General features: G+C 72.9%; 49 protein-coding genes and 2 pseudogenes (2 of these 51 cut by a window edge). 24 read left to right on the forward strand and 27 right to left on the reverse strand.

Features of this window, described 5'->3' with window-relative positions; translation table 11 throughout:
* A protein-coding gene (locus OG490_RS38550; RefSeq protein ID WP_330301411.1) for a DUF4097 family beta strand repeat-containing protein crosses the window boundary here: on the reverse strand, window positions 1–627 show its 5' portion. The gene continues 243 nt to the left of window position 1, outside the view; 627 of the gene's 870 nt are visible here — the first part of the coding sequence; the start codon lies at window positions 625–627; its stop codon lies beyond the left edge, outside the window.
* Between the two features lie 411 nt (window positions 628–1,038).
* On the opposite strand from OG490_RS38550, the pseudogene OG490_RS38555 reads away from it, so the two are divergent.
* A pseudogene (locus tag OG490_RS38555) lies at window positions 1,039–2,457 on the forward strand (cation:proton antiporter); the annotation flags it as partial.
* A 48-nt stretch (window positions 2,458–2,505) separates the two neighbouring features.
* Here the strand turns inward: OG490_RS38555 and OG490_RS38560 are convergent.
* The 6 genes from OG490_RS38560 to OG490_RS38585 form a co-directional block, all read right to left on the reverse strand.
* Entirely contained in the window at window positions 2,506–3,579 is a 1,074-nt protein-coding gene (locus OG490_RS38560; RefSeq protein ID WP_330301412.1) for a 3-oxoacyl-ACP synthase III family protein, read from the reverse strand.
* Window positions 3,576–4,262: an HAD family hydrolase gene (locus tag OG490_RS38565; RefSeq protein WP_330301413.1), complete on the reverse strand. Its 687-nt coding sequence runs from the start codon at window positions 4,260–4,262 to the stop codon at window positions 3,576–3,578. Before OG490_RS38565 ends, OG490_RS38560 begins: the two co-directional genes overlap by 4 nt.
* Window positions 4,259–5,362, reverse strand: coding sequence for a ScbA/BarX family gamma-butyrolactone biosynthesis protein (locus OG490_RS38570; protein ID WP_330301414.1), 1,104 nt, complete (start codon window positions 5,360–5,362; stop codon window positions 4,259–4,261). Before OG490_RS38570 ends, OG490_RS38565 begins: the two co-directional genes overlap by 4 nt.
* Before the next feature lie 71 nt (window positions 5,363–5,433).
* Complete coding sequence (locus OG490_RS38575) at window positions 5,434–6,489, reverse strand: ketoacyl-ACP synthase III family protein (RefSeq protein WP_330301415.1); 1,056 nt, start codon at window positions 6,487–6,489, stop codon at window positions 5,434–5,436.
* On the reverse strand, window positions 6,486–7,766 hold the full coding sequence (locus OG490_RS38580) for an FAD-dependent oxidoreductase (RefSeq protein WP_330301416.1): 1,281 nt from the start codon (window positions 7,764–7,766) through the stop codon (window positions 6,486–6,488). Before OG490_RS38580 ends, OG490_RS38575 begins: the two co-directional genes overlap by 4 nt.
* 152 nt (window positions 7,767–7,918) lie before the next feature.
* On the reverse strand, window positions 7,919–9,415 hold the full coding sequence (locus tag OG490_RS38585; RefSeq protein WP_330301417.1) for an MFS transporter: 1,497 nt from the start codon (window positions 9,413–9,415) through the stop codon (window positions 7,919–7,921).
* A gap of 149 nt (window positions 9,416–9,564) precedes the next feature.
* Between OG490_RS38585 and OG490_RS38590 the strand changes: the two genes are divergently transcribed.
* The 5 genes from OG490_RS38590 to OG490_RS38610 all read left to right on the forward strand — a co-directional run bounded on the left by OG490_RS38590 (window position 9,565) and on the right by OG490_RS38610 (window position 15,649).
* A complete protein-coding gene (locus OG490_RS38590; protein WP_330301418.1) occupies window positions 9,565–9,963 on the forward strand; it encodes a nuclear transport factor 2 family protein in 399 nt (132 codons plus the stop codon).
* An 87-nt stretch (window positions 9,964–10,050) separates the two neighbouring features.
* Entirely contained in the window at window positions 10,051–12,549 is a 2,499-nt protein-coding gene (locus tag OG490_RS38595) for an alpha/beta fold hydrolase (RefSeq protein WP_330301419.1), read from the forward strand.
* Window positions 12,550–12,711: 162 nt separating this feature from the next.
* Entirely contained in the window at window positions 12,712–13,500 is a 789-nt protein-coding gene (locus OG490_RS38600; RefSeq protein WP_330301420.1) for an Ldh family oxidoreductase, read from the forward strand.
* 417 nt (window positions 13,501–13,917) lie between these two features.
* Entirely contained in the window at window positions 13,918–14,754 is an 837-nt protein-coding gene (locus tag OG490_RS38605; protein WP_330301421.1) for a helix-turn-helix domain-containing protein, read from the forward strand.
* Between the two features lie 103 nt (window positions 14,755–14,857).
* Complete coding sequence (locus OG490_RS38610; protein WP_330301422.1) at window positions 14,858–15,649, forward strand: helix-turn-helix transcriptional regulator; 792 nt, start codon at window positions 14,858–14,860, stop codon at window positions 15,647–15,649.
* 43 nt (window positions 15,650–15,692) lie between these two features.
* Here OG490_RS38610 and OG490_RS38615 read toward each other — a convergent pair whose 3' ends face one another.
* From OG490_RS38615 to OG490_RS38625, 3 genes are read right to left on the reverse strand one after another with little or no spacing between them, the layout of a single operon-like run.
* On the reverse strand, window positions 15,693–16,769 hold the full coding sequence (locus OG490_RS38615) for a DUF7405 family protein (protein WP_330301423.1): 1,077 nt from the start codon (window positions 16,767–16,769) through the stop codon (window positions 15,693–15,695).
* Complete coding sequence (locus OG490_RS38620) at window positions 16,769–17,404, reverse strand: NAD(P)H-binding protein (RefSeq protein WP_330301424.1); 636 nt, start codon at window positions 17,402–17,404, stop codon at window positions 16,769–16,771. Before OG490_RS38620 ends, OG490_RS38615 begins: the two co-directional genes overlap by 1 nt.
* Entirely contained in the window at window positions 17,401–18,315 is a 915-nt protein-coding gene (locus OG490_RS38625) for a zinc-binding dehydrogenase (RefSeq protein WP_330301425.1), read from the reverse strand. The genes OG490_RS38620 and OG490_RS38625 overlap by 4 nt, the downstream gene beginning before the upstream one ends.
* Window positions 18,316–18,532: 217 nt before the next feature.
* Between OG490_RS38625 and OG490_RS38630 the strand changes: the two genes are divergently transcribed.
* The 6 genes and pseudogenes from OG490_RS38630 (at window position 18,533) to OG490_RS38655 (ending at window position 23,195) form a co-directional block, all read left to right on the forward strand.
* A complete protein-coding gene (locus OG490_RS38630; protein ID WP_330301511.1) occupies window positions 18,533–19,450 on the forward strand; it encodes a LysR family transcriptional regulator in 918 nt (305 codons plus the stop codon).
* Between the two features lie 59 nt (window positions 19,451–19,509).
* Window positions 19,510–20,502 (forward strand): NAD-dependent epimerase/dehydratase family protein, encoded by a 993-nt coding sequence (locus OG490_RS38635; RefSeq protein ID WP_330301426.1) that lies wholly within the window; start codon window positions 19,510–19,512, stop codon window positions 20,500–20,502.
* 9 nt (window positions 20,503–20,511) lie between these two features.
* Window positions 20,512–20,946, forward strand: a complete 435-nt coding sequence (locus tag OG490_RS38640; RefSeq protein WP_330301427.1) for a VOC family protein — start codon at window positions 20,512–20,514, stop codon at window positions 20,944–20,946.
* A 50-nt stretch (window positions 20,947–20,996) separates the two neighbouring features.
* Entirely contained in the window at window positions 20,997–22,022 is a 1,026-nt protein-coding gene (locus OG490_RS38645; RefSeq protein ID WP_443066026.1) for an endonuclease/exonuclease/phosphatase family protein, read from the forward strand.
* A 9-nt stretch (window positions 22,023–22,031) separates the two neighbouring features.
* Window positions 22,032–22,736: pseudogene (locus OG490_RS38650) on the forward strand (alpha/beta fold hydrolase); the annotation flags it as partial.
* Between the two features lie 93 nt (window positions 22,737–22,829).
* Window positions 22,830–23,195, forward strand: coding sequence for a GNAT family N-acetyltransferase (locus tag OG490_RS38655; protein ID WP_330301513.1), 366 nt, complete (start codon window positions 22,830–22,832; stop codon window positions 23,193–23,195).
* A gap of 13 nt (window positions 23,196–23,208) precedes the next feature.
* On the opposite strand, the gene OG490_RS38660 is transcribed toward OG490_RS38655, so the two are convergent.
* The gene (locus tag OG490_RS38660) at window positions 23,209–24,072 is read right to left on the reverse strand and encodes an NAD(P)H-binding protein (protein WP_330301428.1); all 864 of its coding nucleotides are present in this window, start codon (window positions 24,070–24,072) and stop codon (window positions 23,209–23,211) included.
* 137 nt (window positions 24,073–24,209) lie between these two features.
* Here OG490_RS38660 and OG490_RS38665 point away from each other — a divergent pair, with 137 nt between their 5' ends.
* Window positions 24,210–25,178: a helix-turn-helix transcriptional regulator gene (locus OG490_RS38665; RefSeq protein ID WP_330301429.1), complete on the forward strand. Its 969-nt coding sequence runs from the start codon at window positions 24,210–24,212 to the stop codon at window positions 25,176–25,178.
* Window positions 25,179–25,197: 19 nt separating this feature from the next.
* Here OG490_RS38665 and OG490_RS38670 read toward each other — a convergent pair whose 3' ends face one another.
* The gene (locus OG490_RS38670; protein ID WP_330301430.1) at window positions 25,198–26,064 is read right to left on the reverse strand and encodes an alpha/beta fold hydrolase; all 867 of its coding nucleotides are present in this window, start codon (window positions 26,062–26,064) and stop codon (window positions 25,198–25,200) included.
* A 140-nt stretch (window positions 26,065–26,204) separates the two neighbouring features.
* On the opposite strand from OG490_RS38670, the gene OG490_RS38675 reads away from it, so the two are divergent.
* Window positions 26,205–26,678 carry a MarR family transcriptional regulator gene (locus OG490_RS38675; protein ID WP_330301431.1) on the forward strand — a complete coding sequence of 158 codons (474 nt, stop codon included), beginning with the start codon at window positions 26,205–26,207 and terminating at the stop codon, window positions 26,676–26,678.
* 58 nt (window positions 26,679–26,736) lie between these two features.
* Window positions 26,737–26,979 carry a hypothetical protein gene (locus OG490_RS38680; RefSeq protein WP_330301432.1) on the forward strand — a complete coding sequence of 81 codons (243 nt, stop codon included), beginning with the start codon at window positions 26,737–26,739 and terminating at the stop codon, window positions 26,977–26,979.
* Between the two features lie 43 nt (window positions 26,980–27,022).
* On the opposite strand, the gene OG490_RS38685 is transcribed toward OG490_RS38680, so the two are convergent.
* The 3 genes from OG490_RS38685 to OG490_RS38695 form a co-directional block, all read right to left on the reverse strand.
* Complete coding sequence (locus OG490_RS38685; RefSeq protein WP_330301433.1) at window positions 27,023–28,372, reverse strand: AMP-binding protein; 1,350 nt, start codon at window positions 28,370–28,372, stop codon at window positions 27,023–27,025.
* Window positions 28,373–28,545: 173 nt separating this feature from the next.
* A complete protein-coding gene (gene gdhA, locus OG490_RS38690; RefSeq protein ID WP_443066022.1) occupies window positions 28,546–29,973 on the reverse strand; it encodes an NADP-specific glutamate dehydrogenase in 1,428 nt (475 codons plus the stop codon).
* A 117-nt stretch (window positions 29,974–30,090) separates the two neighbouring features.
* Window positions 30,091–30,294 (reverse strand): DUF4287 domain-containing protein, encoded by a 204-nt coding sequence (locus OG490_RS38695; RefSeq protein ID WP_330301434.1) that lies wholly within the window; start codon window positions 30,292–30,294, stop codon window positions 30,091–30,093.
* Window positions 30,295–30,441: 147 nt separating this feature from the next.
* On the opposite strand from OG490_RS38695, the gene OG490_RS38700 reads away from it, so the two are divergent.
* On the forward strand, window positions 30,442–31,287 hold the full coding sequence (locus tag OG490_RS38700) for an alpha/beta fold hydrolase (RefSeq protein ID WP_330301435.1): 846 nt from the start codon (window positions 30,442–30,444) through the stop codon (window positions 31,285–31,287).
* 104 nt (window positions 31,288–31,391) lie between these two features.
* Complete coding sequence (locus OG490_RS38705) at window positions 31,392–31,943, forward strand: flavoprotein (RefSeq protein ID WP_330301436.1); 552 nt, start codon at window positions 31,392–31,394, stop codon at window positions 31,941–31,943.
* A 47-nt stretch (window positions 31,944–31,990) separates the two neighbouring features.
* On the opposite strand, the gene OG490_RS38710 is transcribed toward OG490_RS38705, so the two are convergent.
* Window positions 31,991–32,503 carry a DinB family protein gene (locus OG490_RS38710; RefSeq protein ID WP_330301437.1) on the reverse strand — a complete coding sequence of 171 codons (513 nt, stop codon included), beginning with the start codon at window positions 32,501–32,503 and terminating at the stop codon, window positions 31,991–31,993.
* Window positions 32,504–32,677: 174 nt separating this feature from the next.
* On the opposite strand from OG490_RS38710, the gene OG490_RS38715 reads away from it, so the two are divergent.
* The gene (locus tag OG490_RS38715; RefSeq protein WP_330301438.1) at window positions 32,678–33,169 is read left to right on the forward strand and encodes an anthrone oxygenase family protein; all 492 of its coding nucleotides are present in this window, start codon (window positions 32,678–32,680) and stop codon (window positions 33,167–33,169) included.
* A 33-nt stretch (window positions 33,170–33,202) separates the two neighbouring features.
* On the opposite strand, the gene OG490_RS38720 is transcribed toward OG490_RS38715, so the two are convergent.
* Both OG490_RS38720 and OG490_RS38725 read right to left on the reverse strand, forming a co-directional pair.
* Window positions 33,203–33,775 carry an anthrone oxygenase family protein gene (locus tag OG490_RS38720; protein WP_330301439.1) on the reverse strand — a complete coding sequence of 191 codons (573 nt, stop codon included), beginning with the start codon at window positions 33,773–33,775 and terminating at the stop codon, window positions 33,203–33,205.
* Window positions 33,776–33,927: 152 nt separating this feature from the next.
* Window positions 33,928–35,082 carry an aminotransferase class V-fold PLP-dependent enzyme gene (locus tag OG490_RS38725; protein WP_330301440.1) on the reverse strand — a complete coding sequence of 385 codons (1,155 nt, stop codon included), beginning with the start codon at window positions 35,080–35,082 and terminating at the stop codon, window positions 33,928–33,930.
* 358 nt (window positions 35,083–35,440) lie between these two features.
* On the opposite strand from OG490_RS38725, the gene OG490_RS38730 reads away from it, so the two are divergent.
* Both OG490_RS38730 and OG490_RS38735 read left to right on the forward strand, forming a co-directional pair.
* A complete protein-coding gene (locus OG490_RS38730; protein ID WP_330301441.1) occupies window positions 35,441–35,596 on the forward strand; it encodes a hypothetical protein in 156 nt (51 codons plus the stop codon).
* Between the two features lie 111 nt (window positions 35,597–35,707).
* On the forward strand, window positions 35,708–40,561 hold the full coding sequence (locus OG490_RS38735; RefSeq protein WP_330301442.1) for an AMP-binding protein: 4,854 nt from the start codon (window positions 35,708–35,710) through the stop codon (window positions 40,559–40,561).
* A 62-nt stretch (window positions 40,562–40,623) separates the two neighbouring features.
* On the opposite strand, the gene OG490_RS38740 is transcribed toward OG490_RS38735, so the two are convergent.
* Both OG490_RS38740 and OG490_RS38745 read right to left on the reverse strand, forming a co-directional pair.
* Window positions 40,624–41,616, reverse strand: a complete 993-nt coding sequence (locus OG490_RS38740; RefSeq protein ID WP_330301443.1) for an SRPBCC family protein — start codon at window positions 41,614–41,616, stop codon at window positions 40,624–40,626.
* Between the two features lie 87 nt (window positions 41,617–41,703).
* Window positions 41,704–42,915 (reverse strand): helix-turn-helix transcriptional regulator, encoded by a 1,212-nt coding sequence (locus OG490_RS38745; protein WP_330301444.1) that lies wholly within the window; start codon window positions 42,913–42,915, stop codon window positions 41,704–41,706.
* A gap of 300 nt (window positions 42,916–43,215) precedes the next feature.
* On the opposite strand from OG490_RS38745, the gene OG490_RS38750 reads away from it, so the two are divergent.
* The gene (locus OG490_RS38750; protein ID WP_330301445.1) at window positions 43,216–43,713 is read left to right on the forward strand and encodes a GNAT family N-acetyltransferase; all 498 of its coding nucleotides are present in this window, start codon (window positions 43,216–43,218) and stop codon (window positions 43,711–43,713) included.
* A gap of 22 nt (window positions 43,714–43,735) precedes the next feature.
* Here the strand turns inward: OG490_RS38750 and OG490_RS38755 are convergent, their stop codons facing one another.
* The 4 genes from OG490_RS38755 to OG490_RS38770 form a co-directional block, all read right to left on the reverse strand.
* On the reverse strand, window positions 43,736–44,914 hold the full coding sequence (locus tag OG490_RS38755) for an epoxide hydrolase family protein (RefSeq protein WP_330301446.1): 1,179 nt from the start codon (window positions 44,912–44,914) through the stop codon (window positions 43,736–43,738).
* 62 nt (window positions 44,915–44,976) lie between these two features.
* On the reverse strand, window positions 44,977–45,798 hold the full coding sequence (locus OG490_RS38760; RefSeq protein WP_330301447.1) for an AfsR/SARP family transcriptional regulator: 822 nt from the start codon (window positions 45,796–45,798) through the stop codon (window positions 44,977–44,979).
* 82 nt (window positions 45,799–45,880) lie between these two features.
* Entirely contained in the window at window positions 45,881–46,771 is an 891-nt protein-coding gene (locus OG490_RS38765; RefSeq protein ID WP_330301448.1) for an AfsR/SARP family transcriptional regulator, read from the reverse strand.
* A 279-nt stretch (window positions 46,772–47,050) separates the two neighbouring features.
* Window positions 47,051–47,671: a ScbR family autoregulator-binding transcription factor gene (locus tag OG490_RS38770; RefSeq protein WP_330301449.1), complete on the reverse strand. Its 621-nt coding sequence runs from the start codon at window positions 47,669–47,671 to the stop codon at window positions 47,051–47,053.
* 873 nt (window positions 47,672–48,544) lie between these two features.
* Between OG490_RS38770 and OG490_RS38775 the strand changes: the two genes are divergently transcribed.
* On the forward strand, window positions 48,545–49,210 hold the full coding sequence (locus OG490_RS38775) for a ScbR family autoregulator-binding transcription factor (protein ID WP_330301450.1): 666 nt from the start codon (window positions 48,545–48,547) through the stop codon (window positions 49,208–49,210).
* Between the two features lie 24 nt (window positions 49,211–49,234).
* Here OG490_RS38775 and OG490_RS38780 read toward each other — a convergent pair whose 3' ends face one another.
* The 3 genes from OG490_RS38780 to OG490_RS38790 all read right to left on the reverse strand — a co-directional run bounded on the left by OG490_RS38780 (window position 49,235) and on the right by OG490_RS38790 (window position 52,816).
* A complete protein-coding gene (locus tag OG490_RS38780; RefSeq protein ID WP_330301451.1) occupies window positions 49,235–50,761 on the reverse strand; it encodes an FAD-dependent monooxygenase in 1,527 nt (508 codons plus the stop codon).
* 181 nt (window positions 50,762–50,942) lie between these two features.
* On the reverse strand, window positions 50,943–51,173 hold the full coding sequence (locus OG490_RS38785) for an acyl-CoA carboxylase epsilon subunit (protein ID WP_330301452.1): 231 nt from the start codon (window positions 51,171–51,173) through the stop codon (window positions 50,943–50,945).
* Window positions 51,170–52,816 (reverse strand): acyl-CoA carboxylase subunit beta, encoded by a 1,647-nt coding sequence (locus OG490_RS38790; RefSeq protein ID WP_330301453.1) that lies wholly within the window; start codon window positions 52,814–52,816, stop codon window positions 51,170–51,172. Before OG490_RS38790 ends, OG490_RS38785 begins: the two co-directional genes overlap by 4 nt.
* A 444-nt stretch (window positions 52,817–53,260) precedes the next feature.
* Here OG490_RS38790 and OG490_RS38795 point away from each other — a divergent pair, with 444 nt between their 5' ends.
* On the forward strand, window positions 53,261–54,793 hold the full coding sequence (locus tag OG490_RS38795; RefSeq protein WP_330301454.1) for an MFS transporter: 1,533 nt from the start codon (window positions 53,261–53,263) through the stop codon (window positions 54,791–54,793).
* A 73-nt stretch (window positions 54,794–54,866) separates the two neighbouring features.
* Window positions 54,867–56,201 carry the 5' portion of a salicylate synthase gene (locus tag OG490_RS38800; protein WP_330301455.1) on the forward strand. It continues 48 nt past the right edge of the window, so the window shows 1,335 of its 1,383 coding nt (coding positions 1–1,335); the start codon lies at window positions 54,867–54,869; its stop codon lies beyond the right edge, outside the window.

The raw sequence follows: 56,201 nt of genomic DNA on the forward strand, positions 1-56,201 counted from the left end.
CTCCACGCGGATGTTGCCGTTGGCGGTCTTGGCCACGACGGAGGCGTGCGCCCGGCCGATGGTGATGTTGCCGTTGGCCGACTTCACCCGCAGCTCGCCGGCCACGTCCTCGACCCAGGTGGTGCCGTTGGAGTTCTTGAGCACCGCGTTGCCGCCGACCTTGCGGATCCGTACGTCTCCCGAGGAGGTGCTGACGTCGGCGTCGCCGGTGGCGCGGTCGAGGGTGACGTCCCCGTACGAGGTCTTCAGCTGGGCCGTACGGGCCTGCTCGACCCGCAGGGTGCCGGCGCTGGTGAGGACGTCGCACTCGTCGAGGGGGCCGGTGGCGTTGAGGTTGCCGACCTTGATGATGCCGGTCAGCCGGGATCCGCTGGGCACCGAGACCTCCAGGAAGACCGAACCCTTGGGGCCGAAGAGGCCGCGCGCCTTGGGGGTGCGGACGGTCAGGCGGCCGTCGGCGTACTCGACCTTCGTTTCCTTGGCGGCGCGGAGGTCGTCCTTGTTGTCCGGGGCGCTCGGGCGGACCTCGACGACGGTGTCGACGCGGTCGGTCGCGGTGATCCGGGTGTCGCCGACCTCGACGTGCAGGGTGGCGGTGATGGGCTTGGCGGTGTCGAAAGTAGGCATGGCTGTCTCGTCCTCTTGGCTCTGCGGGCCGGGTGAAGGTGTTGGTTCGGCGAAGTCGAAGGTCTGACCGAGGTCTGACGGGGGTCTGGCTGAGGTCCGTGACTGAAGCATGACACAGCGATGGCGCCATGTCGAGCCGATGTGGCACCACTTTTGGAGCCATGAGCCGATCTAACCGAAACTTGCAGGTCAGAGCCGGTGCCAAGCTGGCGTCACACCAGCCCCACCGGGCGATCCACACGGGAGGCCGGGCCAGTAGGTGGCACCACGGGGTGCCATCCGGCGCCATTCGGTGCCATGCGGTGCCACATGACGTCACTGGGGCGCCGCCTCGGCTCCGCGCCGCGCCGCCCCGGATCCAGGCACCCGGGATCCGCCCCGGACCCCGCGCCCCGAACCCGGCGGGGCAGGATGTGCCCGAGATCCGTGGTGCCACTGGAGGCCCGACTCGGAGGAGGCGCTGTGCGCGGGCGGCGGTTGTGGGGGGCTCTCGCCCTCTCCGTGGGGGTGCCCGGGGTGCTGATCGCCGGTGTCTGGGCCTACGTGGCGGACGCGCCCGGCGGGGGCCCGAAGGGACCCGGCGGCGGCTGGCTCCGGCTCGACGGCACGGGGCACTTCTTCCTCGCCGCCTGCGTCGTCCTCGGGGCGGCCTTCCTCGGCGGCCGGATCGCCCGGCGGGCCGGGCAGCCGCCCGTGGTCGGGGAGATCTGCGCGGGGCTGGCGCTCGGGCCCTCGCTGCTCGGGCACTTCGCACCCGCCGTCACGGCCTGGCTGTTCCCCGCCCCCGCGCTGCGGCTGCTCGACGGGCTCGCCCAACTCGGCCTGGTGCTCTTCATGTTCGGGGTCGGACAGGAGCTGGCCGGTCAGAAGCCGTCCGGCCAGGAGTTCCGCGGAGCCGCCGCGCGGGCCGTCCTCGTCAGCCAGGCCTCGATGCTCGTACCGTTCGCCCTCGGCGCGGTGGCGGCCACCGGGCTGCTCGGCTTCGCCGGGCCCCGCGCCGATCCCCTGTCCTTCGCGCTGTTCCTGGGCTGCGCGCTGAGCATCACGGCCCTCCCGGTGCTCGCCCGCATCCTCGCCGACCTGGATCTCACCCGGACCGAGCCGGGGCGGCTCAGCCTGTTCGCGGCGGCGGTGGGCGACGCCGGGAGCTGGCTGGTGCTCACCTGGATCCTGGCGGGCGGGACGCCGTTCGCGGTGGTGGGCGCGGCCGCCGCGGCCCTGGTCCTCCTCGGCCCGGTGCGCGGGGCGCTGCGGCGGTGGGCGGCGGGCCGCGACCGCGAGCAGTCGGCCGCCGCGACGACCGTCCTGCTGGTGGTCGCGGTCACGGGTGCGTCGGCGCTGACCGCCGCCCTGGGCATCCACCAGCTGATCGGCGCGCTGCTGGTGGGACTGGTCTGGCCCACCGGAATCAAGGGCGAGGGCGCGGACAAGGGCAACGGCGAGCCCGAGGAGGGGAGCAGGGCCGGGGCCGGGGCCGGGGGCAAGGACGTCACCCACCTCACCACCGCGGCCCGGTCGGTCCTGCTGCCGTTCTTCTTCTTCGGCTTCGGCCTGACCGTGGACCTGACGGGCCTGCGCTGGGACGCCCGTACGGCTCTGGCGCTGGCCGGTCTGCTCTCCCTCGCGGTGCTCGGCAAGCTCCTCGGCCCCGGGCTGGTCGCCCGCCTGACCGGCATGGCCTGGAAGCCCGCCGTCACACTCGGCGTGCTCCTCAACGCCCGGGGCCTGACCGAGCTGGTGGTCGTGCAGATCGGCTACCAGGCGGGCATCATCGACCGCCGGATGCTCGGCATCCTGACGCTGGTGGCCCTGATCACCACCGCCATGACCACTCCCCTGCTCCGGCTCCTCGGGCTGCTCCGGCCGCCGGGGCCCGTCCTAGGACTGCCGGACGGCGGCCGCTCCGGCCAGCAGCCGGGGAGCGGCGGCGCAGGCGGTGGGGGCCCAGCTGAGGAGGCTGGAGCCGACCGACATGCCGCCGCCGAATCCGGACAGGAGGACCACGTCGTCCTCGGCGAGCAGGCCCTTGCGGTGGATCTCGTCGAGGGTGACGGCGATGGACGCCGAGCCCGTGTTCCCGTAGCGGCTGATCTCCAGGTGGAGGACGGCGTTGTCGAGGCCGAGCTCCGGCCAGACCTCGCCGATCATGACGGCGTTGGCCTGGTGCGGGACGAAGTGGTCGACTGAGCGGCCCGGCAGTCCGGCCCTGGCCAGGAGTTCCGCGATCGCGCCGGGCAGGTTCTCCTGGACGAAGGAGCGCACCCCGCGCCCGTCCATCCGGAAGTGGTGTCCGCCCTCCTCCAGGGTTCGCGCGGAGGCCGGAAGGCGGCTGCCGCCCGCCGGGACCCCGATCATCCCGTGCTGGTCGCCCCGGGTGAGCAGGCTGGTGCCGAGCACTCCGTGGCCCGCGGCCGAGGGGCCGAGCACCGCGGCGCCCGCGCCGTCCCCGAAGAGGATCGCCGTCTTGCGGTCGGTGTGGTCCAGGATGCGCGAGTAGACGTCCGCGCCGATCACCAGCCCGTAGGCGTCTCCCGGTTCGGCGCGCAGCAGCCGCTCGGTGACGGTCAGGGCGTAGACGAAGCCGCTGCACACGGAGTTCACGTCGAAGGCGGCGGCGTTCACGGCTCCGAGCAGGTGCTGCACGATCGCCGCGGTGGCCGGCTGGGGCTGGTCGGGGGTGGAGGTCGCGACCACGATGTACGAGAGGTCGCGCGGCCGGATGCCCGCCTGCTCCAGGGCCCGGCGCCCGGCGTGGGCGGCGAGGTCGGAGGTGGCCTCGTGCGGGGCGGCCCGGCGGCGCTCGCGGATGCCCGTCTTGCGCACGATCCACTCGTCCGTGACTCCCGCGAGCCGTGCCACCTCCTCGTTTCCGATGATCCGCTCCGGCAGGTAGGACCCCGTGGCGAGCACGGCCACCGGACTGGCGGGGAGGTCTTCAGGGACGTCTCTCACGCTCGTATCTCCTCGCGTAGGGGTGCTTCGATGCCCGGGATCTGCTCCCAGTGCGCCAGCAGGGCGTGGGCCGAGAGGACCGGGTCCTCGCCGACGACCACCGGGTGGCCGACGGAGCCGAGCAGGTCGAGGTCGCTGGCGTGGTCCCCGTACGCCGTGCAGCGCGCGCGGTCCAGGCCTCGTACGGCGGCCACGGCGCGGGCGGTGGCGCCCTTCGCGGCGCCGATCATCGGGGTGACCACCTCGCCGGTCAGGGCCCCGCGCCGGATCACGGGCCGGGTCCCGAAGGCCCAGTTCGCGCCGAGGTGTTCGGCGATCGGGTCCAGGCAGGCGAAGAAGGAGCCCGACACCAGGACGGTGAAGTCGCCGCGCTCCAGGTGCCGCGCGAAGCGGGCGGTGGGGCCGGGCAGGAAGGGTGCGTCCTCCAGCTCCGATCCGAACCAGGCCCGGCCGGACTCGGCGAGGGCTGCCGCGCTCTCCCCCGCGAAGAGCCGGTAGTAGCGGCGGTTGACCTCGGCGCGCGCGGTCCCCTCGGCGGCGGCGCGGTGCAGCTCGCCCGTCAGACGGGCGTAGGTGTCGGGGGCTTCTCCGCGGCGGTCCAGGTGGAAGGCGAGGAAGCGGAACATGCTCTTGAACCCGACGAGGGTCTCGTCGACGTCGAAGAAGGCGGCGGAAGCGCTCATCGGGCGGCCCGCACCCGGGTCAGCGAGAGGGAGAGCACGCACAGGCTCTCGCCGTCCTGGGTGGCTTCGACGCGCACCGGCACCAGATCGGCGTCCGGCCCGGCCGCCCCGCCGGACTCGCCCAGGTCGCCGAAGTCCACGAGGCCGCCCGCGGTGTAGTAGGAGTCGCGGTCGGGGCCGTCCTCGCGCCGGTCGCCGACGACCGCGGTCAGCACGGCCGGGCTGTCGAGCTCGCCGAACCGGGTGAACGTGACCGTGAGTTCGGTCGGGTAGACCCGGGAGGGGGACATCCCGCGGACCTCCAGGGCCCCGTAGAGGGCGAGCTGGCGGGCGGCTTCCGCGATGACCATGCCGGGGAGGTGGTCCTGCGGGTGGTCGAACATGCTGGGGTGGGTGCTGGGCGTGCGTATCTGGGCCGTCAGCGTGCTGCCGTCCGCCTCGATGCCGCTGAGGACCACGTTGTCGGCGTTGACCCGGCCGACGCGGTACGGCTGCGCCGGCGCTCCGTGCACACCGCCGGGGCGGGGGCGGTCGGCGGAGGAGGGCAGCGGGCGCTGGTCGCGGTTGCGCAGCCGCAACTGCAGGTAGGAGTCCGGGGACTTGAAGCGCAGCCCGATGCCGGCCCGGCCGATGCTGACCTCGCCGACGCGCAGGTCGACCTCGTAGTCGAGGCCGTTGGTGCGGCCCTCGCGGACGTAGTGGTTGCTGGTGGTGACGTGCAGGGTCAGCTGGCACGGCGCGGTGCCCACCGTGACCCGGTCCGGGTGGGTGAGGCGCACCCGGAGGTGGGTCAGGATGAACTTGTCCTGTCTGGGGACCCCGAAGTAGGCGTGCGCGCCGGCCAGGGCCGCCTGCCGGCAGGCCTCCAGCAGCAGCACCGGGTCGTACACGTCGGGGCCGAGCAGGTGGTCGCCGTAGTAGGCGTGGGAGCGGGGCAGCTGGGCCGCCGCGGCGTACGAGGTCTCGTCCAGGGGCTGGAGGTCGGTGAGGAAGACCTCGCCGAGCGCGTCCCGGTGGACCAGGGTCCGGTCGACGGTGCGGGTGTAGCTGAGCTCGGGTACGGCGAATTCCAGTTCGAGCGGCGCGGGTGCGGTGTTCACGTACGGAACCTGCTTTCTCGGTTGGTCTTCGGTGTTCGGTGTTCGGTGTTCGGTCCGTGCTTCGGGAGCCGTCAGCCCCGCTCCAGGAGGACTCCGGTCCAGGTGAAACCGGCTCCGGCGCCCAGGAGCAGGACCCGGTCGCCGGTGGCGAAGGTCTCGGTGCGCTCCAGGTGGTCGAGGCCGGCGATCTGGTCGCCGGAGCCGAGGTGGCCGACGGTGGCGCCGAATTCCCACAGCGAGATCGCGCTGCCGCCGGGGAATTCCGGGAAGTAGTTCTCTTCGAGCAGGGGCAGGCCCAGGTTGGGGTAGACGACCCGGCGCAGCTTGAAGTCGTCCCCGTCCGGCAGCAGGGCCCGGCGGATCTCGCGCACAGCGCTGCGGGTGGCGTCGCGCAGGCTGTCTCCGCCGTGGGCGGCCAGGTAGCGCTTCTTCGCGGCCCGCACGTCGTGCTCGGCGGCGATCAGCTCGGAGGTTTCCGGGGCCGGGGCGTCGAGCCGGTGCAGTCCTTCGAGGGCGGGGTCGCTGACGCTGTGGGTGGCCAGCACCCGCCAGGCGGGAGCCTCGGTGGCGGAGCCGGCGGCGGGGTCGGCCGGGTCGATCGCGGTCAGGACCATGGCCGCCGCACCGTCCCCGTAGACGATGCCGTAGTCGGCGGTGAACCGGTCGAAGCCGGACTCGGCGAACCGGTCGGTGGCCACGACCAGCGCGGTGCGCCGCCCCTGCGCACCGAGGAGCCCCGTGACCAGGTCCAGTACGAGCAGCTGCGCGTTGCAGCCCTGGTTGACGGTGAAGGGCAGTGCGCGGGTGGCGCCCAGCCGGGACTGGAGCCAGGAGGCCGGGGACCACAGGCGCTGGTGGCCGTGGCGGTGGATCGAGGTGACCGCGATCAGGTCGACGTCCTGCGCCTTGACCCCGGCCGCGGCCAGTGCCCGCTCGGCGGCGACGAGGGCCATGTCCCCCGGGTAGAGGGATTCCTCGGCGGCGATGGTGCGGTAGCCGGTGGCGCGGATGCGATCGGCGTCGGAGTCGTCGTGGCGGGCCGCCTCGGCGTCCAGGTCCAGCCGCCGCTCGGGGAGGTAGCTGCCGGTGCCCGCGATGCCGAGGCGGGGGGTGCGGTCCGTGCTCATGCCGCCTCCTTCTCGGAGTGGGTGGGTAGGGGCGCGGCCGCGAGCGGGAGCTGGCTCCACGTCTGCGCGTATCCCGCCAGGGACTGCGCTACGGAGCTGCGCGCCTCGGGCGTCTCGGCCCGGCGCATCACGTCGAGGAGCCCGAGGACGCCGGTGCTGCGGGCGACTTCGGCCGCCGCGGCGCGGCGCTCGGCGGCGTACTCCTCCAGCAGGGCCGCGTCGCCGCCGTCGAGGAGGGCGGCGAACCGCCAGGCCAGCGCCCGGGCGTCGGCGAAGCCGGTGTTCATCGCCTGGCCGCCGGCCGGGGAGTTGAGGTGGGCGGCGTCTCCGGCGAGGACGGTGCGGCCCTCGGTGAAGCGCTCCGCGAGCCGTTCGTGGACCTGGTAGTGCGCGATCCGGTCGATCCGATCGAAGGCGAGGACCTCGCCGAAGCCGAGGGTTTCGACGCTCCGGCGGAACTCCTCCGCGCCGAGCTCGCTGTCCCGCTCCAGGGACTCGGCGGAGACCGGTCCCGCGATCCGCACCGTGCCGTGGGGCAGCGGGAGCAGGGAGACCGCTCCGGCCGGGCCGATGTACATGGCGGAGGCGTCCGGATCGGCCGGAACGCGGGGTGCGCCCTCGGCCAGCAGATAGCTCATGGGGTAGGTGACACCGGGGAAGTCGATGCCGAGGGCGGTGCGGACGGCGCTGCTCGCGCCGTCGGCCGCCACCAGGTAGCGGGCGTTCAGGGTGGTCGAGGTGGTCGTGGTGGAGTCCGGGTCCGCGTACTGGAGCTCGACGGCGACCCCATGCTGGGCCTCGCGGTGGGAGACGTAGCTCAGGCCCCGCAGGAGTCGGCCGCCGAGGGCGGTGAACCGCTGGGCGAGGAGCTCTTCCACCTCGGGCTGCGGCACGTTCAGGTAGTAGGGGAACCGGGTGTCGAGGCCGCTGAAGTCGATGCTGAACACGGCCCCGTGGCCGGTGTGGAAGTCGATGCGGCGCTGCCGTACGCCCCGCTCCTCCAGGGCGGTGCGCAGGCCCAGGCCCTCCAGGATCTCCAGCCCGGCCGCGTGCACCATGACCGCCCGGGTGCGGGGGTCGATCGTCTCGCGCTGTTCGACGAGGGTGCACTCGACACCGAGGTCCCGCAGGAGGCAGCCCAGCATCAGTCCGGTCGGGCCGGCCCCGATGACCAGGACGGCGGTGGTGGTGTCGGCGTCCGGGTCGATCCGGGTCGCGGTGGACGGGGCGGACGCGGTGGGCGGGGCGGGCGGAGCGGGCGGTGTGGCGCGGTTCATCGTGGGTCGCTTCCTCTCCGTACGGGCGGGACTGCTGTCGCCGGGGACCGGCGCAGGGGGACACGGGGTGGGGTCCCCGGCGACAGGTGTGCGGGGGCGGGGCGGCCGGAGCCGGCCGGGACGGGCCGGGCCGGTCAGTGCCGGACGACCGGTCAGTGCCGGGCTGCGGCGGCGCGGCGGTTGCGGAGGAAGACGGCGACCAGCAGGGAGACGCCGATCAGGATCAGGCCGTTGACCAGGATCGAGAGGTTGATGCCGGACAGGGTCGCGGCCTTGACGGGCTCGCTCGACAGGCTCCGGATCTGGGCGGTGGCGATCGCGCTCATGATCGGGATGCCGATCGTGATGCTGACCTGCTGGGTCAGCGTGGTGATGCCGGTGGCCAGGCCCTGCTGCTCGTTGGGCAGGCCCGAGGTGGCGGTGACCATGAAGCCGACGATGGCGGCGACGTGGGCGTAGCTGCTGAGGAAGGCCAGGGCGAGGACCCCGTAGAGCCAGCCGCGGGCGTCTCCGGCGAAGAAGAGCGCGCCGACCGTGATGCCCTGGACCAGCAGACCCGCGACGAGGACCGCCCGGCTGCTGCCGAGGACGCCGATCCAGCGGGGGGCGGTGACTCCGCCGAGGAAGGCGCCGACGCCCAGGACACCGAAGGTCAGGCCGGTCGCCATCGCCGAGTACCCCAGGACCTCCTGGAGGTAGAGGGTCAGCAGGAAGATCATCGAGGTGAAGCCGACGAAGGTGGCGGCGCCGCCGATGTTGCCCCAGGTGACGGTGCGGCGGCCGAGGATGCGCAGCGGGGCCAGCGGCTCGGGGGCGTTGAGTTCCACGAAGCCGAAGACGACGAGCAGCAGCACGCCGACGGCGAGCGAGATCAGGGTGGTGGGGTCGCCCCAGCCGTACTGGCCGGCGGCGGAGATCCCGTAGACGAGGGCGATCAGACCGGCGCTGACGGAGACGGCTCCGGGGATGTCCAGCTTGCCGCCGGTGTGCCCGCGGGAGGCCTTGACCAGCATCGGCGTGACGACGATCAGCAGGATGCCGATCGGGATGTTGATGAAGAAGCCCCACCGCCAGCTCAGGGTGTCCGTCAGCATGCCGCCGACGATGGCGCCGCAGGTGAAGCCCGCGGAGAGCATGGCGCCGTTGAGTCCGAGCGCACGGTCGCGCAGCGGTCCTTCGGGGAAGGAGGTGATCAGCAGGGCGAGGCCTGCCGGGGTGACCATCGCGGTCGCCAGCCCCTGGGCCACGCGGGCCGCGAGGAGCGGTCCGGCGGCGTCGACGAGTCCGCCCGCGAGGGAGGAGACGGTCAGCAGGACCAGACCTGAGAGGAAGACCTTGCGGGCTCCGATGAGGTCGGCGACGCGGCCGAAGAGGAGGCTGAAACCGGCCGCGCTGAGGGCGAAGGCCGTCGCGATCCACTGCAGGTTCTCGGTGGCGAAGTGGAGCTCGCGGCCGATGACGGGGACCGCGACGTTCATGATGGAGAAGTCCACCGCGAGGGTGAACTGGGCGCCGAGCAGGAGAAGCAGGATGAGCGTCTGGCGCCTCGTCATCTTGTCCGGAGCGGCTTGCGGCACCTGGGCCGGGGCGGTGACCGACCCCGGTGAGTGATCGACCCGAGTCTCCTCGGGGCTGTTGACCGTAGACATGAGTGACCTTTCGCTTCCTGCCGGTTGGTGTGGTCCGAGCATCTGCGGGGCAGGAGGTGCTAGCCAGTACCCGCCGTTTCATAGGGCTGCGCTGGGTACCACCGGCTGGGTCTGTCTCAGGCCGCGGGTCCGTGAATACGTTTCGCCACATGACCGAATCCACACGTTCCACAGTCGAAGAGTTCTTCCGCCGCATCGGCACCGGCGAGGGAGAGCGGGCCCTCGAGCTCCTCGCGGAGCCCCTCGACTGGTTCACCCCCGGCGACACCGCGCTGATCCCCTGGATGGGGCGGCGCAGCACCCGCGGCGAGGTCGCGGACTTCTTCGAGCAGGCCGGCGAGAACCTCACGCCGCAGGAGTTCTCCATCGAGCGGGTTCTGGCCGACGGGGACGCCGCTGTGGCGCTGGGCAGCTTCCGCTACCTCGTGAACGCCACCGGCAAGGCCTTCGCCTCGGAGTTCGCCGTCGAACTGCGCGTCGCCGACGGCCTGATCACCCGCTACCACATGCACGAGGACAGCCACGCGATCTCGCTGGCCTTCCTCTGAGCCTTCCGGCCCGGACCCACATCGCAACCCGCTCGGACCCCGTCGGAACCCGCTCGGACTCGGCCGGTGAGCGCGAAAGAGGCTGTCATGACCACCCGGTACCCCACTGAACAAGACACCGACACGGACACCGCGCGGCCGGACGCCTACGAGGTCCTCGTCGTCGGCGCCGGCCCGACCGGCCTGACCGCGGCCAGCGAGCTGCTGCGCCGCGGGGTCCGCGTCAGGATCGTGGACGCGGCCCCCGGCCCCAGCGTCCATTCCAAGGCGATGCTGGTGTGGCCGCGCACCCTGGACATACTCGAGGACCTCGGGCTCTCCGCGGGCGTCGACCAAGTCGCCGTCAAGCTGCGGCAGATGACGTACTACTCGGAGAAGAAGCCGGTCACGCGGATGCGGATGGCCGACGACATGGCCCCGTACTGCCTGCCGCAGCGGCTCACCGAGGAGGTGCTGACCGCCGGTCTGCACCGGCTCGGCGGCACCATCGAGCGCGGTGTGCGCCTGACCTCCTTGCAGGGCCTGGACTTCGGCGGGGCGATCCGCGAGGACCGTCCGGTGACGGCCTCGCTGGAGCACCCCGACGGGAGCGTCGAGCGGTTCACCGTTCCCTGGGTGATCGGCGCGGACGGCGCGACCAGCGCGGTGCGCCGCCAGCTCGGCATCCCCTACGAGGGCGCCACGTACGAGAACCGCTTCCTGATCACCGATGCCAAGGTGGCCGGCGATCCGCTGGCTCCCGACGAGATCCACTACTACCAGTCGCGTCTGGGCGTCCTGGCCATCGTGCCGCAGCCCTTCGGACTGTTCCGGTTCTTCACCAACGCCCCCGCCGACATGGAGGACGGGGAGCTCGCCGACATGCAGCGGCTGGTGGACCTGCGCGGGCCGGGCGGGCTGCGGCTCACCGACCCGGACTGGGTCACCACCTTCCGGGTGCACCGCCGGCGCGCGGCCTCCTTCCAGCTCGGCCGGGTCTTCCTGGCCGGCGACGCCGCCCACGCGCACAGCCCGATGGGCGGCCAGGGCCTGAACACCGGTATCCAGGACGCCCAGAACATCGCGTGGAAGCTGGCCTCGGTGGTCCGCGGCGGGGCCCGGACGGCTCTGCTGGAGACCTACACCCCGGAGCGCGCGGCGGTCGCCGACGCCGTCGTGCGCGATACCGACCTGCAGACGCGCGCCGCGATGTGGACCGGGGGCGGCCAGGTCGCGCTCCGGGACACCGCGATGCGCGCCCTGGACCGTACGGGGATACTCGACCGCTTCTACGTACCGGTCGCCGCGGGCCGCCGATGGGTCTACGGCCCGGTCGGCGAAGGCCCCCGGCGGCGCGCCCGGCCCGCGAACTGGTGCTCGGCGCGGGCGGGCCTGCGCCGGCACGCCCGGGAGGGCGCGGCCCTGCCGCGCGAGCTGGCCGTGGCGCTGAAGATGGCCGGTCCCGACGCCGATCCGGCCCGGTTCCAGCTGCTGGTGCTCCCCGGGCAGAAGGACACCGACCCGGGCCTGGCCGACGCGATCCGCAGGCTGGTCGCTCCCTGGCGCGGCCGGCTGCGGGTGGTGGACGCCGGGTCGCTGCCCGGACGCGGTCCGGCCGCTTCGGCCGCGCGCGAACTGCACTGCCGGCACGCCGGGTTCCATCTGGTGCGGCCGGACGGGCACATCGTGCTGCACGGCCACCGCGAGGAGCTCCACGAGCTCTCCGACACCCTCGACCGCCTGCTCCTGCCCGGGGCCGGCGGCGAAGACGAGGCCGACGCCCACGCCGGCCACCCCTCATCCCACGCAGAACTCTCCCTGGAGGAAGAAGACATGTACCAGAGCGCCGGATCCGTTCCCTTCGCCCACCTCGTCGGCTCCGGCCCGCACAAGGTGATCGTGCTCCACTCCCTGTTCCTGGGGCACCAGTCCTTCTCCTCGCTGTGGCCGCACGTGGACGGGACCCGCTTCAGCTACGCGTTCATGGACTGCCGGGGCTTCGGCCGCAGCCTGGACGTGGCGGGCACGTACACCACCGACGAAATAGCCTCGGACGTGCTGACGCTGGCCGACAGCCTGGGCTGGCAGGAGTTCTCGCTGATCGGGCACTCGCTCGGCGGCCAGCCCATCCAGCAGGTGCTGCTCAAGGCCCCGCAGCGGGTCCGTCGGATCATCGGCCTCAGCCCCGTCCCCGCCAACGGGATGCCCATCCCGGACTCCGACTTCCCGCTGTTCGCGGACGCCGCGCACAAGATCGAGAACCGCCGCGTCATCGTCGACATGACCACCGGGAACCGCCTGTCGGCGAACTGGGTCGCGGGGATGGCCGAGACCTCGATGAAGGAGGTCGGCCCGGTCGCGTACCGCAGCTACCTGGACTCCTTCCGCACCACCGACTTCGCCGACCGGGTGACGGGCGCCCAGGTGCCCGCCCTGGTGGTGGTCGGCGAGCACGACCCCGCGGTGACCGAGGAGGCGATGCGCGAGACGTGGATGAAGCACTACCCCAACGGCGAACTGACGGTCGTGGGCAACGCCGGCCACTACCCGATGGTGGAGACCCCGGTGGCCCTGGTCACCCTCACGGAGGAGTTCCTCTCCCGGTAGCCGCGGCGCCCCGCGGCCGGGTGACCGCGCGCGGGGCTCCGCAGACGGACGGAGGCGGACATCCGGTGACTCTCCTGTCGGTTGCCCGGATGTCCGCCTTCCCCACTTCCGCACTTCCCCGCTTCCCCACTTCCGCACTTCGAAGAAGAAGGAGACCGTCCGATGGCGGTGACGGCGGCGCCGCGATCGCCCGCGGCGCGCACGCGCGGTACGGGGCTGGTCGCCGTGGTCGGCCGCCAGGAGCTGACGGCGTTCGTCGGCGCCGCCCTGGAATCGGCGGGTGCCCGCGCCGAGGACGCGGACCTGACGGCCCAGGTACTGGTGGCCGCCGATGCGGCGGGGGCCGGCGAACACGGTGTGGTCCGGCTCGGTCCCTGTGTACGGGGGCTGCTGGACGGGAGCATCGACGGCGGGGCCCGGCCCGAGATCGTCCACCGCTACGGCACGGTCACCGTGGTCGACGCCCATCACGGGCTGGGCCAGCCCGCGCTGGCCTTCGCCGTGGACCAGGCGCTGGAGCAGGCCAGGGACCACGGATCGGCCATGGTCTCGGTACGCCGTTCACGCCATGTGGGTGCCACCGACTGGTACAGCGAGCGGGCGGCCCGCGTCGGCGCTTTCGGACTCATCACCAGCTCGGGGCCCGGTTCCGGCACTTCGGGGCGACACCAATCAGGGGCGGAAACAAGCCAGTTGGTCATGTGCGTGAACCAGGGCGCTACGGGGGCCGCGCACGCGCCCGGACCACCTTCCGAACTGCCGTCCGGGTCACCGGCCTCCGCCTCGGCGGCGCGGACCCGGCTGTACCTGCCCGCCACGGTCCTGGACGAGCTGGCACGGGTCGCGGCCCTGGTCAAGGTCGTGCCCGTGACCGATCTCGACCGCCGCCGCAGCCCCCGTACGCCCGCCCCGAGAAGATCCGCTCCAGCATTTTCCATTCGAGATCGATAAAAGAACCGTACGCGCTGTAGTAGATACCCGAACTAAAATTTTCTTAGCGGTAACAATTGCGATAGCCGACCCTCTCCGACCGCCTCCGATCCGTGGCCGAATTCCTGTCGGTGTTTCCACCCAATGGATTCCTCAGGCACCCATCTCGCTCGCCAGACCGCCCCCCGCATGAGATCTTTGGTCCGGCCGGCTTCCCAGTGACCAAGGTCACCGGCCGGAACTCGCCGTTCCGGGTTTCTGTAGAAGCAGGCCTGCGGCGCGAATCCGAACGCCGGGGATATCAGGCCCCCGGCGGTCGCTTCCACGCGCGCCGCAGCGGCTAATCTTCTCGTGCGGTCATTTCGGCTCGGTACGTGGGCAGCGAAAGGCGAAAACAGAATGCAGCGGGCGGCGGGGGTTCGGGATTCAGATCTTGGAATGTTTCTCCAGGTACGGCGCAGCAGGCTGACACCAGACGAGATCGGACTGTCGAGCGACGGCAAGAGACGCAGGGTCCAGGGGCTGCGCAGGGAGGAGGTGGCCCACCTCGCCCAGGTCAGCGTCAACTACTACACGCGCCTGGAGCAGGGCCAGAACCGCAGCGCCTCCCCGGAGGTCCTGGACGCCATCGCCACCGCCCTCCAGCTCAACACGGGCGAGCGGGCGCACCTGCACAACCTCTCCCGGGCCGCCGAGCTCGCCCGCCCGGCCCGGCCCGCCGCCGAGGTGCGCCCGGCCGTGGCCCGCATGATCGCCGCCTACGTCCAGGGGCCCGCCGTAGTACTCGGTAGGCAGATGGACATCCTGGCCTGGAACGCCCTGGCCCGCACGATGTTCTCGGGGCACATCGACGTGGAGGAGCTCCTCGCCCGGGACGCGCCCCCCAACCTCGCCGAGCTCGTCTTCCTGCACCCCGGCGCCCGTGCCCTCTACCCCCAGTGGCACAGCGAGGCCGTGGAGATGGCCGGGTACCTGCGCATGATGGCCGGCCGTTTCCCCGGCGACCCCGAACTGACGGAGCTCATCGAGCGGCTCGGCCTCGAGAGCGAGGAGTTCACCGAGATCTGGTCCGGCCACGTCGTCGGGGAGAAGACGCACGGAACCCGCCACCTCCACCACCCGGCGGTCGGCGAGCTGAGCCTGGCCTTCGAAAGCCTGCGCCTTCCCGACTCCCCCGACCAGTGCATCGTGCTCTACCACGCGGACCCCGCCTCGCCCGAGGAACAGGCGTTACGGGTCCTCCTCGAGGGGGACTCCGGTGTGTCCCCGGCCTGATTCCACCCAGGGCATCGGACCTGCTGTCCGGCCTGCTGTCCGGCCTGCTGAGGATGACCAACAGGGGCAGGCACGCGCACCGCGGTCTCGCGAAACTGAAGCCATGGAACCCTATCCCGACCTCAGCCGCTTCCTCATTTCCCAGCGCTTACGAACGGACCCCGGAGTCGCACCGCGCGAACTGGCCCGAGCGGCCGGGATCGACGCCGAACGCTACAACGACATCGAAGACGGCCGGGCCGGACGCGTGGCCCTGTCCGTGCTCGACGCCCTCGCGTCGGCGCTGCGCCTGGAAGCCGCGGACCGCGGTGAGCTGTTCCGGCTCGGCGGATCTCCGGGCGCCTGTCGGCTCCGCGGACTGGGCCACCTGACCCGTGCCGTGCCCAACCTGCCGGTGGTCGCCTTCAACCACCGCTTCGACATCACCGGCTGGAACCTCCCGGGGCAGGCCCTGCTCGCCTGGGGGATGGACCGGCCCGTCGACCCGGTCCCGCCCAACCTGGCCCGCATGCTGTTCCTCGACCCCGCCACCCAGGCCCTGTACGGGTCCTGGCAGCCGGAGGCGACCCGGATCGCGGCGGCCCTGCGGCGCGCCACCCGGACGCATGAGGACGAGGAACTGAGCTCCCTGGTCGTGGAGTTGGAGGCGGCCAGCCCGGAGTTCGCCGCGCTCTGGTCCGACCCGGCCGGCGGGACCCGCCCCGCCGAGGACGGCAGCGACGTCCTGGTCCGCTTCGAACACCCGGCGGTCGGAGCCATGACGCTCTCCCGGGCGGTGATCGAGGACGGGGTGGGCAACGGGCAGCGCGCCGTGGTGTTCAGCCCCGAGCCCGGCTCCGTATCCGCGGCCGCCCTGGAGGACCTGCTCACACGGGTGACCGGCCGGCCCTGCTGAGGGCACGGCCGGCCGGACACCGCGTCGGACGGATCGGCGCCGGTCAGGCGGACCGGGGCGCGTCCAGCCCGGGGTAGGCCCGCGCCGCGCGCGGAGGCACCGCGAAGGTGGCCCGGCTGCGTACGTCCATGAACGCGTTGATCCCGTTGTTGCGCCGTACCCCGATCTCCCCGTGATGCGCGGGCGCGTCGGCGGCGTTCATCATCGCCCGGGTGGCCTGGAAGTCCTCCATCGTGCGCTGCAGCGACACGAAATGGGTCCCCGGCACCCCGTGGTCCAGTGTCGCGAAGTCCCGGCGGTTGATCCGCGGCCGGCCCGCGAGCCGGGCCCTGCCGGTCGCCTGTGCGTGACCGACCCGCCCGTGACCGACCGCCACCGCGGGCAGCTCCGTACGGTCGCTCTCCGCGTCCTCGACCAGGGCGTGCGCCTCCTTCGCGGTCACCCGCGGCGAGTACATCAGCGCGGCCCGCTCGTCCTCGCCCCGCTCGTACCAGCTGTCGGTGTCCAGCACGATGTAGCTGACGTGCATGGTCGTACCGCCCGCGAAGGGCCCGTCGAGGACCGACACCTCCTCCTCGGTCGCCTGGTTCTTCTTGAGTCCCGAGTGGAAGCCCATCAGCAGCGGAGCGTCCCCGGGAATGGCCGCCTTCGGGCGGCGCTCGGCCGGCAGTCCCTCGCCGACGAAGCCGGTGCGCACCTCGGCCAGGTGCAGCCGGCCGCGCTGGTCCAGCGGCCCCGGCCCGAACAGCAGCCGCAGCGCCTCCTCCACCGTCTCCTCGCGGTCCGAAGCCAGGTGCAGGCAGGCGTCGTAGTCCTCCAGGACCGGGTTCTCCCAGCGGGCCATCGGGACCGGCCCGGCGACGGGGGAGCGCATCGCCGTGTACCGGGAGAACCAGCCCGGACCCCAGCCCAGGCACATCAGCAGCCCCTCGCCGCCGTGGCCGTACGCGGCTTCGAGCGCGGCCAGCGCCGCCTCCAGCTCGCGGGCGTCCTCGGCCGTGGGCGCGGCGGCCACCTCCAGCATCAGCAGCCGGTGGTGGCGGGGCGGCAGCGAGCGGCCCGCCTCGTCGGAGCGGAACGTGTCCTCCCAGGCGTGCTGGGCGGCGGGGCGTACGGACATCACAGCTCCTCTTCCGGCTCGTCGCGGCGCAGCGCCGCGAAGGCCGCGGCCCAGTCGGCCACCGGCTCGCCGGGTTCGTTGAACAGGCTGAAGGTGGTCGAGCGGGCGGCGCCCTGCTCGACGGCCGCGACGATCGCCTCGGCCAGGTCGTGCCGGGACACCATGCCGTCGCCCCAGGGGTTCTGGCTGAGGGTCAGGGCGTGGCTCCCGGGCGGGTCGTCGGTCATCCAGGTGGGCCGTACGACGGTGTAGGGCAGGCCGCTCTCGCGGACCATCCGCTCGGCGGCGACCCGGGAGGGCAGCAGCGTGTCGTTGATCCGGTTGAGCGGATGGGCCGGGCCGTGCCCGACCGCGAACGAGCTGAAGAGGACGAAGTGGGCGTCCGGGCAGTGGCCCAGGGCCAGGTCCAGCAGGGTCCGGGTGGCCCGCTCGGTGTGCACCGGGGCGTCGCCCCGCTTGGGCACCAGGATCAGCGCGTCGGCGCCCGCCAGCTCCCCGGGGTCCCGGGCCAGGCGGTCCAGGTCGTCCACGTAGCCGACGGAGTGGCCCCTCCCGGCGGCAGCCGCGGCGATGACCTTGCCGCTGCCCGCCCGGTAGGCGGAGCCCGCGATGACGATCCGCGCCACCGCGCTCACACCTCCCCGTCGACGAGGAGCGCGGCCTTGCCGTGGATCCGGCGCTCGCGCAGCGCCGCCATCACCTCGGGCAGCCGCTCCCAGCCGTCCACGGCGCCGAGCACCGGGTGCAGCAGGCCCTGCTCGATCAGGCCCACCAGTTCCGCCAGGTCCTCGCCGACCGGCTCGCCGGAGCCGAACACCCAGAACGGGTGCAGCGTCTGACGGGCGTGCGGCACGAAGGAGGAGATGCTCAGGGTCGCGGTCCGTCCCGAGGAGGTGCCGAGCAGCACGAAGTGCCCCAGCGGCGACAGCATCTTCAGGGCGCTCTGCAGCACCTCGCCGCCCACCGACTCCAGGATCACGTCGAACTCGCCCTCGGCGTCGGCGAGCGAGCCGATCACCTGCTCGGCGCCGAGCTCCTTCAGGTCCAGCTCCCGCCGGGTGCCCGTCAGCGCCGTGACCCGGGCTCCCCGAGCGGCGGCCAGCTGGACCGCGAAGGAGCCCACCCCGCCGCTGGCCCCCGTGATCAGCACTCGGCGGCCGTCCAGCGGTCCGCCGCGGCGCAGTGCGCGCAGTGCGGTCAGCCCCGCGACGCCCAGGGTCGCGGACTCCGCGAAGCCCACGCTGTCCGGCAGCACGGCCATCCGGTCCACGGGGACGGCGGTGTAGCGGGCCCATCCGCCGAAGTCGTTCATCGCCACGACGCGGGTCCCGGCGGCCGGGCCGCTGCCGTCCGCGGCGGCGCGCACCACCACCCCGGCCAGGTCCTGGCCCGGCCGCCATCCTTCGGCGCGGCGCCGGAAGAGGTTCAGCTCGCCGCGGTTCACGGAGAACGCCTCCACCCGGACCAGCGCCTCGTCGGGAGCCGGTTCGGGGACGGGCACGGTACGCAGCACGGGGCCGTCGGGGGCACCGATCCAGGCGCGCATCTGCGCGGAAAGCGTTTCGGAGCGGGGTTCGGAAAGGGCTTCGGAAAGGGCTTCGGAAAGGGGGGAACTCGGAGGGGAAGTCAGGTGGGAGGTCATGTCCACGACGGTAGGCAGCGGGGTGATCCGAAGGGAAAGACCTGCTGGTTCTCCACTCATAACCCCCGGGTATGAATCCAGGTCCGCCCCTACGACGGCTCCGTACGATGGCTCCGTGACGATGCCCGAGGCCCGACTGCTCCGTTACTTCCTGACCGTCGCCGAGGAGGGAAGCTTCACCCGGGCCGCCGCGCGGCTGCACATCGCCCAGCCCGCGCTCAGCACCCAGATCCGCCGCCTGGAGAGCCGACTCGGCGTCAGCCTGCTGCACCGGACCACCCGCGTGGTCCGCCTCACCGAAGCCGGCCGGGCCGTGTACGAACGCGGCCCCGACGCCCTGGCCGCGCTCGAAGCCGTCTGGGAGGCCGCCCGCCGCGCCGGAGAGGGCGAGCTCGGCCGGCTGCGCCTGGCCTACAGCACCAGCACCGGCTACGGGACCGTGCCCGCCCTGGTAGAAGCGGTGGGCAGTCGGCTGCCGGGCCTCCAGGTCACCGCCGAGACCCTGCGCACCCCGGACATCGCCGAAGCCGTGCTCGCCGGGCGGGCGGACGCGGGCATCGCCCGGACGCCCGAAGCCGTCCCCGGGATCCGGCTGCTGGCGCTGCGCACCGAGCGCCGCGGCATCCTCCTGAGCAGCGACCACCCCCTCGCGGGGCGCTACGGGCTCACCCCCGCCGACGTCTCCGCCTTCCCGCTCCTCCTGCACGAGCGGGCGGCGAACCCGGCCCACTACGACGAGGTGCTCGCGCTCTTCCACGCCGAAGGGCTGACCCCGCAGCTCGCCACCCGCCCGATCGCCTTCGACCCGACCCAGAGCGCCCTGCGCGACGCCCGCACCCTGGGCCTCGTAGGAGAGTCGTCCGGCCGGGAACTGCCCGGCTGGCTCCGCTGGATCCCGCTGCCGCCGGGGACCCGGCCGCTCACCACGCACCTGGTCCTGCCCGACTCCCCGTCACCCGTCGCCGCCCGCTTCACCGACATCGCGCTGGCCGCCGCGCACGAGGCCGGCTGGCTGCCGGACCGAGCCCCACTCGATTAACGGCGTTAACGCCGTTAACGGTCGGATCCGTTGACCGGTCCGGCGATAACGTCGAGCCCATGCAGCCCTCCCGTACCGCTGTCGCGCCGAAGGCGATCGTCCTGACGGGAGCCACCGGTTTCATCGGCTCCGCCGTACTGGAAATCCTGGCCCGCCGTCCCGGCATCCGCGTACGGGCCCTCGTGCGCACGCCCGGCGCGCCGCGCGAAGGCGTGGAGTGGGTGAAGGCCGACCTGGCCGATCCCGCGTCGCTGCGCGGGCTCTGCGAGGGCGCGCACACACTGGTGCACCTGGCCTCCTACATCGGCAGGGACCCGGAGCGCTGCCACGCGGTCAACGTGGTGGGCGGCGCGGCCCTCGTGGCCGAGGCCGTGCGGGCGGGCACGGAGCGCCTCGTCCACCTGTCCACCGCCGCGGTCTACGGGAACCACCCGCACCGCGGGATCGAGGTCGACGGGATCGCGCCGGATCCGGCGTCCGTGGCCAGCCGCACCCGGCTGGAGGCGGAGGCCCCGGTGCTGGCCGCCGGCGGGCTCGTCCTGCGGCCGGGCCTGGTCCTCGGAACCGGGGACCGCTGGGTGGTGGCGACCCTGGCGGAGCTGCTGCGCCGGGTCCCGGCCCGCTGGGACGGCGGCCGCGGCCTGCTGTCCGTCATCGGCGTCGGCGAACTGGCCGGGCTGATCGCGTCCTTGGCGACGGCCGCCGGGGACCCCGTACCGGCCGGGATCCACCACGCCAGCCACCCCGTCCCGGTGACCTCCGGGGCCCTGCTGGCCGCGCTGGCGGCCCATGGAGTACTGCCGGAGGTCCACGAGGACTGGCCGTGGGAACGCTGCCTGGCCGAACTGCGCGCCCACCCGGGCAGCGTGTCGGAGCGTCAGTTCGCCCTGCTGGCCCGCGACCACAGCCAGCTCAGCACCTCCGTCTGGCACCTGGCGGGCCTCGACCCCGACCCCGACCCGCTGTCCTTCGTGCCCGGGGCCGCCCCCTGGTACCGCACCCACCTGGCACAACTCCACCCGACCGGCGGGGCTCCGGGACACCGTGCTTAGGATGGATCCATGTTGTCGATCAAGAAGGTCCAGATCACCTTCGACTGCGCGGAACCGGCGCGCGTCGCCCGCTTCTGGGCCGAGGTGCTGGGGTATGTCGTATCGCCGCCGGAGGACTTCGCCACTTGGGAGGAGTTCGATCGCGCGCAGGCCCCCGGGGAACCGGGTCCGGCGTGGGGAGCCTGCTCCGACCCCTCGGGCGCGGGCCCGCGGCTGTACTTCCAGCGCGTTCCCGAAGGCAAGGTCGTCAAGAACCGGGTGCACCTGGACGTGCGCGTCGCCACCGGGCTCGTGGGCGAAGAGCGCCTGGCCGTGATCGAGGCCGAATGCGCACGGCTGCTCCCGCTCGGCGCTGTACGCGGAAAGCTGCTGCTCGCCGACGAGGAGAACGAATCGTGCCTCGTGATGCAGGACATCGAGGGCAACGAGTTCTGTCTCGACTGAGCGGCCACGCACGCGGCGGCTTCGCCCGATGCGGCGCCTTCGCCCGCCGCATCCGCCGCAGCCTCCGCCACCGCCCGGACCCGGTCGACGCCGGACCCGGGCGGTGGCGCCGCCGTCCGAGGCTCCCCGGGCGGCCGGGCCACCGGATCGCCCTGTCCTGCCTGCTGGTCGCCGCGCTCCTCGGTTTTCCCTCGGCCGTGCCCAATACCCCCGGGCATCTCGGCAGCCTGCTCGAGACCTTCCTGCCCTGGCTCGGCCTCGCCGTCGTCCCGGTCCTGCTCGGTCTCGCACTCCTGCGCCGCTCCGCCGTCGCCCTGGTCGCGCTACTGCTCCCCGCCGCCGCCTGGCTCGGCCAGTTCGGCGGCCTGCTGCTCCCCGCCGACGGCCCGAACGGGCCGGGCGGGCCGGGCGGGCGCCCCGGCCTGGTCGCCGTCCAGCACAACGTCAGCGACGAGAACCCCGACCCCGCCCGCACCGCCCGCGCCCTCGCCGCCGGCCACCCCGACCTCATCGCCCTGGAGGAGCTGACCCCCGCCGCCCTCCCGGCCTTCACCGGCGCCCTCGCCGCCGACTACCCCCACCACGCCACCCACGGCACCGTCGGCCTCTGGTCGAAGTACCCGCTGACCGACGTCCGCCCGGTGGACATCCGGCCGGCCGACCTCGGCCCGGACTGGAACCGCGCCCTGCGCGCCACCGCCGCCACCCCGCACGGGCCCGTCGCCGTGTATGTGGCCCACCTGCCCTCGCTGCGCCTGGGCCCCGCCGGCCTCGGCTCCGCCCGCCGCGACGAGAGCGCCGCGCTCCTCGGCGCCGTGCTCACCGCGGAACCCGCCGAGCGCGTGGTCCTCCTCGGGGACCTCAACGGCACCGTCGACGACCGCGGACTGGCTCCGCTGCGCGCGGCCCGGCTGAACGCACCCGCGTCGGGGTTCGCGTTCAGCTGGCCCGCATCCTTCCCCCTGGCCCGCATCGACCAGATCCTGGCCCGCTCGGGGACCGTCACCCGCGTCCGCACGCTGCCCGGCACGGGCAGCGATCACCTGCCCATCAGGGCGGACATCCGGTTCGATTAACGTACGTCCATGACTGAATTCGTACTGGTGGCAGGCGCGTGGCTCGGAGCCTCAGCGTGGGACGAGGTCGCGGGCGAGCTGCGCGCGGCGGGCCATGAGGTGCACGCGCTGACCCTGTCCGGCCTCGCGGAGAAGCGGGACGCCGCGGCCGGAGCACCCGGCCAGCAGACACACGTCGAGGACATAGCCGACGCCGTCGACCGGCTCGGTCTGCGCGATGTCGTGCTGGTCGGCCACAGCTACGCCGGCATCCCGGTCGGCCAGGCCGCCGAGCGGATCGGCGCCCGGCTGAACCGGGTGGTCTTCGTCGACGCCAACGTCCCCGTGCACGGAGAGTCGTTCGTCTCCGCCGGCTGGCCCGAAGGCCGGGCCATGATCGAGGCCTCGATCGCCGCGAACGGCGGTTTCTGGCCGCCGCGGGGGCCCGATGAATTCGAGGGCCAGGGCCTCACCGACGAACAGATCTCCCGGCTCCTCGAAGGCGCGACCCCGCATCCCGGCGCCACCCTCACCGAAGCGGCCGTACTGACCCATCCGCTCGGCGAACTCCCCGCGACCTACGTCAAATGCCTGCTGGACGGCACCGAACTCCACCCCGACGTGGCGAAGCTCCTGGCCGCCGGACCGGACTGGCGGCTGACCACCCTGGACACGGGCCACTGGCCGATGTTCTCCGCCCCGTCCGACCTGGCCCGGATCCTCCTCGCCGCCGCGTCCGGCCTCCGTACGGAACGGGTCCGCGCCCCCGGAACCGGTGCCGACTCCGAAGCCGTCCTGCGCGACTGGCAGTACGTACACAATCTGATCATCCCCACGGACGAGCTGTCACTCGAAGCCGTACGGGAGCGCTCCGCGCGCAACATCCTGGACGTGGCCTACCTCGGCGACACCCTCGTCGGATGCATGACGGTCCGCCCGCCGGCGGACGGCTCCACGACCGCCACCGTGATCGCGCGGGTCCTGCCCGACCACCGGGGCCGGGGTTTCGGGCGCGAGCTGTACGCGTACGGACTCGCGCAGGCCCGCGGGCTCGGAGCCGAGGTCATCGAGACCGTCGTCCTCGCCTCCAACCCGGAGGGCCTGAGCTTCGCGCGGGCCGCCGGCTTCGTCGAGTTCGACCGCTACGTCCTGCCCGGCCACACCGTGCCGTTCGTCGACCTGCGCCTGTCCTGACCGGCCCGCCCGCTCAGGCGCCGTCGGCCGCCCCGGCCGCCCCGTCGAAGTCCGCGGCGCGGTCGGCGGCCCACTGCGCGAAAGTGCGCGCGGGCCGGCCCGTCAGCTTCTCGAAGGTGGGCTCCACCACGGCCGGAACACCGACCGAGGCCGCCCAGCCAGCGAACAGCGTGTCGATGATGAACGGCGGGATGAAGCGGCTCATCTGCTCGCGCGCGACCTCCGGCGGCAACTCCTCGTACCGCAGCGGACGTCCGATCGCCGCGCCGATCAGCGCCACCTGCTCGGCGGCCGTCACCGACTCGGGGCCGGTCAGCCCGTAGGTGCGCCCCTCGTGGCCCTCCCCGGTCAGCGCCAGCACCGCGATCTCCGCGAGGTCCGCCTCGTGCACCGGTGCGCTCGTCGCACCCGCGTACGGGCCGCGCACCACGTCCCCGGCCTTCGTCTGGGCGCCCCACGGCAGCGCGTTGGTCGCCATGTGCCCCGACCGCAGCAGCGTCCACGCGATGCCCGAACCGCGCACCTCGGCCTCGATGTCTGCGTGGTACTGCGCGATCGGGTTCGCCTGCTCGGCGGCCCCTTCGTCCACCGCGTCGGACGACAGCATCACGATCCGCGCGACACCGGCCGCACGCGCCGCCGCCACGAACGCCGGGCCCGAACCCGGCACCGCGAAGAGGAACACGGCCGATATGCCGTCCAGAGCCGCCGGGAGCAACTCCGGCTGCCCCAGATCGCCGTGGACCACCTCGGCGGCGCCGAGTGCGGCCGCCTTCCGGGGGTCGCGGGCCAGCACCCGGACCGACGCGCCCGCGTCGGTGAGCAGCCGGACCACGTGTCCGCCGACGTTTCCGGTGGCACCGGTGACCAGAATCATGAGCACTCCTCGAGGTGTACGAATCAGCCGTGCGCGTGCGGTCGCAGGTCCGGACGATCTCCCGCCCCCCGCTCATGAACACACCGTCCCACTCATTGCGGCAAGGTCTTTGCCGCAATCGGAGGATGATGGGCGCCATGCTGGAAACTTCCGCACGGCTGCTGCGCCTGCTCTCCCTCCTGCAGAGCCGTGCCGACTGGAGCGGACCCGAACTGGCCGAGCGGCTGTCGGTCAGTGCGCGGACCATCAGGTACGACATCGGCAAACTGCGCGAGCTGGGGTATCCGGTCCACGCGGTCCCCGGGGTCGCGGGCGGCTACCGGCTCGGCGCGGGCGCCGCGCTGCCGCCGCTGCTCCTCGACGAGGAGGAGGCCGTCGCCGTCGCGGTCAGCCTGCGCACCGCGGCCGGCGGCGGGGTCGCGGGCATCGAGGAGACCGCGGTGCGTGCGCTCGCCAAACTCGAACAGGTCCTCCCCCACCACCTGCGCAGACGCGTGTCGGCGCTCCAGGAGCACACCGTCGCCCTGCTGCCGGGCGGCGCCGACGCGCCCACCGTCCCGGCGGACACCCTGGCGGAGATCGCCGCCGCCTGCCGCGACCGGCGCCTCCTGCGCTTCGCGTACCGGGGCCACGACGGCACCGAGTCCACGCGCGAGGCCGAGCCGTACCGTCTCGTGCACACCGGCCGCCGCTGGTACTTGATGGCCTGGGACCGGGGCCGATCCGATTGGCGGACCTTCCGCGTCGACCGCCTCACCCCCAAGACCGGCCGCGGCGCCCGCTTCACCCCCCGGGAGGCACCCCCCGCCGACCTCGTGCCGCGCGGGGTCGACGTCGCGCTGTCCCGGTTCCGCGCCCGCGTGACCGTCCACGCCCCCGCCGAGGAGATCCGGGCCCGCGTCCCGGACTCCGTACGCGTGGACCCGCTGGACGCCACCCGCTGCACCGTCCACGCGGGCGCGGACACCCCCGACCGCCTAGCCCTGCACCTGCTCATGCTCGACGCCGACTTCGAGGTCGACGGCCCGCCGGAACTCCTCGCCTCCCTCCACACCCTCGCCACCCGCACGGCGCGTGCGAACCAGGACCCCGGCCGAGCCCGGTGACGGACCCGAGGCGCGCGGCCTAGGCCGCGTCAGGGGCCGTGAGCAGGGAGCGCAGCTGCTGCGCGTACGCCCTGGGGTGGGTGGTGTTGCCGTTGTGGCCGCCCGGGAAGGTGCGTATCTCCGTGTCCAGGAGGGTCGCCAGTGCTGTCGCGCACTGGTGGTCGAAGACGGTCGACGGGGTGGTGGCTCCCAGGGCCGGGACGATCCTCGTCCTGGTCCCGGTGAGGGCGGCCGGGTCGAGGGTGTCCCCGATGACCGCGGAGAAGTCGTGCTCGATGAAGTAGTCGAAGTTGGCGTGCCGCCGCTCGTCCAGGGGCTGCGGTGTCAGGTCGGGCTCCACGTCACGCCGGGAGAGGTCTATGCCCAGGACCCGGGCCATCTCCGGAAAGGCTGCTTCGAGCCCGCCGTCGCGGTACGTGGCCTGGAGCGCCGCGAGCTCCGCCTCGTGATGCGCCCGCTCCGCCTCGGGCAACAGCCTCGGGGCGACCGGTTCGTGTGCGATCAGGGTGCTCACCTGTCCCGGGTACCGGACGGCCACGTGCAGACCTATGACTGCGCCGAGGCTGCACCCGAGCATCAGCGCCGGCTCGTCGGTGACGGCCGCGAGCAGCCGGTGCACGTCCTCCGCGTGCTCGGCGAGTGAGGTGGTCCGGCCGAGCTCCGTCAGGCGGCTGCGGGAGAGCCCGCGCCGGTCGTAGGTCAGCACGGTGAAGGCGTCGGTGAGGTGCGGGACCAGGTCCACCGTGCGGTCCGCGTCCCCCTCCCCGCTCTGCGAGATGAGCAACAGCGGCCCGGATCCCTGGAGTCGGTAGTGCAGCGTGGCTCCCGGTACCGGAAGCGCGCCGACAACTGCGGACGTGGCGGTGGCAGTAGCGGTGGCGGACATGGTGCGGCTCCTTCGCGTGCGGTGTGCGGTGGCTCCGGACCCTTCGTCCGCTGCCCTGCAATCAACATAACCCATCGAAACAGATGCATCAAGAGTGATGGATTAAAAAAGATGCATCTCCTTCGATGTACCGTGTCCACGTGGATGGAATCGAACTCTTCCTGCTGGGCCGGGCCTTGATGAAGCTCGGCGAAGAGGCCCTGCCCGAGCCGCCCGGCGGCTCCGGCCAGTACGCCGGCGGCACCCGTTCCGTCGTCATCGTGGCCGGTGACATCGCCGCGCACCCGGACACCACCGTCGGCGAGACGGCCCAGCGCACGGGCCTCCCGCAGAGCCAGGTCTCCGGCGCCGTCGCCCGCCTGCGCGAGGCCGGCTCCGTGGAGACGGCCCCCGACCCGGCCGACCGCCGCCGCACCCTGGTCCGCCCGGCGCCCGGCACCTCCGCCCGCGTGGCCGCCGTACGCGCAGCCGGAACCTCGAAGGTCGAGGAGGCCCTGGCCCGCGCCCTCACCCCGGCCGAGCCCGACCTCGGAGCAGAGCCCGCCCAACTCGCCGAGGTGACCCGGGCCCTGGAACTCCTGGCCCGCCACCTGGTCCCCCGCGACGGCCGCTGACCCGCCCCGGCAGCCCTTGCCCCGCCTGGAATGGTGGGCCAACACCCAGACCTGTCTGATGGACTTCGCCGTCGAACTCACGGCACTCGACGCGGAAGACGAGACCGCCGACGCCAGCGACGGGGCCGTCTGCTGGGCCGCGGCCGTCCGGCCACCGTTCGACGGCGAGGAGGCCGAGGTACTGGCTTTCTTCCTCGACGCCGACCCCTGGTTCACGCTCCGCCGCCCGGACGGCACGACCACCACGGTCGAGGCCACGTACGCGGGGGACGTGAACCGGCTGCGGCTGCACGCCCGCTGACGGGCGGAACGCGGCGGCGGGCGGCCCCCACGGCCGGTGGCGGTCAGCCGTCCGTCAGGAGGAGCTTCTTCTGCGGCTTGCCCATCGCGTTGCGCGGGATCGCCGCTACGAAGCGGACCTCGCGGGGGCGCTTGTGCACGGACAGGTGCGCGGCGACGAAGTCCGTGAGTTCGGGGCCCGTGACGCCCTCGGCCACCACGAACGCGACGATCCGCTGGCCCAGGTCCGGGTCCGGCAGTCCGACCACTGCGGCCTCGGCCACCCGGGGGTGGTCGAGGAGCGCGTTCTCGATCTCGCCCGCGCCGATCCGGTAGCCGCCCGACTTGATCATGTCGATCGAGGCCCGGCCCACGATCCGGTGGACCCCGTCCTCGTCCACGCCCGCGATGTCGCCCGTACGGAACCACCCGTCCTCGGTGAACGCGGCGGCCGTGGCCTCCGGCCGGCCCAGGTAGCCGGAGAACAGCGTCGGCCCGGTGAGCTGGAGCTCGCCGATGTCCGCGCCCGGCTCCGCCGCGATACGGGTACGGATGCCGGGGAGCGGGGTGCCGACCGTACCGGGCCGTACCTCGCCGCCCGCGCGCCCGCTCACGGTGATCAGCGTCTCCGTCATCCCGTACCGCTCCACCGGCCGCAGCCCGGTCAGCCGCTCCAGGTCCCGGAAGACGGGCGCGGGCAGTGCGGCGCTGCCGGAGACGAGGAGCCGGGCCCCGCTCAGCGCGGCCGCGGCCTGCGGTGACCCGGCGATGCGGGACCACACGGTCGGGACCCCGAAGTACAGGCTGCCGCCGGCCGCCGCGTAGGCCTCGGGGGTGGGCCGGCCGGTGTGCACGAGGCGGCTGCCGGTGCGCAGCGCCCCGAAGACCCCGAGGACCAGTCCGTGTACGTGGAACAGCGGCAGCCCGTGCACCAGGGTGTCCTCGGCGTTCCACTGCCAGGCCCCGACCAGGGCGTCGAGGTCGGCGGCGACGGCATCGGCGGTGAGGACGACGCCCTTGGGCGGCCCGGTGGTGCCGGAGGTGTAGAGGATCAGCGCCGGATCGGAGGAGGCGGGGCCGGGCCCGGGCCCGGTCGCGAACGCCCCCGCATCGGCCCGCCGCGCGAAGTCCACCTCGGTGAGCACCGCGCCGGAGTCCCGCAGGATGTGCTCGCGCTCGGCCGGCCCGGCGTCGGGCGGCAGCGGTACGAAGGGCACCCCGGCGAGCAGTCCGCCGACGGCGGCGGCGATGGTCTCCAGGGAGGCCGTCGCCGTCACCGCGAAGGCGGGGGCACCGGCGACATCGGCGGCCACCGCACGGGCGGCGCCGAGCAGGGCCTCGTAGGACGTGGTCCGGCCGGCCACCGTGAGGGCATCGGGCCGGTCCCCGTAGGCACCGGTGAGCGCGGTCAGCACTGGTTGCTCCCCCTGCGGCATGTGGATGTGCCTGATCGGGGCCAGGCTACGGCCCCGATCGGGCATCTCCGGTGTCGCCAGGGTCCAGGTCCGGGACCGTGTCCAGGACCGGGTCCAGGACCGGGTCCGGGACCGGGGGTCCAGGACCGGGTCCGGTCCGCGGGACAGGAGCCTTAGATCAGGCCCTGCGCCAGCATCGCGTCGGCCACGCGCTCGAAGCCGGCGATGTTCGCGCCGGTCACGTAGTCCCCGGCGGAGCCGTAGCGCTCGGCGGTCTCGTAGGACACCGCGTGGATGTCGCGCATGATCCCCGCCAGCTCCTGCTCGACGCGCTCCGAGCTCCAGGACACGCGGCCCGCGTTCTGCGCCATCTCCAGCGCGCTGACGGCGACGCCGCCCGCGTTGGCCGCCTTGCCGGGACCGAAGGCGACCCCGGCGGACTGCAGCAGGTGCACCGCGTCGGGCGTGGTGGGCATGTTCGCGCCCTCCGACACCGCCTTGACCCCGTTCGCGATCAGGGAGCGCGCGTCGGCCTCGGTCAGCTCGTTCTGGGTGGCCGACGGGAAGGCGACGTCCGCCGCGACGTCCCAGACCCGGCCGCCGGGCACGAAGCGGGCCGAGGCGCCGCGGCGCTGCGCGTACTCGCTGATGCGCCCGCGCTCGACCTCCTTGATCTGCTTCAGGAGGGCGAGGTCGATGCCCTTGTCGTCGACGACGTAGCCCTGGGAGTCGGACGCGGTCAGCGGGTTCGCGCCGAGCTGCTGGAGCTTCTCGATCGTGTAGATCGCGACGTTGCCCGAGCCGGAGACGACCGCGGACAGCCCGTCCAGGGACAGGCCCTTGACCGCCAGCATCTCGGCGGCGAACAGCACGCTGCCGTAGCCGGTGGCCTCCGGGCGGATCAGCGAGCCGCCCCAGCCCTGGCCCTTGCCGGTCAGGACGCCGGCCTCCCAGCGGTTGGTGATGCGGCGGTACTGGCCGAAGAGGTAGCCGATCTCACGGCCGCCGACGCCGATGTCGCCCGCCGGAACGTCGGTGTGCTCGCCGATGTGGCGGTAGAGCTCCGTCATGAACGACTGGCAGAAGCGCATGACCTCGGACGCGGAACGGCCGTGCGGGTCGAAGTCGCTGCCGCCCTTGCCGCCGCCGATGCCGAGACCGGTCAGGGCGTTCTTGAAGATCTGCTCGAACCCGAGGAACTTCACGACGCCGATGTCCACGGACGGGTGGAAGCGCAGGCCGCCCTTGTACGGGCCGAGGGCGCTGTTGAATTCCACGCGGTAGCCGCGGTTGACGTGGACACGGCCGCGGTCGTCCTGCCACGGCACCCGGAAGATGATCTGCCGCTCCGGCTCGGTGAGCCGCTCCAGGAGCGCCACACCCGGCTCCGCGTACTCGGGGCGTGCCGCGAATACGGGTGCCAGGGTGTCCAGAACCTCCCGGACGGCCTGGTGGAACTCGGGCTGGGCGGGGTTCCGGCGCTCGATGTCTGCGCGCAGCGCGTCCAGCCGGCTCTGCGGGTCCTTGGGGTCCGTCACGGTGTGTTCCTCCTGGTTGCTCAGCGGGACCGGCGGCGAGATGCGGCTCGGCGCTTCGGGCATCGATTCCGCATGGCGGAATTATTCTTCCCGAATTCGGTCCCTGCCGGAGAGTACCGTGCACATGCGGAACAAGGCCACGCATCTTTCCGGCCCGCTCGGGAGAGCCTCGCCGGTTCCCTACCGCTTCGCGAGGGTGTGCGTCACCAGCGCGTTCGCGTGCCCGTGCCCGAGGCCGTGCTCCGCCTTGAGCCACGCGACCAGTTCCATGTGCCGGGTCAGCGGCGAGGACCGGATGAGCGCCTCCCATTCCGAGATCGGCCGGCCGTACTTCTTCTCGATGGAAGGAAAGTAGCTGACAGGGCCCCTCAGCGGTTCGGTCATGACGGCCTTCTTCCCTCGGGTCCACCGGGTCCCCAGCGGACCTCGTGTACGTCGGTCGGGCGCCTCGATCGGCGCTTGCAGGAGATGGACCCCGGCCGGGCCGAAAACTCATCGGCCGCGACGGAACCCATACCGGATGATCTTCGGATGATGTGGACCGAACACACCGTCACCCGAGCCGGCGTACGCCTCGTCTGCCGCGACTGGGACCCGGACCCCTCCGGCACCGGCAGCACCATCGCCCGCGACACCCGCCCGCCCGTCGTCCTCCTCCACGGCCTCGCCGGTCACGCGGGCGAGTGGGACGCGGCCGCCGCGCACCTCGCCCCGCACCACCGGGTCGTGGCCGTGGACCAGCGCGGGCACGGCGCGAGCGAGCGCCGTCCGGCGGACGTCTCCCGCTCCGCGTACGTGGCGGACGTACGGGCCGTCTGCGAACAACTGGGCCTGCACCAGCCGGTGTTGATCGGCCAGTCGCTCGGCGGCCACACCGCGATGCTCACCGCGGCCGCCCACCCGGAACTCGTACGGGGCCTCGTGCTCGTGGAGTCCGGCGCGGCTGCCGCGGACCCGGGCACCGCGCAGGAGATCGGCGACTGGCTGGACTCCTGGCCGGTGCCGTTCCCGTCACCCGCCGCCGCGCGGGAGTTCCTCACCGGCCAGGGCCTGAACGGCGAGGCCTGGGCGGCCGGTCTGGAGCTGCGCGCGGACGGCTGGCACCCCCGCTTCGAACGCTCCGTCATGATCGCGGCCGTCTCCGGGAACGCCGGCCGCGACTGGTGGCCGCAGTGGCACGCGGTCCGCTGCCCCACCCTGCTGGTCCTCGGCGAGAAGGGCATCATCCCGCCCGCGGAGTCCGTGCGGATGCTCGACTCGGCCGGCCCTGCCGCGAGGACGACGGCGGTTTCCGTCCCCGGCACCGGACACGACGTGCACCTGGACCGGCCGGCCGTACTGAACACCCTCGTATCGGCGTTCCTGTCGACGCTCTGACGGATGCCGACCGAGATGCCGACCAGGATGCCGACCGGCCGGGATCGCGACCGCGCGGCACCCTCACGTCAACTTCAGGTCAATCCATATGATCACATTGCGGCATGACCACGACGAAGACCCTCTACCTGCTCTGCTCCGCCGCACCGCCCGTTTTCGACGTGGCCCGTGTCATCGAGGACGCCCAGTCCCGGGGCTGGGACGTCTGCCTCGGCCTCACGCCCACCGCCGCCCACTGGCTGTCCGGCAGCCTCGACGGCCTCGCCGCGCTCACCGGCCACCCCGTCCGCTGGCAGTACAAGCTGCCCGGTGAGGCCGACGTGTGGCCGGCGGCCGACGCCCTGCTCCTGGCTCCGGCCACCTTCAACTCGGTCAACGCCTGGGCCCTCGGCCTCACCGACAAGTTCGTCGTCGGCGTCGTCGCCGAGGCCATGGGCAAGGGCACCCCCGTGGTCACCATGCCCTGCACCAACGCCGCCCTCGCCGCCCACCCGCAGTTCGACCAGTCCCTGGCCGTCCTGCGCGGCGCCGGGGTCTCCGTCCTGTTCGGCGAGGACGGCTTCACCCCCGGCCCGGCCGGCCCGGACGCCCCGGCGCACTTCCCGTGGCACGTGGCCCTGGACGCCGTGGACCGCGCGGGCACGGCCGCCGCGTAGGCGGAGAGCGCCTGCTCCCCGCCCCGCCAGCCCCTCCCCCGTCCCGCCTACTCCCCCGTCGCCCCGTCGATCGCCTCGCGCAGCAGGTCCGCGTGCCCGTTATGCCGGGCGTACTCCTCGATCATGTGGGTCAGGACGTAGTGCAGGGAGTAGACCTGGCCCTCGTGGGGCCAGGTCTCGTCCAGCGATTCGACCGCGTCCACGATCTCCCGCGAGCGCGCGCAGGTGTCCTCCCAGATCTTGAACGACCCGGCCACGTCCGCGTCCGCACGGTCGACGTGGAACTCGGTCCACTCCCCCGCCTCGTTCTTCGGGAAGTAGCCGCGCACGTCCTCGCCGCCCACGAGGTTGCGGAACCAGCCGCGCTCGACCTCCGCGAGGTGCCGCACCAGTCCCAGCAGGCTCAGCCCCGAAGGGGCCACCGCCCGGCGCCGCAACTGCTCGTCCGTCAGCCCGGCGCACTTCATCATCAGGGTGTCCCGCTGCCACTGCAGGACGCTGGTGAGGGTGGCGCGCTCATCGCCCACCAGGACGGGCCGGGTCCGCTGTTCGTCGATCATCCGATGATGATCACAGCACAGGGAGAGCAGCGCACGCCGTTCCCTACTCCGGACGGACGGCACGAGCACGGCACGAGCGCTCGAAACCCGCCGGAAGGCCGCTCCAATCCGCCGGGCCCCGGGCCGGGCCCGCCCGTAGGATCGCCGTGACTCCGGACGAGCAGGGGGACCACGATGGAAACCGCGCGCTTGGCCTCGCTCATCGCCGCCACCCTCGCGACGGGACTGGTCAGCGGCCTGTTCTACGGGTTCTCCGTCGCCGTGATGCCGGGGCTGAAGCGCACCGGGGACCGCACGGTCATCGAGGTCATGCAGCGCATCAACGTGGCCATCCTCAACGGCTGGTTCCTCCTCGGCTACCTCGGCGCCTTCCTCTTCACCGCCCTGGCCCTGGCCCTGCACATCCCGTCCGACGGCCGCGAGGCACTGCCCGCGCTGATCGCGGCGCTGGTCTGCTGCACCGCCTCGCTGGTCCTCACCGGCAAGGTGAACATCCCCCTGAACAACGCGCTGGAGAAGGCCGGCCCGGTCACCCGCATCGGCGACCCGGCGGCCGTCCGCCGCGCCTTCGAGGGCCCCTGGGTCCGCGCCAACATCTGGCGCACCCTGTTGTGCACGGCCTCGTTCGGCTTCCTGTGCTGGGCCCTGTACCTGCACGGCGGATGAGTCGGCTCAGTACCCCGGCAGGAGGCTACGGACTCAGCGGGTGGCCCGGCCGTAGAGGAGCAGGGCGCGGGAGAGCGCCGTCAGGGCCGCGGTGCACAGCAGTGTGCGGACGATGTTGGTGGACACCCACGTTCCCTTGAACTTCTCGACGATCGAGAAGTCCGTCATCTGCGCGGCGTCGCCCGCGGCGGCCAGGTCGTTGTTCAGCGGGATGTTCACGGAGAAAGTGATCACCAGGGCGATGAAGTAGGCCACGGCGGCGGCCCCGACCCAGACCGCCACGTTGCGGCGGCCCTTGCGGAACTCGACGACCGCCGAGGCCACGGACAGCAGCAGGGCGAGGATGAACGCCATACCGAAGAGCCCGTTGCCGTCGATCGCCTTGTTGAAGGCCTGCATGGCGGTGACGTACGTACGGTCGTCGGTCGTCGCCAGACCCGGCATCACCGAGACGTCGAAGGCGAAGAAGAGCCCCGCCATCAGGCCCACGAGGACCGTCGGGACCAGGAGGAGGGCCGTGGCCACCTTGCTGCGCCCCGGGGCCGCCGCCACCGGCGGCTGGGGCGGGGCGTAGGGCTGGGAACTACCGGCCGGATTGGGGTTCATGGGAAATCCTCGTCTGGGGTGGTGGTAGGACCGATCGGTTTCGGCCTCGGCAAGGACGATCGATCGTGGCACTCCCACCCGGGCCCGGCCATGGGGTTTCCCCCGGTTCTCGAGCGATTCTCGAGAGCCGGCCGGGCCGTCCTGGCACGGTGTCAGGCGGATTCCACCAGCGCGAGGGCGCGGACGGGACGGGAAGCGGAAGCGGGCGCGGGTGCGGCAGCGGGCGCGGCGGCGGGGCGGCGCTCCTCGCGGAGGACCTCGCCGAGGGCCAGGGTGAACCGGTCGATGTCGGCCGGGGTGTTGTCGTGGTGGACGGAGGCTTCGACGGCCGTCGTGCCGGTCCGGGACGCCGGGTGGAGGGGGGTCTCCTGGGCGACGGACTTGCGGACCACCACACCGCGCCGCGCGAGGCCCCGGCGGATCAGGGCGGCCGGCACCTCTTCGTGCCGGAAGCCCACGATCCCCGACTGTTTCCGCCCGGGGGCCAGCAGCCGGATCCCGGGCAGCCGGCCGAGGGCGTCGCGCAGCAGCGGCAGGAGGTCCTCGTACGGGAGGGACGTGTCCGCGGCGTGCACGGCCAGGGCCTCGTTCAGCGCGGCAACGGCCGCCGCGGCCGGCGGCTTCGCCATCGACTCGCCCAGGCCCGGGGCCACGTAGCCGAACCCGGTGCCGACCGGGCCGCGCAGGAACCGCCAGCCGTCGGCGGTGAGCAGCTCGCAGCCGATGCGCGTGGCGTCGACGGGGAGCCGGCCGACGGAGTGGGACGCGTCGACGGCGTAGAGCGCACGGTGCGCGGCGAGGAGCCGGCCGATGGCCTCGACCGGGTTGACGGTCCCGCAGGCCGAGGAGACGTGGACGACGGAGACGAGCGCGACGTGCTCGTCGAGGTGTTCCCGCATCCAGTCGAGGTCGAGGTCGCCGTCCTCGCGCAGCGGGACGACCTCCAGCGTGCAGCGGGTGCGGGCGCGCAGGGCGTGGAGGGTGACCAGGCGGGCCACTCCCTCGTGCGGGGTGGTCCAGATCCGGTCGCCGGGGCCGAGCGGGAGGCGGGAGACGTAGGAGTCGAAGGCGTCGGCCGCGCCGGTGAACAGAGCGGTGCGGCGCGCCGGGACGCCGAGCAGGGCGCCGAGGCGCTCGTGGATCTCGGCGTCCAGGACGGGGGCCAGGCTCTCCTCCGGCGCGTAGGGCCCGCGGTCGTCCTGCGCCGTGCGGTCGGCGAGCACGGCGCGGACGGCCGCGGGCATCCGGCCCGTGCCCGCGGAGTTCAGGTGGGTCGTCGGTACGCGGTGGATCGTCTGCGCGCTCATGTCGGGGGCCCCACCTCGTTGTTGGGATGGACCGGTTATTGCCATCTCTCTTGGCAATACATTGCCCAGAATCAGCGCGCATTGGCAACGGCCGCTCCAGCGATACTCCAGTTCCGAAGCACCGGTCCTCCTGTGACGCAGTGGTTTGGCAATAGTTGGCAAGGGCGTGCGCCGATCCTGTCTGGATTGATCTTTTTGCAGGTCAGAGCCTTGCAGAGAGGGCCGGTTCGGGGCATTTTTCTGCCCAGTTGAGCGAATCTCGAGTCAATACCGAGTGAATCCCGAGTATGCATTGCCAATCTTCTTGGCAGAGGTGTTGCCAAACAGGAGCGAAACACCTGCCACGGAGGAGTCCCCCATGAAGAACATCGCCCGCGCCCTCGCCACCACCGCCCTCATCGGCTTCGCGCTGCTCACCGCCGGCGGCGTCGCCCAGGCCCAGAGCGGACCCACCACCGACTGGCCCTTCGCACCGGCCGTCTCGGCCCCCGCCTCGGACATCGGCTGGCCGTAACCGCCTGCTCGACCCTCGCCGTCACAGCCGAAGCCGCAATCGAAGCCGACCGAAGCCGAACCCAAGCCGCAATCGAAGCAGCCGCAATCGAAGTCGAAGGAGCACGTCGGGATGTCACTCTCCGGTCTCATCGAGCGGCACGCACTCGCGCGGCCCGAGGCTGTCGCCGTCACGAACCCCACCCCCGACGGCGGTGAACTCACCCTCTCCTACGGCGAGTTGAGCCGAGCAGCCGACCGGTTCGCGGCCGAGCTCACGGAGCTCGGGGTCCTCCCGGGCGACCGGGTGGTCACCGCGCTGCGGCCCGGCCCGGAACTGGTGACCGCGCTCCTCGGGATCCTGCGGGCCGGAGCGTCCTACGTGCCCCTCGATCCGGCCCTGCCGGCCGGCGAGCGGCTGCGGGACCTCGTCCGCGACACCTCGGCGCGCGCCGTCGTGACAGGCCTCGGCGTCGCCGAGATCGTCCGCACCCCGAGCGCGAGACCGGCCCCGACCCCGAGCAGGACCCCGAGCCCGCACCCGACCGTGAGCCCGATCCCCGACACGGCGTACCTGCGCCGGCTCCCCGACGGCACCTGCGCGGCCGTATCGCACCGCGCCCTCCTCGAACTCGTCGGCGCGGCCGACCCGGTGCGGCTGACCCGCGAGGACGTGGTCGCCCAGACGGCCGGCCCCGACTCCTCCGCATTCGCCTTCGAGGTCTGGTCCACCCTTGCCGCCGGAGCCCGCCTGGTCGTCCTGGACCGCGGAGCGGTGGCCGAGCCGGCCCGCTTCGAGGAAGCGGTCGCCCAGCAGGGGGTCTCCGTCTTCTTCCTGCCCACCGCCCTGTTCCAGCGGATCGCCCGCGAGCGGCCCGGGGCCTTCGCCCCGCTGCGGACCGTCCTGTTCGGCGGCGAGGCCTGCGATCCGCGCACCGTGCGGGAGGTACTGCGTGCGGCGGCCGGGGCTCCGGAGCGGCTCGTCCAGGTCTACGGGGCGCCCGGCGCCGCGCCCTTCGCCCTGTGGCACGAGGTCTCGGAAGTCCCCGAGGGTGCGCGCACGGTCCCGATCGGGCGCCCGCGCGAGGGCGTGAGCGCCGTGGTCGTGACCGGCGACGGCACTGCGGCGGGCCCCGGCGGCACGGGTGAACTCCTGCTGGGCGGCGAGGACGGCCGCGACGGGGCCGCGCTGCTGCGGACCGGCGACCTGGTGACCGTACGGGAGGACGGCGATCTGGAGTTCGCCGGGCGAGCGGCGGACCGGGTGACGGTGCACGGGATACCGGTGGAGCTCGGCGCCGTGGAGGCGGCGCTGCGGGAACACCCGGGGGTCGCGGAGGCCGTGGTCACCCTGGCCGGGGAGCCGGCCGGGGAGCTGGTCGCGCACGTGGTGCCCGCGACGGCCGCCGTGGCGCAGCCGGCCCGCATCGGCGAGTGGAAGGAGATCTACGCCGCGCTGTACGCCGATGCGCGCGCGCAGGACCCGTACGCACTGGAGGCATTCGCCGACGCAATGGCCGCAGGCCCCGCCGCCACGGCGCCCGTGCCCGATCAAGCCCAGGCCCAGGCCCAGGCCCAGGCGGTACGCGAGCGGCGCGCGGCGACGGTGGAGCGCGTGCGCGGGCTGGGCCGGCGGCGGATCCTGGAGATCGGCGCCGGCACCGGCCTGTTGATGGGGCCGCTGGCGGCGGACGCGCAGTGCGAGGAGTACTGGGCCACCGACTTCTGCGGCGCGGCCGTCGAGGCGCTGCGCACGCGGACGCGCGACGACGAGCGGCTGCGCGACAAGGTGCGGCTGAGCCGGCGCGAGGCGCACGACACCGCCGGGCTGCCCGCCGGGTACTTCGACACCGTCGTCCTGAACTCGGTCGTCCAGCACTTCCCGGGCCTCGGCTACCTGCGGACCGTCGTCGCCCGCGCCCTGGACCTGCTCGCACCGGGCGGATCGCTCCTGCTCGGTGATCTGCGACCGCTCGACCGGAGCGCGGGCCGCGATCCCGAACTGCGGATCGACCCGGCCCTGTTCACGGTCCTGGCCCGGGAGTTCCCGGCGATCCGCACGATCGACGTCCGCACCGCCCCCGGCACGGGCGGGCGCTACGAGGTCGTCCTCGGCACGGCCGGGCCGGCGGGGCCCGCTCCGACCGCCACGGACGGTGGGCAGCTGTTCGCCGCCGAGGCCTGCGTCAACGTTCCGGTCGGCTTCGCCCGCGCCGGGTCCTCACCGGCCCAGCTGCGTGCGTACCTCCAGGCGCGGGTTCCTGACCACATGGTCCCCGACACCGTGGTGGTGCACGACGCGCTGCCCCTCGACCCGGGGGGCAGGACCGACCGCACGGCACTGGCCGCCCGGCCCCCGGCCGACGCGGGCGACCGGCACGGCGGCGGCGCGGGCGCGGTGCCGGTCGGGACGCCGCTGCAGGGGATCGCGCGGGACCTGTTCGCCGAAGTGCTCGGAGTGCCCGCGCGGGTCCTGGGCGGCGACTGCGATTTCCTCGGGCTCGGCGGGCACCTCCTGGCGGCCGCGCGGCTCGTCGCGCGGGCCCGGGCGGTCCTCGGCGCGGCCGTGGACCTGCGCAGCCTGTGCGAGGCGCCCACCCCGGCCCACCTCGCGGAGCTCGCCGGTGACGGGCCCGTCACCGCCACCGGGCCCGATCGGGCGCCCGCGCGCAGCGCCGTACTGCCGCTGCGGCTGCGCGGCGCCCTCGACGTGGCCGCCCTGGGGGCCGCCCTGGAAGAGCTCGGCCGCGGCCACCGCGCGCTGCGCAACTGCCGGATCGGCTGGGCCGGCACCCGGCTGCGCGAACTCGCCGCGGACGACCACCGGCTGGAGCTCACCCTGCCCGGCGACGAGGTCGACCTCTGGTCGCACGCCCCGCTCGCCGCGGCCCTGGCCGCCGCCTACGCGGCCCGGGTCGGGGCCGGCTGCCCCACCCCGCCACGGCCCGCGCCCCCGGCCCCGCCCCGCGCGATGGACGGCGAGATCGTGCCGACCGCCGCGCCCGGCAGCGGTCCGCTCGGCCCCGACGACTCCTTCGGCACCCTCGGCTTCGACCTCGACGCCTCGATGCACGGGCGGCTCACCGCCCTCGCCGCCGAGCACGGCGCCACGCTGTTCATGGTGGTCCAGGCGGCGCTGGTCACCCTGCTCCACCGCCTGGGCTCCGACACCCTGGCGCAGGTCACCGTCGCGGCCCCGGTCCCGGCCCGGGACAGCGCGGCCCTGCGCGGGGCGGTCGGCCCGTACGGGCGGGTGCTCGCCCTGACGGTCGACGCCTCGGGCGACCCGGCCTTCACCGAACTGCTGCGGCGCGTACGCACCGCCGCCCTCGGGGCCTACCGCGACCGCGACGCGGCCCTGGCCCGGCCCGGGGGCATCGCCCTGAGCGTGCTGCGCGAGAGCTGCGGGGCGTTCCCCGCCGGCGACGCACTGACCGTACTGCCCGAGTCGGAGCAACTGCCGCTCCCGGCCGCCGCCTTGGGACTGACCCTCACCGAGCGGCACGACCCGGCGGGCGCCCCGGCGGGGATCGCCGTCACCGCGTCGTACGCGTACGACTGCCTCGGCGAGCAGGCCGCGGCGCTGCTGACCGGGCAGCTGCTCGCGCTCCTCGAAGCGGCCCTCGACGCACCCCGGGAATCCATCGGGCGGCTGGGCCTGAAGCCCGCCGAGCAGCCCGCCGAGCAGCCCGCCACGGAGGCCGAAGGCCTCTGGAACGGCCCGCCCTGCCCGCCCCAGGCCCCGACCGACATCGCCGCGCTGCTGGCCGAACAGGTCGCCCGCGCCCCTGGCGCACCCGCGCTGGCCGGACTCGACTACGCCGAGCTCGACGCCCGTTCCGACCTGCTCGCCCATGCCCTGATCGCCCACCGGGCGGGCCCCGGCACCTCGGTGGCCACCGCGATCGTCTCGCCGACCGGCTTCGCGGTCGCCGCGCTGGCCATCGCCAAGACCGGCGCCGCCTGCCTGCCGGTGGACCCGTCGCAGGGCCTCCCGGCCGGCGCGCGTCCCGCCGTACTGCTGCTCGACGAGACCGCCGACATGCTGCTGGCGCCCACCCCCGGGCCCGTGCGCCTCGTACGGGATCCGGCCGCCGATCTGCTGCCGGTCGGCGCCAGTTGGCCGGTGCGCGAGAGCGACCGTACGAGGCCGCTCGATCCCGGCGCCCCGGTGGTACTGGCCGTCGCGCCCCGCGGCTCCGTCGCCGTCGGCGGCGAGGCACTGGCCGCCGCCCGCCGAGGCCGGGCCCGCGACACCGCCTGGCTGCTGAACGGCTATCCGGACGCGGAGGTGGCGCTCGGCCTGCTGGCGGCGCTCGTGTGCGGGGCCCAGGTGCACCTGCTGGACCCGTCCCTCGCGTACGGGGCTCCGCACGAGGTGCTGCGCTGGCTGCGCGAGCGGAACGCCTCCGCGATCCTGGGCCCCTCGGACGACGTGGTGATCGCGCTCGCCCACGCCCAGGACACGGAGCTGACGATCAGTGCGGGCTGGCCGGAGGGGCGGCTGCTCGTCGAGCAGGTGCTGGACGGTCCGGCGCGGCCCGCCCCCGGCTACCACGCCCACGTACTGGACGCGCGGATGCGGCCGGTGGCACCCGGGGAGGTCGGAGCGCTGTACGTGGCCGGCGTCGGCGTGGCCCAGGGGTACCCGGGCCTGCCGGGGGCGACGGGCGAGCGCTTCCTGCCCGACCCCCTCGTGGGCGCACACGGAGCCGCGGCCCGCATGTGGCGCACCGGGCACGCCGCGCGGGTGGCGGAGGGCGGCAGCCTGCACGTCCTGGACCACCCGTGGGACGAGGACCCGTTCGCCGACGCGTTCGGCACCTTCGTGGTCGTCCAGGACCCGGCCGGACACCGCGCGCTGTGGCCCGCCTCGGTTCCGGTACCGGCGCTCTGGTGCCAGATCCACGGCGAGGACCCGTACGAGCTGTGCCTGAGCCACCTGGAGGAGCCGCAGCTGAACGACCACCTCGGGGACCACCTGTGAGGGCGCCAGGGGCTAAGGGGGCTACGGCGCCGGCGGGGTCCACGACCCCGCCGTGCCCGCCCTCATCGGAGCCGGCGCACTCCGCTGTTCAGCGCGTGCCACGTGGCGAGGCGCAGGGTCTCGACGCTCGCGCGGCCCAGCCCGTCCCGCACGTAGCGGCGGGCCTCGGCGAGTTCGGTGCCCCCGCCCAGGACCGGGCCGACGGCTTCCTCACGCAGCAGCACCTGCTGCGCGCAGACGACGCGTACGCCGTCCTCGTCCGGTTCGAGGGACCACTCGCCGCTGTGGGCGGCGATCAGTTCGGGGGAGGACAGCTCCTTGTAGACGATCCTGGCGGCCGCCGGGAAGCACAGCCGGACCGTGCGCGTCGTGGCGCTCAGGCCGTCCGGTTCCACGAAGCCGTCCACCGAGGCCAGTTGTACGCCCGGCACATCCTCGACGACCCTGGCCGCGTCCACGTGCGGGACCAGCTCGGGCCAGTCCCCGATGCGGTACAGGAAGTCGTAGACCAGCTCGGCCGGGGCGGCGACGTGCACGCTGTCCTCGAAGGACAGCAGCAGCTGGTCCAGCTGCTTCCACCGCTCGGCGATCTCCTTGACCTGCGCGAGCTGCGCCTCGGTCTCCTCGTCCCACTCCCGGCGGCTGCGCTCGCTCGACTCGCCCGGCAGTCCCTCCAGCGTGCGCTCCTGGCGCAGCGTCAGCAGGCTCTGGGTGTCGTCGCTCGCGTCCACGGTCCAGCGGCCGGTGGTCGGCACGCCCATCCGGAAGGTGTCCTCCAGCTCGAAGTCGACCGTACGGGCGTGCGGGCTCAGGACCCGGCGCATGTGGAAGGAGCGCACCCGCTCACCGGCCGCGTCCACGTCCCACAGGCGCAGCCGCTCCTGCGTACCGTCGAAGTCCATCCGCTCGACGTGGACGGGGCCCGGCAGGAGCAGTGGCCAGCGCACGGCGTCGGCGAGCAGCCCGTAGACCACGCCGGGCGGGGCGGCCACACCGGCTGTCCGCTCGCTGGCCTGCACACGCTGCGCAACGTACGAAGAGTACGAAGAAGACACAGCGGGCCTCCTTCCGGACGGGTGCAGATTCGCTCAAGGCTGCACCCGTCCACTAGAACTCGGCTCAAGCCGGTCCACCGGCCGGTCCTACGCGTGCGTGGTCCGGGTGAGCGCTTCCGCCAGCATCCGCCAGATCTCGGCGGCGAGGTCGATGTTGGCGTCGTCCTGCGCCTGTTGCGCCAGGTCGCGCAGCCCTTGCGTGCCCGCCGGATCCCCGTCGAGGATCTCCAGCTGGTGGCGCAGGATCCCCAGGCGCACCTGGTCGCGGTGGGTCATCCTCGGCTGGTCCCCGACCGCCTCGGCGAGGAGGGTGCGCGCGTCCTCGTACCGTGCTTCGGCGAAGGCGAGTTCGGCCTTCAGTGCCGCCTGGTACTGGCGCAGCGAGGGCGTGCCGACGAAGACGAGGGCCGCCTGGGCCTCGGAGATGCGGCGCTGTGCCTGCGCGGGGTCGGCGGGCCGCGTCTGCAGGTGCAGGCGGGCGGCGGCCTGGCGCAGGCGCAGCCACAGCACCAGGTCCTCGTGGCTGCCGAAGCGGTCCAGGGCCTCCTCCAGGCAGGCCAGCGCACCGTGGTGGTCGCCCTGGCGCATGCGCACGGCGGCCGCGGTCCACATCGCCTCGGCCCACAGCGCGTCGGTGCGGCCCTCGACCAGCGCGGTCAGCTCGTCGGCGTGCAGCCGCGCGTCTCCCGTACGCCCCGCCTCGGCCTGTACGGAGACCAGCGCGAGCAGTACGGTCGCCCGGTCCTCCACGCCCAGGCGCTCGCTCCGGGCGAGCTGGTGCGCCTCGAAGGCCGCGTCCAGGGCGGGGAGTATCTCGCCGAGCGAGCGAAGGCAGCGGGCGTAGCGGGTCAGTCCCCGTACCCGCAGCTCGCCGAGGCCGACCTCCTCGCCGAGTCCGACGAGTTCGGCGAGCCGGGCCCGCTCCGTGGAGTGGTCGCCCTGGAGGCGGGAGGCCTGGGCGAGCAGCCACAGGGCCTGCCAGCGCAGGACCGCGCTCTCGTGGCCCTCGGCGGCCAGGGCCCGGCGCAGCGAGTCGATGGCGTCGGGGGAACCGGTGGACGCGGCGAGGGTGAGGGCGTGGGCGAGGGAGCCGGTGGCGGGATCCTCGAAGTCATCGGGTTCCAGGCAGAGCCGGGCGGCCAGGTAGGCCACGGCCCGGTCGGTGGGCCGGCGGGCCCCGGACTCCAGCCGGGAGAGGTAGCCGGTGGACATCCCCTCACCGGCGAGCGCGGTCTGTGACAGGCCCTTGGCAAGCCGCAGCTTCCTCAGCCGGTGTCCGAAGGCGGGCTGTCGCAGCATGAGCACCCCTGAGATCGGTGGCAGAACTCCGTCCGGAACCGTCGACGAGCCTAGGGCGCCCGGCAATTCGCGGGCAAACAATTGCCAGGCCGACGACGCCCGTCTCGTGCGGATACGGAGCGGTAGTGGGCCGGTCCTCGAGCGGTTCTCGACCGGACCGAGGCATGCTCTCCACCATCCGGCTGTTCGCGCGGCTTGGACCTGCCCTTTTCCCGAATCGAGGATGCGATGCCGGACGACGACATCGGCTGGCCCCGAATCTGTTCGCGGCGCCGCCCACAGTGTTTGTAGGGTGCACGGATGAGCACTTCCGCACTCCGCCCCGGACTCCGTCTGGAACCGGTCACCGCAGACAATTTCGACGCCGTCTGCGCGATATCCGTGCGTCCCGACCAGTCGCACCTCGTCTCCCCGGTCGTCAAATCGCTGGCCGAGGCCTTCGTGCACGGGGAATCCGCCTGGCCGCGGGCGATCGTCGACGGCGACGAGGTCGTCGGCTTCGTGATGGCCTTCCTCGACCTCGCCTGGAACCCGGCGAAGGACCCCGCCGACATCCGCTCGGGCCTCTGGCGCCTGAACATCGACGCCGCCCACCAGGCCAAGGGCTACGGCCGCTTCGCGGTGCACTCGGTGACCGACGAGCTCAGCCGCCGCGGCGCCACCCGCGCCCATGTGACGTGGGACCAGGGGGCGGGCACCCCCGAACCGTTCTACCTGGGCCTGGGCTTTTGCCCCACGGGCGAACTGAGCGGCGGCCAGGTGGTCGGCGTCCTGGACCTCACCGCCCGGACGGTTTAGCCGGACGCCGCCGGCCCGCGGATCACAGCTCCCGCAACTCCCGGAAGAACGCCCGGACGTCCTCCACCAGCAGCTCCGGGACCTCCATCGCGGGGAAGTGCCCGCCCCTGTCGTACGTGGTCCAGCGCACGACGGAGTCGGTGCGCGCGGCGATGTGGCGCAGCGGAATGAAGTTGTCCCGGGGGAAGTCGGCGAGCGCGGTCGGGGTGCGGGAGACCTGCGGCGGCTGCCCGTAGTAGTCGGCGTGGAGCCGCTCGTGGTAGATCCGGGCTGCGGAGCCGGCGGTGCCGGTCAGCCAGTACAGCATCACGTTGGTGAGCACCTGGTCGCGGTCCGGCGGGCAGTCCGGGTCGCTCCACTCGGCGAACTTCTCCCCGATCCAGGCCAGCAGGCCGACCGGCGAATCGTTCAGCCCGTACGCGAGGGTCTGCGGCCGGGTCGCCTGGATGTCGGCGTAGCCCTGCCGCTCGCGCGCCCAGGTGCGGTGGCGCTCCCAGGAGGCCCGGGTCCGCTCCCGCTCCGGCTCGTCCAGCGCCGCCAGCTCCTGCTCGGTCGGCTCCGCCGTGGCCCCGCCGCCCGGCAGCAGGTTGAGGTGGACCCCGCTGACCCGGTCGGGGTGGATCCGCCCCAGCTCGCGGGAGACCGCAGCTCCCCAGTCGCCGCCCTGGACGCCGTACTCCTCGTACCCGAGCCGCTCCATCAGCGACCCGAAGGCCCGCGCGACCCTCTTGAACTCCCAGCCCCGCTCGGTGGTCGGCCCGGACAGGGTGAAGCCGGGGATCGACGGGAGCACCAGGTGGAAGGCGTCGGCCGGGTCGCCGCCGTGCGCCCGCGGATCGGTCAGGGGACCCGCGACCCGCTGGAACTCGACGAAGGAGCCGGGCCAGCCGTGCGTCATCAGCAGCGGCCGGGCGTCGGGCTCGGGCGAGCGCAGGTGGGCGAAGTGCACCTGCGCGCCGTCGATGACGGTGGTGTACTGCGGCCAGGAGTTCAGCCGCGCCTCGGCGGCCCGCCAGTCGTAGCCCGTGCGCCAGTACCGGGCGAGCGCGCGGACCTCGTCGAGCGGCATTCCGTAGGCCCGTCCCGCGCCCGGCAGTTCGTCGGGCCAGCGGGCCCGGTCGAGGCGCTCGGCCAGATCGTCCAGCGCGTCCTGCGCTACGTCGAGGCGGAACGGCTGCGCCCACTGACCAAGATCACTCATGCACCGGGATTCTAGGGCGCTCAGCCCGGGCCCGCCCCGCCCCGCCCCGCCCCGCCCCGCCCTCAGGCCGCGTAGAGGTCGAAGGTCGACCCCCGCTTCGGCCCCGCCGCCACGTCCAGCGCCGGGTCCACCGCCAGCATCGCCTGGTGCAGCCGCTGCAACTGCGGCGACGGCTCCACGCCCAGGTCCTCGATCAGCCGGCCGCGCAGCCTGCGGTACACGTCCAGGGCCGTGGCCTGGCGGCCCGACCGGTACAGCGCCACCATCGCCTGCGAGTGCAGCCCCTCGTGCTGCGGATGGCGGGCCATCAACTCGGCGAGTTCCGCGAGCAGTTCGGTGTGGCGCCCGAGCCGCAGGTCCACGTCGATGCGCCGCTCCACGGTGACCAGCCGGCTCTCCTCCAGCCGCATCACCTCGATCTCCAGGATCGGGCCCACCTGTACGTCGACCAGGGCCGGTCCCTGCCACAGGTTCAGCGCCGTGCGCAGGCAGTCCGCCGCGCGCTCGTCGTCACCGGCCTCGAAGGCCCTGTGCCCCTGGGCGACGAGGGTCTCGTACGCGTGCACGTCCACGGACTCCGGGGGGATCTGCAGCAGGTAGCCGCCGTGCCGGGTCGCGAGGACGTCCTTGGCGCCGCCCGGGCCGCCCGGGCCCATGGCGGTGCCGAGCCTGCGGCGGAGCTGGAGGATGTACGTCTGCAGGGTGGTCAGCGCGCTCTGGGGCAGGTCGATGCCCCAGATCTCCTCCATGAGGGTGGGCACCGGCATCACCCGCCCCGGGTAGAGGGCGAGGAGCGTCAGGATCTGCCGCGGTTTGCGGGCGGTCGGAACGATCGAGCCCCCGTTGACCTCGGCACTCAACGGACCCAGAACCTGAATTTTCACGGTCTCCTCCGTAAGTCGTCGAATTCCCCTCGTATTTCGGCTTTCGCCCTTCGACGTTCGCCCTTCGACGGCGCCGCCCGCGTCACACCCCTACGAGGCGCCGGCCGCCGGGCTCGGCGGCATCGGTCAGGCTGTCCGGGCCGGCCATCAGGATGGAGCGCTGCAACCGCCGCGGCGCCGCGGACGGCTCCAGCCCGAGCTCCCGTACGAGCGTCGCGCGCAGCCGCTGGTAGACGTCCAGGGCCTCGCCGCGGCGGCCGGAGCGGAACAGGGCGAGCATGAACTGACCGTGCAGGTTCTCGTGGGTGCGGTACCGGCTGGCCAGGACGGTCAGTTCGGCCAGCAGCTCGCGGTGGCGGCCCAGGCGCAGGTCGGCTTCGATGCGCTGGTCGAGCGCGCACAGCCGGGTCTCCTCCAGCCGCTTGGCCTCCATGTCCAGCTGGACACCGCCCTGTACGTCGGCGAAGGCGGAGCCGGACCACAACGACAGGGCCTCGCGCAGCAGCCGGGCGGCGGTGGGGAAGTCCCCGGCGTCCATGGCGCGGTAGCCCATCCCGGCGAGCCGGTCGAACTCGCGGACGTCGTGCGTGCCGCCGCCGGTCCTGAGCAGGTAGCCCCCGGGCAGGGTGACGAGGACGTCCTTCGCGGTCGGTGTCGCGTCCGGCCCGGCGCCGTCCGCCTTCGTGCCGTCCGCCTTCGTGCCGTCGGCCTTCGTGCCGTCCGCCCGTATGGAGCCCGCCTCCAGAGCGGTCGCGATGAGCGCGCGCAGCTGGAGGACGTAGGTCTGGAGGGTGGTGCGGGCGCTGCGCGGCGGGGTGTCGCCCCACAGCTCCTCGATGAGCGCGGCCACGGGCACCACCTGGTCGGCGTGCAGCGCCAGAAGCGCCAGGACCTGCCGGGGCTTGGGGGCGGTCGGCGCGATGGAGATCCCGTTCTCCCGGACGGCCAGTGCGCCAAGTACTTGGATTTTCACGCCGAACTCCCCTGGTCTGTGGACGAGCTTCGCCCCAACTCAAGCCCCACCAGTAGAGGGCAGGACCCGATGGTTTGTCAATATCAAACCGTCCACCCTGTTTTTTCCAGGATCCCTCAAGCGCCTCGCCATGAGATTGCCCCTGACCTGCGCTTTTCATCTCATCTACGAGCAGTGGAGCCGCATGGTCGCACATCCAGGCTCGCCGGAAGACCAGAGAAGAGCCCAGCAAAAAGACCGAAGACCCCGTTTTATTCGGATCGGATCACTCGGATCGCGTCACTCGGATCCGGAGCCCGCCGCCCTCAGGGTGCCCAGCACATCCGGCAGGGCGAGCCGGGGCAGCAGCAGCTCCCAGAACCTGGCGACCGTCCGCGGCGCGAGCCAGGCCGCGTCCCGGGCTCCGAGCACTTCGAAACCCACGGTTGCGGCGACCACCGCGGTCACGGCGTCCTCGGGAGCCACCCCCGGACTCAGCTCCCCCGCCGCCCCCGCCCGGACCATCGCCCCCTCGACCCAGCCCCGCCAGTGCTCGCGCAGGTCGACGCCCGGCACGTGCGCCACATCACCGCTCAGCTCGAACCCGGACCGCAGCACCACCTCGTCGCGCAGCCCCCGCGCGAGTCCATGGGTCACGTCGACCAGGCGCTGCAGGCAGCCCGTCCCGTCCGGAGGCCACTCGCCCGTGATCTCCCGCAGCCGATCCAGCGCGGCACCCTCGACGGCACCCGCCAGAGCGGCCTTGCTGGCGAAGTGGAAGTGCAGCGCGCCGCTGCTGACCCCCGCCCGGGTACTGATCGCGGTGAGTGACGCGACCGCGAAGCCCTCACGATGGAAGGTCTCGGCCGCGGACCTGATCAGAGCTTCCCGGGTGCGCACCGCGCGTTCCTGCTTGGCCATCGACCTCTCCGTACTGCTCGAAATCGCCCGCCGGCCCCCTGGGCGAAGGCAGAGCCGATCAATGACCCAGCGTAACAAACCACTTGCGCGGTTTGAGGAGGTGGATGCTTGAATCAAGCCACACCCGCACACCCGCCATCCCCCTTGCGGACACGCAGGGGCCACGAGCGCCGGAACCCGCCCCTCGGGCCGGGGCCCCAACGGCACCCATCCACCCGCCCGCTACAGGACCGGCACGACCTCACCCCAGGCGGACCGGGGCCGCACGCCAGACCGAGAACGCCCCGAATTCACCCTGTGTTCTCCATCCGTACACCTGGAACGCCCCTTCGGCGGCGAGGCCGGCCGACTCTCCCCGCATCGCAACCACCATGCCCCGGAAGGTCCTACCGACGCCCCCCGATGGACGCCAACACAGCCTGCGGGCCGCGCCACTGGTGGCCGAGAGTGGACACCCGCCACCCGGCGCCCTCCCCGGCACCCCGAGCCGGGAGCGCCCCACCCGACCGACGCCCGCCCCACGCCGGAGCGGACGCCCGACAGCCGCCCGACTACCGGAACTCGAGCTGGCGACTTTCCGTCAGGCCCGCCCGCTCCGCTTCAGTGCCCGCGTGAGGGGCTCGACGCGGGCATGACAGGAAATGCCTGGCCGCCGGGGAGGCCGCGCACGGCTCCCCACCCAACCGCCCCAACTGCCCCGCCCTTACCATCAGCGCCGGTCGCAGGATTCATCTGCATTTCCTCCCGCCCTTGGGCGCGCCAGTCACTCCGTGTAAGATACAGACTGGGCGGTTTTGCCAGTATCCGAATGCGAGATACGGACTGACGGTATCCATCCCCGCCGGTTCAACTCCTATGGAGGGAAGCAACACCATGGCTGAGCAGGCCCGAGCTATCCAGACCCGCCGGACCATCCTCCTGGCCGCCGCCAAGGTCTTCGAGGACCACGGATACAAAGCGGCGACCATCTCCGAGATCCTCGCCGAGGCCGGGGTGACCAAGGGCGCCTTGTACTTCCACTTCCAGTCGAAGGACGACCTGGCTCAGGGAGTGCTCGCCGAACAGGTGGACAGCCGGCTCATGCTCCCCGACCGCCCGTCCAAGGTGCAGGAGATGGTGGACGCGGTCATGCTGCACACCTACCGGCTCCAGAACGATCCCCTGGTCCGCGCGGGCGTTCGGCTCTCCATGGAACAGCAGCCGGGCCTCGACCGCAGCGGTCCGTTCCGGCAGTGGGCAGAGGTGGGCACCGCCCTGCTGACCCAGGCGCAGGCCCAGGGCGAGCTGTTGCCGCACGTCGTGCCGTCCGAGACCGCGGACGTGATCGTCGGCTCGTTCGCCGGGATCCAGTCCATGTCCCAGTCGATCAGCGACTACCAGGACCTGTCGACCAGGGTGTCCGCACTACTGCGCCACCTGATGCCGAGCGTGACCGTCCCCTCGGTCCTCGCCTCGCTGGACATCTCCGCGTCCAGGGGCGCCACCGTCTACGCCGAGGCCTTCACGCTCGCGGAGGAGCAGCAGGCGGTCCCGGCCTAGGCCCTCTCTTTCGAATCCTGCCGGTCAGCCCCGCCCGATCGCGGAGCCGCTGACCGACGGCACGGCCGCCGGTCCCCTCGGGTGCGGGCTCGCGGCGAAGTACGCCGACAGGGCGTCGGCCAGCCGACCGCCCTCCGGCGACCAGGCGACGTAGCCGTCGGGCCGTACGAGGAGCGCGTCGTGCGGCACATCGGGCGTCGGCGCCGCCTGGACCACGTTCAAGGCCCCGGCCCAGCCCCGCGCCTCGTCCCCGTGGCGGGTTCCCGCTTCGCCGAAGAGCAGCAGTGCGGGGCGCCCGTCCCGCAGGAGCTCGATCACATCGGTCTCGCCGGCCCCGGTGGTGAGCACCCTGTTGCGCAGGAACACCCCCTCCCACGAGCAGGTGCTGCCGGTCCGGCTCGGATACACGGTGTCCTGCGCGCTGATCATTTCCCTGAGGTAGCCGCTCTCCCGGTCCGCCGCCAGCAGCCCCGCGAACAGGGCCCCCAGGGCGCCGTCCTCGGGAACCGGCCTCATCAGGGCGAGCTGGGCGCGCGTGTTGTCGACGACCCGCTGGGCAGCGGGCCGGCGCTCCAGGTCGTACGTGTCGAGCAGGCCCTCGGCCGCCCGGCCGTGCACCGTGGACGCCAGCTTCCAGCTCAGGTTGACGGCGTCGAGTATCCCGGTGCTCAAACCCTGGCCGCCGATGGGGAAGTGCACGTGCGCGGCGTCCCCCGCGAGGAGGATCCGCCCCGAGCGGAAGGTCCGGGCGATCCGGGTGAAATCGCTGAACCGGCTCAGCCAGCGCGGTTCCTCCATCGCGATGTCGCGTCCGACGATCCAGGACACCTCGCCGCGCAGCTCTTCCAGGGACAGCGGCAGCTGCCGGTTCTCGTGCGCGGCCCGGCAGTTGAGGGTGCGGATGTGGGTGCCGCCGTCGGGGTCGGGCTTGATCGCGAGATGACCGCGCGGGGTGCGGTGCCAGCCCGGCTTCAGGGAGCCCGGTTCGGTCAGTCGGACGGTGCCCATCAGTGCGGACACCGTCGCCCGATGGGTGTCGGAGGCGATGCCCGCCAGTTCGCGGACCGCACTGCGCGCGCCGTCCGCCCCCACCACGTACCGGGCGGTGCAGGACACCGGCCCCGCCGGCCCCTCGGCCGTGATCCGCACCCCGTCCGGCTCCTGCACGATCCCGGTCACCCGGTGCTCGCGCAGTACCCGCGCGCCCGCGGCCAGGGCCTGCTCCTCGAACAACCGCTCCAGCTCGGACTGGGGGTACTTGAAGATCGGTACGGGCTCGGTCTCCGGCGCCGTGATGACCAGGCCGGGCAGGCCCGCGAAGTGGAAGGCACTGGCCGACACACCCTGCGGCTTGCGGTACCCGGGCTCCGGCAGGCGGCCGCGCCTGGCCAGGGACTGGACCGCACGGGCGTGCATCGTGTTCGCCTTGGGCTGCCCGGAGACATCGGCCCGTGTTTCCAGAACCACGGTGTCGACCCCGTACCCGGCCAACTCGGCCGCGACGAGCATTCCGACCGGCCCTCCGCCCACCACTGCCACGTGCGCGTGCATCGTGCCCTCCCCTGGCCTGCGACACGCGGAATATACCGGCTGCCCCGTCTTTCCATCACACAATCACTACATCTGGCGAGGCATCAATTCCCTTAGCCCGTAACGCAGTCGATCGTTCCGGGCCCGTACACCGGAAGGACCCCGCCGGTTGTGGCGGGGTCCTTCCGGTGTACGGGCCCGGCTACGAGGCCCAGGCTCCCGGGGCTACGAAGGCGGGCGAACGGTGTACCGGGAGCTTGAGCACCCGGGCCGTCGAGTCCTGCTCCGCCTGCGCTTCGTCGAGCAGGCGGAGCCTTGTCATGAGGAGGACGGCGATCGCCGCGACCTCCTCCGCGGTGGGGTTGCCCCTGGTGATCCGCAGTGAGGCCAGCGCCAGGGCGGTGCGCTCGTCGGGGCGGTCGTCGGCGGTCAAAGCGGCAGGTTCCCGTGCTTGCGGGTCGGCTGCTGCGTGTGCTTGCTGCGCAGCATGTCGAGGGTGGAGATCAGCCGTGCGCGGGTGTCGGCCGGGTCGATGACATCGTCGACCAGGCCGCGCTCGGCCGCGTAGTAGGGGTGCATCAGCTCGGTCTGGTACTCCTTGATCCGCTGTGCCCGGGTCTCCTCGGGGTTGTCCGAGGCGGCGATCTCGCGGCGGAAGATGACGTTGGCGGCTCCTTCGGCGCCCATCACCGCGATCTCGTTCGAGGGCCAGGCGAGGGCCACGTCGGCGCCGATGGAGCGGGAGTCCATGACGATGTACGCGCCGCCGTACGCCTTGCGCAGGATCAGGCTGATCCGCGGGACGGTGGCGTTGCAGTACGCGTAGAGCAGCTTGGCGCCGTGCCGGATGATGCCGTTGTGCTCCTGGTCGACGCCGGGCAGGAAGCCGGGGACGTCGATCAGGGTCACGAGCGGGATGCTGAACGCGTCGCAGAACTGGACGAAGCGTGCGGCCTTCTCGCTCGCCTGGATGTCGAGCACGCCCGCGAGGTGGGCCGGCTGGTTGGCGACGATGCCGACCACGTGGCCGCCGAGCCGGGCGAGGGCGCAGACCACGTTCTGGGCCCACTGCCCGTGCACCTCGAAGTAGTCGCCGTCGTCGACGACCTCCTCGATGAGGTCGCGGATGTCGTAGCCCTGGGTGGCGCGGGCGGGCACCAGGTCGAGCAGGCTCTCGCAGCGGCGGTCGACCGGGTCCTCGAGGTCTCCGTGGGGGGCGAGCTCGCGGTTGTTGGAGGGCAGCAGGGACAGGAGGTGGCGTACGTCCTCCAGGCAGCTCTGCTCGTCGTCGTACGCGAAGCCGGCGACGCCGGAGGTTCCGGCGTGGCTGTCCGCCCCGCCGAGGTGCTCCATGGTGACGGCCTCGCCGGTGACGGCCTGGACCACGTCGGGTCCGGTGATGAACATCTGCGAGGTGCCGCGGACCATGAAGACGAAGTCCGTGAGCGCCGGGGAGTAGGCGGCGCCGCCGGCGCAGGGGCCGAGGATCACCGAGATCTGCGGGATGACGCCGGAGTTGCGGACGTTGCGCTGGAAGATGCCGCCGTAGCCGGCGAGCGCGGTGACGCCCTCCTGGATGCGGGCGCCCGCTCCGTCGCACAGGCCGACGATGGGTGCGCCCGCCGCCTCGGCGAGGTCCATCAGCTTGTGGATCTTCTCGGCATGGGCCTCGCCCAGCGCGCCGCCGAAGATCCGGAAATCGTGGGCGTACGTGAAGACGGTGCGGCCGTGGACCTTGCCCCAGCCGGTGATGACACCGTCGGTGTGCGGGCGCTTGTCCTCGAGCCCGAAACCGGTGGCACGGTGCCGGCGCAGTCCCTCGACCTCGTTGAAGGTGCCCTCGTCGAAGAGGAGCTCGATGCGTTCCCGGGCGGTCAGCTTGCCCTTGGCGTGCTGTGCGGCTGTGGCGCGCTCACTCGGACCGGCCTCGGCCAGCGCGCGTATGGCGGTCAGTTCGGCGGTGCGTTCACGCAAAGAGGCGAAGCGGACTTCCTCTTTTAAGGCGGGCGGCACAGAGGCCAGCCCGGCTTCCGGTGCGTTCACGCGCTCCAGCGGTCTTTCCTCGACGATGCTCATACAGGCCCTTTCCACAGAGGCACCGGATCCGGCCGGTGTCGCAGTTCCACTTTCGACCGGGCCGCTAAAGCCGTACTCGAATTTTGGACGCGGATGGCAAGTGGAGTCAGTTTTGGCACGGCTCCGGGTGCCTTTCCGCCGGACAACCGCTCAAGACCGGGGCCAGAGACACGGGAGCCCGATGGGGCGACAAGTCCGGATCACCCCGTCGAGTCCGTGTTGTCGCTCGCGCCCAACTCAACCCGTTCTGGAGCCCAAGAGGAATGTTCCCGGGGGCACTTGTTTTGGCTTGCGAGGCCGTCTCGGGCATGCAATCTTCAATTTCGAGCCACCGGGGCGGCCCCAAGAGTCCGAATATCCGCGCATTGAAACAGCGTCAATGGAGACGGTTATTTCATGCGCCCCGAATTCTGCTCGACATATCGAGACCAGTGGAGGGCCCTCGTGCGAAAGTGGTTGCCGCTGACAGCGGTCAGCCTGGGCGTGTTCATGTTGCTGGTGGACGTCACGATCGTGATCGTGGCGCTGCCCGGCATCGGCTCAGACCTCAAGACGTCCATGTCCGATCTCCAGTGGGTGATGGACGGCTACGCCCTCACCCTGGCCGCCCTGCTCCTCGGCGCCGGATCCCTCGCGGACAAGGCGGGCCGGCGCAGGGTCTACGTGGGGGGCCTCGTCCTCTTCGCCGCGGCATCGCTCGTCTGCGGCATCGCCGACGCCCCGGCCACACTGGTCGCGGCCCGGGTGGTCCAGGGCATCGGCGGCGCCGCGATGCTCTCCACCGCGATGGCCCTGCTGAACGTCACCTACCAGGGCCGGGACCGCGGTATCGCCTTCGGCGTCTGGGGCGCCGTCAGCGGCGCCGCGGCCGCGGTCGGACCGGTCCTGGGCGGGCTGCTCACCGAGTACTTCGGCTGGCGGTGGATCTTCCTGGTCAACCTGCCGGTCAGCGTCGTCGCCATCGCCCTGTCCCTGGCCGTGCTCCCCGAGTCCCGCAACCCCAAGGCGGGCCGGATCGACTGGGCGGGCATCGGCTCCTTCACCGTGTCGGTCGGCTCGCTCGTCTTCCTCCTGATCCGCGGAGGCACGGACGGCTGGACCTCCGCGACCGTGCTGGGCTTCGGCGCCCTGTCGGCGGCATCCCTGGCGGCCTTCCTGGTGATCGAGACCCGCGGCAGCCACCCCATGCTGGACCTCTCGCTCTTCCGCCGGGCCCCGTTCGTCGGGGTGATGCTCTGCGGCCTGCTCTTCTCCGCCGTGGCCTTCGCCTACCTCCCGTACACCTCGCTGTGGGTGCAGTCCGTACTCGAACTGAGCCCGGTCTCGGGCGGCCTGGTGGTGCTGCCGATGAGCGCGATGGCCTTCGTGGTCTCCGCGCTGGCCGGCAAGCACCTGCCCCGGCTGCCCAACTGGCTGGCCCTCAGCGGCGGTCTGGCACTGATCAGCGTCGGCAGCCTGCTGCAGACGATGCTCGACGCCGGTTCGAGCTGGACCGACCTGATTCCCGGTCTGGTACTGACCGGGCTCGGCGTCGGCGTCGTCTCCCCGGTGATCGCCGCCACCGCCATGGCGGCCGTACCGCCCGAGCGCGGCGGCATGGCCAGCGGCGCGATGAACACCTTCCGCCAGCTCGGCCAGGCCCTGGGCATCGCCGCGTTCGGCATCGTGCTCCAGCAGGGGCTCCAAGACGCTCTGAGCGGGACGGACCACGGCACGTCCGTGGCCACGGCGCTGGGCAGCGGGCAGGCCCACCAGGTGACCGCCCAGGCACCCGCCGACCAGCTGGAAACGGTCGCACACCTCGTCAGGTCCGCGTTCGCCACGGCCCTCGACGACGTCATGCTCGCCTCGGGGATCGCCGGCCTGATCGGTGCCGTCGTCGTGGCCCTGCTGATCCGCAGGGCGCCGGCGCAGGCCCCGCCCGCCGCACCCGCGCAGGCCGCGCCCGCGGCCGAGCTCCAGGAAGCGCGCAGTTGAAGCACTGTCCTCGGCCCCCGCTCCACGGCCGCGATTCCACTCCTTTCACCTTGACCCCCGGGGGGACCCAGCCATGTCGCCGTACTACGTCGAAACGAAGATCTCGCTCGGCCAGGACCAGCTCGCCACGGCCGCGGCGCTGGCCGAATCCGGCCTGTACGACGACTACGTCGTCTACGAGGGCGCGACCGGCTGGTCCTACGCAGGCGGTGCGCTCGCCGAACTGACGCTGGACCGCAGCGGCGCCCGGCTGCGCTCCGAGGGCGAGCAGTTCCTGCCCTGGGACGGCAAGCCGCTCCAGCAGATCCAGACCCTGCTCGACACCGTCTCCATCGAGGGCTGGCGCGCCTACGGCTGGGCCACCTTCGAGCTGTCGTACGCCAAGGACGGCGTACTGGACCACATAGGCGACGAGCGGCTGCTCCACCTGATCGTGCCGCGCACCGAGATCCGCCTCGACGGCACCACGGCGATCGTCCGCTCGGTCGACCAGGCCGGCCTGAGCGCCGCGCTCGACGTGCTCCGCACGCCGGTCCTGCGCAGCGCGGGCACGGCGGCCCGGATCGACGTACGCGGCTTCGACAAGACGGACTACCGCAGTGCGGTCGAGTCGGCCGTGGCGGAGATCAACGACGAGAAGCTCCAGAAGGTCATCCTCTCCCGCGTCGTCGACATCGAGGGCGAGATCGACCTGGTGGAGACCTACGTCCAGGGCCGGCGCGGCAACACCCCCGCCCGTTCCTTCCTGCTCGACCTCGGCGGCATCGAGGCGGCCGGCTTCAGCCCGGAGACCGTGGTCGAGGTCGAGGTCGGGGGCCGGGTGTTCAGCCAGCCCCTGGCCGGGACCCGGGCGCTCACCGGCGACCCGCAGCGCGACCGCGAGCTGCGCGAGGAGCTGCTGTCCAACCCCAAGGAGATCTACGAGCACGCCATCTCGGTCAAGGTCGGCACGGACGAGCTGACCAACGTCTCGCTGGAGGGCTCGGTCGAGGTGCCCGAGTTCATGGCGATCCGCGAGCGGGGCAGCGTGCAGCACCTGGCGTCGCGGGTGTCCGGCCGGCTGGCCGACGGCTTCGGGACCTGGGACGCATTCGGCGCGGTCTTCCCCGCGGTCACCGCGTCCGGTGTTCCGAAGGCCGCCGCCTACGACGTCATCCGCCAGTACGAGCCCGAGACCCGCGGCCTGTACAGCGGAGCGGTCCTGGTCACGGACCACAACGGCGAGATGGACGCGGCGCTGGTGCTGCGCTCGGTCTACCGCCGAGGCGGCCGCACCTGGCTGCGCGCCGGCGCCGGGATCGTCGGACAGTCCACCGCTGCCCGGGAGTTCGAGGAGACCTCCGAGAAGCTCGAAAGCGTCTCGCGGTTCCTGGTCTCCGCCGCCGGGGCGACCGCCTCGGTCGGGACG

The sequence above is a fragment of the Streptomyces sp. NBC_00503 genome (assembly GCF_036346895.1).
In the GTDB taxonomy this organism is placed as follows: Bacteria; Actinomycetota; Actinomycetes; order Streptomycetales; family Streptomycetaceae; genus Streptomyces.

What these genes read in the sequence shown, in the direction of transcription:
- OG490_RS38565 (WP_330301413.1), bottom strand. Translation starts at nt 4,262, where the DNA reads ATGAGCGCTTCCGCCGCCTTCTTCGACGTCGACGAGACCCTCGTCGGG.
- OG490_RS38575 (WP_330301415.1), bottom strand. Translation starts at nt 6,489, where the DNA reads ATGAGCACGGACCGCACCCCCCGCCTCGGCATCGCGGGCACCGGCAGC.
- OG490_RS38580 (WP_330301416.1), bottom strand. Translation starts at nt 7,766, where the DNA reads ATGAACCGCGCCACACCGCCCGCTCCGCCCGCCCCGCCCACCGCGTCC.
- OG490_RS38585 (WP_330301417.1), bottom strand. Translation starts at nt 9,415, where the DNA reads ATGTCTACGGTCAACAGCCCCGAGGAGACTCGGGTCGATCACTCACCG.
- OG490_RS38590 (WP_330301418.1), top strand. Translation starts at nt 9,565, where the DNA reads ATGACCGAATCCACACGTTCCACAGTCGAAGAGTTCTTCCGCCGCATC.
- OG490_RS38595 (WP_330301419.1), top strand. Translation starts at nt 10,051, where the DNA reads ATGACCACCCGGTACCCCACTGAACAAGACACCGACACGGACACCGCG.
- OG490_RS38600 (WP_330301420.1), top strand. Translation starts at nt 12,712, where the DNA reads ATGGCGGTGACGGCGGCGCCGCGATCGCCCGCGGCGCGCACGCGCGGT.
- OG490_RS38605 (WP_330301421.1), top strand. Translation starts at nt 13,918, where the DNA reads ATGTTTCTCCAGGTACGGCGCAGCAGGCTGACACCAGACGAGATCGGA.
- OG490_RS38610 (WP_330301422.1), top strand. Translation starts at nt 14,858, where the DNA reads ATGGAACCCTATCCCGACCTCAGCCGCTTCCTCATTTCCCAGCGCTTA.
- OG490_RS38615 (WP_330301423.1), bottom strand. Translation starts at nt 16,769, where the DNA reads ATGTCCGTACGCCCCGCCGCCCAGCACGCCTGGGAGGACACGTTCCGC.
- OG490_RS38625 (WP_330301425.1), bottom strand. Translation starts at nt 18,315, where the DNA reads ATGCGCGCCTGGATCGGTGCCCCCGACGGCCCCGTGCTGCGTACCGTG.
- OG490_RS38630 (WP_330301511.1), top strand. Translation starts at nt 18,533, where the DNA reads ATGCCCGAGGCCCGACTGCTCCGTTACTTCCTGACCGTCGCCGAGGAG.
- OG490_RS38635 (WP_330301426.1), top strand. Translation starts at nt 19,510, where the DNA reads ATGCAGCCCTCCCGTACCGCTGTCGCGCCGAAGGCGATCGTCCTGACG.
- OG490_RS38640 (WP_330301427.1), top strand. Translation starts at nt 20,512, where the DNA reads ATGTTGTCGATCAAGAAGGTCCAGATCACCTTCGACTGCGCGGAACCG.
- OG490_RS38660 (WP_330301428.1), bottom strand. Translation starts at nt 24,072, where the DNA reads ATGATTCTGGTCACCGGTGCCACCGGAAACGTCGGCGGACACGTGGTC.
- OG490_RS38665 (WP_330301429.1), top strand. Translation starts at nt 24,210, where the DNA reads ATGCTGGAAACTTCCGCACGGCTGCTGCGCCTGCTCTCCCTCCTGCAG.
- OG490_RS38670 (WP_330301430.1), bottom strand. Translation starts at nt 26,064, where the DNA reads ATGTCCGCCACCGCTACTGCCACCGCCACGTCCGCAGTTGTCGGCGCG.
- OG490_RS38680 (WP_330301432.1), top strand. Translation starts at nt 26,737, where the DNA reads ATGGACTTCGCCGTCGAACTCACGGCACTCGACGCGGAAGACGAGACC.
- gdhA (WP_443066022.1), bottom strand. Translation starts at nt 29,973, where the DNA reads ATGCCCGAAGCGCCGAGCCGCATCTCGCCGCCGGTCCCGCTGAGCAAC.
- OG490_RS38695 (WP_330301434.1), bottom strand. Translation starts at nt 30,294, where the DNA reads ATGACCGAACCGCTGAGGGGCCCTGTCAGCTACTTTCCTTCCATCGAG.
- OG490_RS38700 (WP_330301435.1), top strand. Translation starts at nt 30,442, where the DNA reads ATGATGTGGACCGAACACACCGTCACCCGAGCCGGCGTACGCCTCGTC.
- OG490_RS38705 (WP_330301436.1), top strand. Translation starts at nt 31,392, where the DNA reads ATGACCACGACGAAGACCCTCTACCTGCTCTGCTCCGCCGCACCGCCC.
- OG490_RS38710 (WP_330301437.1), bottom strand. Translation starts at nt 32,503, where the DNA reads ATGATCGACGAACAGCGGACCCGGCCCGTCCTGGTGGGCGATGAGCGC.
- OG490_RS38715 (WP_330301438.1), top strand. Translation starts at nt 32,678, where the DNA reads ATGGAAACCGCGCGCTTGGCCTCGCTCATCGCCGCCACCCTCGCGACG.
- OG490_RS38720 (WP_330301439.1), bottom strand. Translation starts at nt 33,775, where the DNA reads ATGAACCCCAATCCGGCCGGTAGTTCCCAGCCCTACGCCCCGCCCCAG.
- OG490_RS38725 (WP_330301440.1), bottom strand. Translation starts at nt 35,082, where the DNA reads ATGAGCGCGCAGACGATCCACCGCGTACCGACGACCCACCTGAACTCC.
- OG490_RS38730 (WP_330301441.1), top strand. Translation starts at nt 35,441, where the DNA reads ATGAAGAACATCGCCCGCGCCCTCGCCACCACCGCCCTCATCGGCTTC.
- OG490_RS38735 (WP_330301442.1), top strand. Translation starts at nt 35,708, where the DNA reads ATGTCACTCTCCGGTCTCATCGAGCGGCACGCACTCGCGCGGCCCGAG.
- OG490_RS38745 (WP_330301444.1), bottom strand. Translation starts at nt 42,915, where the DNA reads ATGCTGCGACAGCCCGCCTTCGGACACCGGCTGAGGAAGCTGCGGCTT.
- OG490_RS38750 (WP_330301445.1), top strand. Translation starts at nt 43,216, where the DNA reads ATGAGCACTTCCGCACTCCGCCCCGGACTCCGTCTGGAACCGGTCACC.
- OG490_RS38755 (WP_330301446.1), bottom strand. Translation starts at nt 44,914, where the DNA reads ATGAGTGATCTTGGTCAGTGGGCGCAGCCGTTCCGCCTCGACGTAGCG.
- OG490_RS38770 (WP_330301449.1), bottom strand. Translation starts at nt 47,671, where the DNA reads ATGGCCAAGCAGGAACGCGCGGTGCGCACCCGGGAAGCTCTGATCAGG.
- OG490_RS38775 (WP_330301450.1), top strand. Translation starts at nt 48,545, where the DNA reads ATGGCTGAGCAGGCCCGAGCTATCCAGACCCGCCGGACCATCCTCCTG.
- OG490_RS38780 (WP_330301451.1), bottom strand. Translation starts at nt 50,761, where the DNA reads ATGCACGCGCACGTGGCAGTGGTGGGCGGAGGGCCGGTCGGAATGCTC.
- OG490_RS38790 (WP_330301453.1), bottom strand. Translation starts at nt 52,816, where the DNA reads ATGAGCATCGTCGAGGAAAGACCGCTGGAGCGCGTGAACGCACCGGAA.